Genomic DNA, 55,652 nt, shown 5'->3' with positions numbered 1-55,652 from the left:
GGCATTTCGAATTGCCGGCCTCGCGTGGAGATGTGGCTCTGCTAAGGCAGCTTGTCGATTTCACGATACGACGCGACTTTCCCGATCTTGGCGGAAGTATTGAAAACCGCTATGCCGATTGGTTTGCGGAGGTGTGCGAGCGCACAGCCAGAATGGTCGCGCATTGGATGCGCGTAGGCTTTGTGCATGGTGTGATGAATACCGACAACATGTCGATTCTTGGTTTGACCATCGATTACGGTCCCTACGGTTGGATCGACAACTTCGATCCGGGTTGGACGCCCAACACCACCGATGCAGAGCGTCGCCGTTACCGTTTTGGACAGCAACCGCAGGTGGCGTGGTGGAACCTGAGTAGGCTTGCCGCAGCGCTGGCGCCCTTATTCGAAGAGGTCGCGCCTCTGCAGTCGGGGCTCGACCGTTATGTGGCCGAATACACGTCGCAAAGTCATCGTCATACCGCCGCCAAGCTGGGTTTGCTGGATTGCCGTGAGGATGACGTGTCGCGAATGGATTTGCTGCAGCAATTGATGCAGCGGGCCGAGGCGGATATGACCTTGTTCTTTCGCGCGCTGAGCAATATCGATCTGCACGCGCCCAGTTTGGAGCCCTTGCGGCATGCGTTCTATGAGTCGTCGAAATTCGAAGCCATCGAAGCGGATCTGCTGCAGTGGCTGAACGACTACGTAGCACGCTTGCACCAGGATGCGTGGAAACCCGAAGAGCGCATGCGAAGCATGCATGCTGCCAACCCGTGCTATGTGCTGCGCAATTATCTAGCGCAGGAAGCCATCGATCTGGCGAGCCAGGGTGATTACAGCGGCGTCAATACATTGCTTGAGGTATTGCGACGCCCGTACGAGGAGCAGCCCGGACGCGAGCATTTCGCGCAGAAGCGTCCGGAATGGGCGAAATTTCGCGCGGGCTGTTCCATGCTTTCCTGTAGTTCTTAAGCGTAGTCCTGCTTGCCACCCCTCTACGTGCATGACCATGCCGGCGATCTTTGCTGCAGCCGGCATGGTCACGTGCCTTGATCACTCAACCCCCATTGTCCTTCTTGTCATGGTTTTGCTTGGGGGGAGGGCGATGTGCGGGCGGCTTGCCGTTCTGAGGATGGCCGTTACTGCCAGGCGGTGGCGGATGGCCGCCGGGTGTGGGCCGAGGGCGATTTCCGGCTGGAGGCATGGGTCTGCCAGCGGTAGGGGAAGGTGGGCGATGGCCGCCTCCTTGCTGTGGTGGATGGGGGTGGTGTCCTCCCGTTCCCGGTCGTGGGGGAGCAGGGTGATACCCACTGTGCCCCCGCGGGGGCGCGCCATGTCCAGGTCTTGGTGGAGAAGGGCGGTGTCCGACCGGTGGAAAGGGACGCACGGGCGGTCTTGGGCCGGGAGGTGGCCGAATGGGCATCGGGCGCCCATACCAGCGCGTACGATCCCGATAGAACGGCCGGTTGACGTAATAGCGCCCCCAATAGGCTCCGATGGCGAAAGTTACGATAGGAATGCCGATGCGCGGGCCATAGTTGGTCACGATAACTGGCTGGTTTTCGTACATGTATTCGATGTAAGGGCCGGCGACCCAGCCCCGGTTTCCTGCGGCCACGACGTCACACCATTCCCAGCCTTCAGTGCAGCCCTGCACGTCAACGGGCGTGCCTGCGCCCAGCGTGAGGATAAGCGGATACTCGGGATTGGGGCCGGCAAGCATGTTGACGGTTGCCACCGTATAGCCTTCTGCCGCAAAGGCAGAGGCGGGAATCAACAAGCACAGGGCTGACAACAAGGAACTCAGTATTCGATTCATGGCGATCCTCCTGCTTGCGGGCGGACACGTACCGTCAAGACTCGATCATGACGGCTCTTCCTAACCGAACGTTCCGCATGGTGGCGTGAAGCCGTTTCCCTTCGGTGGGCTAGCGTACTTCAAGCAGTTCGATATCGAAGATGAGGGCGCTGTTCGGTGGTATGTCAGGCCCCGACCCGCGCCGGCCATAGCCTAAGCGTGAAGGAATGATGACCGTGCGCTTGCCGCCCTCCCGCATGCCTCTCACGCCGCTGTCCATGCCGGGGATCACTTCATCCGCGCCGACCGTGAAAGAAAGCGGCTGACCGCTGTCGTAGGAGCTGTCGAACTTTGCACCGTGGTGGTCGGGTGCTTTGGCGTCGTAGAGCCATCCGGTGTAATTGATGCGTACTTCTGAATCGTCCTCCGCCTTGGCGCCCGTGCCGACCACGTGGTCGGTAATTACCAAGCTGGGCACATCGGCGGCATAAGCGGGCTGCGAACCAAGCGTGCCCAAGGCAAGCAGTGTTGCGGCCAGGAAGGCGAATGGGCGCATCATGAAGCAGACTCCGAAAGATGGGATGGGGACGTTAGCGCATTGCCGGAGGCGGTCAAGAGCGATTGCCAGTTTGCATCGAGGCCACAATATGGTATGACTGTGCCCCATGATCATCGCCTCCCACCGCTATTATTTTTGGTTTTATGGCTATCCGAAGCCGGCGGCGGAGCATGGTGCGCGATCGTAACTAGCAAGATCACCCACTTACTGAAAAGCCGCCAGCCACCCTGGCGGCTTTTTCGTTAGTCGCCGGGCATCGAGACAAGGAGTTCTTTATGACCAGCCTTACCGACGACTTACGTATCCGTGAAATCAAAGAGCTTGCCACTCCCGCCGAGGTGATGCACGCCTGTGAGCCCAGCATACGGGCCATTGGCACTGTTACCGCGGCGCGCCGTGCACTGCACCGGATTTTGCATGGCGAGGACGATCGCCTGGCCGTCGTGATCGGGCCTTGTTCCATCCATGACCCCGAAGCGGCGCTGGAATATGCCGCTCGTCTTGCCGTTGAGCGCGAACGGCATGCCGATACGCTGGAGATCGTGATGCGTGTGTACTTTGAAAAGCCGCGTACCACAGTGGGGTGGAAGGGGTTGATCAACGATCCGGATCTCGATGAGAGCTATCACATCGATAAAGGGCTGCGCCTGGCACGAAGTCTGCTGTGCGATATCAATGCGCTGGGCCTGCCGGCGGGATGCGAGTTCCTCGACCTGATCACGCCGCAGTACATCGCCGACCTGGTGGCCTGGGGTGCAATCGGGGCGCGTACCACCGAAAGTCAGTCGCATCGCGAGCTTGCTTCCGGTTTGTCTTGCCCAGTCGGATTCAAAAATGGCACCGATGGCAATATCAAAATTGCAGTGGATGCCGTGCTCGCCGCGGCGCGTCCTCATCACTTCATGGCGGTGACGAAGGGAGGGCGAAATGCGATTGCGGCCACCTTGGGCAATGAGGATTGCCATGTCATTCTTCGTGGCGGCAAGTCGCCTAATTACGATGCAGCCGGTGTTGAAGAAGCTTGCCGCGCTTTGACCAGGGCGGGTCTGGCCGAGCGCTTGATGATCGATGCCAGTCATGCCAACAGCGGCAAACAGCCGGAGAACCAGCCGCTTGTGGTGAATGACATTGCCGCGCAGCTAGAGGCGGGCGAGGCGCGCATCCAGGGCGTGATGGTCGAGAGCCACCTGGTGGCGGGGCGCCAGGAACTGGTGCCGGGACGCAAGCTGACATATGGCCAGAGTGTCACGGACGGTTGCATCGGGTGGGATACCAGCGTCCAGGTGCTGGAGCGACTGGCCGATGCGGTACAGCTGCGCCGGCAACGCAAGAAGGAGCAGGTCGCGGCTTAACTGTTCTTGCTCGATCCGGGACCTGAGCTGGCATTACCATGGCGTTATGTATTCTCACGACTTGCGGAAATTATGACCCTGGATATCCGGCATCTGGCTGCAGCACATCGTTTCGAGGTGAATGTGGATGGCTATATGTGCGGGCTGGAATACAGTTTGCGGGACAAGGTGATGACCATCACTCATACCGGCGTTCCTTCCGAAGTGGGCGGACGGGGCATTGCCGGAGAACTCGTGCGCACAGCCTTGGACACGGCTCGCCGTGAGGGTTGGAAAGTGGTGCCGGCATGCAGCTATGCGCGAGTGTGGATGGAACGTCATCCGGAATTTGCCGATTTACGGGCTTGAATCGAGCGGTGCACTATGACGGAGCCGATGACGCCCGCGAAGAAATTACAGCCAAAGCCAATAGGGCGTCGCTGGGCAGCATTGCGCTTCGTGCGTGCACGCCCCCTGCTTGCCATGGCCGGTGTGGTGTTTGTCATTGCATTCGCCATCCTCGCCACGTATAGCGTGAAGCTGGCATCCGCGCTGCTGCTTAGTTTCGATTTCAGCGCTGTACTTTATCTGGGCATGCTGGCGCGCATGTTTCGTCGCGCCACCTCCGCGCATATGGCCAAGCGGGCTCATGCGCAAGATACCGGTCGCCGGACCACGCTATGGATAGCGGTAGCACTTTCGTGCGTGGTGCTGGTGGCCTTGTCGACGGAGATGCATGCCGCCAAAAGCGGCGGTGTGGGGGTCATGGGCGTGGCGGCACTCAGCATCGTGCTGTCCTGGCTGTTCATGAACACCATGTATGCCTTGCATTACGCGCACGGTTATTACGGTGATTTCGGCACGCAGCAAGAAGGACTGGAGTTTCCGGGTACGAAGCAGCCGGACTATTGGGATTTCCTGTACTTCGCTTTCGTGATCGGCATGTGTTTCCAAGTGTCCGATGTGCAGATCACCAGCCACACCTTGCGCCGGACCGCGCTGTTGCACAGCGTGGTGGCCTTCTTCTTCAACGTGTTCATTATCGCGATCAGCGTGAATATCGCCGCAGGATTGGCTTAGATTCAGCGCGATGCGGCCATGCTCAATCGCGAAAATTGTCGAATTGCAAAGGGACGGCCACGTCCGTCTTGCGCAATACAGCCATGGCCAGTTGCAGATCGTCCCGCTTCTTGCCGCTTACGCGCAGTTTGTCGCCGTGAATCTGGGCTTCCACTTTCAACTTGGCTTCCTTCAGGGCGCCGATCAGCTTTTTGGCGATCGGTTGTTCGATGCCTTGTTTGACGGTGATCTTCTGTCGCGCACCAGCGAGATTGACTTCCGGATCCGCGGTTTCCAAGGCGCGGAGGTCGATCTTTCTGGCTGCCAGCCGGCCGCGCAGAATGTCCAGCATCTGCTGCAACTGAAACTCGCTGGGCGCACTCTGGGTAATCTCAAGCTTGTCCAGTTCGAATTTTGCGTCGGTGCCCTTGAAGTCAAAACGATTGGCTAGTTCGCGATTGGCTTGATCCACGCCATTGGTCAGCTCGTGCTTGTCGACTTCGGAGATCACATCGAAAGAAGGCATCGTGGTAATCCTTGGGATAATCCGGAGAGGCAGTGTAAGTCATGCAACTGTTGGATAATGACAAAGTGTACAGTCCGGCGGCTGAGATGGTGGCGATTGCGTGAAAGTGGATGTTCTGGTCATTGGCGCGGGCGCCGCGGGACTTATGTGCGCCATCACGGCCGGACAGCGCGGCCGGCGCGTGCTTGTCGTCGACCACGCTAACAAGCCCGGCAAAAAGATACTGATGTCAGGCGGCGGTCGCTGTAATTTCACCAACCTGGGTGTGACGCCCGCGCAGTATCTTTCGGCGAATCCGCATTTTTCCAAGTCGGCTTTGGCACGTTACACGCCATACGATTTCATCGCCTTGGTCGAGAAACATCGCATCGCTTATCACGAAAAAGAGCTTGGGCAATTGTTCTGCGATGAATCGTCCAAATTGATTGTGCGATTGCTGTTGGACGAGTGCGCGGCGGCAGGTGTACGAATAGAAACCAGTTGTGTCGTGGAGCAGGTGCGCAAGACGGAAGAGGGGTTTGCTATACGGACGGTGAGGGGAGAGCTGCATGCCTCATCGTTGGTGGTGGCAAGCGGAGGGCTTTCCATTCCCAGCATGGGCGCCTCGGGCTTCGGCTATGACGTGGCGCGGCAGTTTGGGCATAACGTGCTGCCCACGCGCGCCGGTTTGGTGCCGCTGACCTTGAGCGGCAAGCATCAGGAGCATTATCAGGATCTTGCCGGCGTCGCTTTGCCTGTGGTGGAAACACGCGTCGGCAAACGTTGCTTTCGCGCGGGCATGCTGTTTACGCATCGCGGGCTGAGCGGCCCTTCCATCTTGCAGATTTCTTCCTATTGGCAGCCCGGCGATGACTTGCGTATCGATCTGTCGCCGGAGCTCAAGCTGGCGGAATGGTTGGTAGATCAGCGTCAGGCGCGACCGGCGGTAGAGTTGCGCAATGTGCTGGGCGACGTGTTGCCACGGCGGCTGGCACAGCGATTATGCGAACACTGGTTGGTCAGCAAGCCCATGCGCCAGTACCGCGAGGCGGAGTTGCACGAGATCGGGTTGCGTTTGCACGATTGGCCGATCGTGGCGAGCGGCACGGAAGGCTATCGTACGGCCGAGGTGACGCTTGGAGGCGTGGATACAGATGAGCTTTCATCCGCCACCATGCAATCAAAACGCATGCCGGGCCTGTATTTCATCGGCGAGGTCGTCGACGTAACCGGATGGCTCGGTGGCTACAACTTTCAATGGGCATGGGCCTCCGGTCGTGCTGCCGGGGAAGTGGCCTAGGGCCTGTTTACACTACTAGCGTAGCTCGCGCTGGGAGCTGTTTGCGCGCCAGACAAGGAAGAGCGAAGGCGTGTACGTCGGTCCACAACTGAGCGATGACGCGGTATGGCGGGCAAACAGACCCAGCCCTTCGGGTTGCTGTTGCGTAGCCGCCATGCGGCAGCGCGCGGCTTGACCTGGCAGCCAGCCAGGCCTGCGCCACGCACTACCACCTGACGGCTACGCAACGGCAACGCGTGCCACGCCAGTAGTGTAAACAGGCCCTAGAGTGCCGATAAGCGACTGTCGGCCAATGGCGGATGTATGCGGTGCTTCGACTCCCGGTATCCGAAGTACACTTCAAGTCCCTCTCGCTACTTACGCTCGCCGTGCGGCCATTTACGACGTTTCATTAGCGATTTTTTAGTACTTCGCCTGAACTCAACATCGAACATGTTCAACTTATCGTCTGCAACAGGAGACCTCTTATGAAAGTCGGCTTTATCGGACTTGGCGCGATGGGCTGCGCGATGGCCAGCAACCTCGTTGCTGCCGGTTACAGCGTGACTGTGTGGAATCGCTCAGAGGCGGCGACGGAACAATTGGCGTCGCTCGGCGCGAAAGTTGTGCGCACGCCCGATCGTGCTGCGCAAGGCGATGTCGTACATAGCATGCTGGCCAATGATCAGGCGGTCAGGGAGGTATTTCTCGACAGTGGCCTGCTCGATGCCATGGACCCCGGCACCGTGCATGTCAATCACGCCACTATTTCCGTTGCGCTTGCCAGGCAGATGGCGGAGGAGCATAGCAAGCGTGGATTGCACTATGTGGCCGCCCCCGTTTTTGGCCGTCCGGATGTCGCTGCCGCAGGCAAGCTCAACATGGTGCTGGCAGGGCAGGCTTCTGCGATTGAAAAGGCCACACCCTTGCTTGAAAAAATGGCCGTCCGGCTTTGGCCGATGGGCGATGTTCCGGAACGTGCCAACGCAGTGAAGCTGGCCGGCAATTTCATGATCGTGACGGCCATCGAAAGCATGGCGGAAGCGGCAGTGCTGGTGCGTGCGCATGGAGTGAGCGCTTCCGACTTCATCGACTTGATAACCAGCACGCTTTTCGCATCACCGGTGTATCAAGGTTATGGCAAAGCGATTGCCGAGCAGCGTTTTACTCCGCCAGGCTTTGCTTTGCCACTTGCCCTGAAGGATGTGATGCTTGCGCAGGAAGCAGGACAGGCTGTGCGTGTGCCCATGCCGCTGGCGGGTATCTTGCGTGACAGCCTGATCGAAGCGTTGGCAGATGGTGCCGAAGGCATGGATCTTTCCGCGCTGTCCAGAGTAGCCGTGCGTCGCGCGAATCTCGACGAGAGCAAAGCATGATTGAAGCGGCGATTGAGAGTGAGGCGGCGGACTGTGCCTCGCTCTCAGCCGCCGTTCCAGTGCAATATTCCGTCGATGACGGTATGGGTGTATCCGCCGATCCAGATCGTGTCGTCAACAATGTGCGCAATCAATAACGCGTCATGGCCCATCTCGCGGCCTTGGCTGACGGCGTAGCCGCGTGCCAGTGGGCCGTCGGGTTCGGTCTGCGCGATGTAGGCCGCGATAAGGCCGTTGGCCGCTCCGGAGGCAGGATCCTCCACGATGCCTACGCCAGAGGGAAAGGCGCGTACGACCAACTGATAATCGCGATGGCTGCTGCGTGCGAACGCGCACAAACCCATGCTGCCACTGGCGACAGCCAACGCTCCGATTGCACTATGGTCCGGGCTCCATGCACGCAGGCTGGCTTCGTCGGCGCACTCGGCCAGCCACCAGCGTCTTCCGCCATCGACCAGCGCCGGTGGAAGCTTGCCCAGCCCGATGCCATCCAGTGTGGCGCCGAGCAGGGGATGGGCATGCAGTCCGCTTTTTACTACGCGCGCCGCCGGCGACTGCAGCATCAGTATCCGCTTGTCACCACTGCCTTCCACACGAACAGGCAAGATGCCGGCGCCGCATTCCTGCCATAGCACGCCATCTGTCGCTTCGGCGAGGTTGCATTCGAGTACGGCATGCGCGCTGCCGACGCTCGGGTGGCCCGCAAAGGCGATTTCCTTTTGGGGCGTGAAAATGCGCACGCTGTAGCTGGCCCTAGGGTCACTGGGCGGCAGCAAAAATGTGGTTTCCACCAGATTTGCCCAGCGCGCATAACGTTGCATCTGCTCGCCGCTCCAGCCGCGGGCATCAGTCACCACGCCAAGGTGGTTGCCGCCTCCAGGACTGGCTGCAAAAACGTCCAGGTGCATATAGCGGATTGGCTTCATAAGATCGTGTTGCGTGCAAACGAGGTGCGATCGCGCATTCTAGCCGTCGACAACTTGGCTCGTGAACGTCAAGATGGGGAAATTCCAATCATTGTCGGATTCGTCATATGCCGATTACGCTGCTCATCATCCTTGCCGCCACGTGTATCGTCTCGTTCATGGCGTTCAACAACCGGCGCCTGCTCGATGATCTCATCCTGTGGCCGCCGGCGATCGAGCGCAAGCGCGAATACTACCGCCTTGTTACTTACGGCTTGATCCACGCCGATCCCATGCATCTGCTGTTCAACATGATGACCTTGTTCTTTTTTGGACGGATCATGGAACCGCAGTATGACGCCATCCTGGGCGAGTTCGGTTTCGGGCTGTTTTATCTGGGCGGTTTGATCGTTTCGATTCTGCCGACCTATCTGAAGAACCGGCGCAATACGAATTACCATAGCCTGGGGGCCTCGGGAGCGGTCTCGGCTGTGCTGTTCGGTTTCATCTTGTATGCGCCGTGGGCGCGCATTCTGGTCTGGTTCGTGCCCGTGCCGGCCATCATCTATGCGTTGCTTTATGTCGGTTATTCGATCTACATGGATCAAAGCGGGCGGGGCAATATCAACCATAGCGCGCATCTATGGGGCGCGGCTTACGGCGTGGTGTTCACCGTATTGGTGAATCCGGCAGTGCTTCCTCATTTCCTTCGTGCCTTGGCACAGCCTAGCTTGTGAGCTTTGCCGCCTGCTGCGCCCGGTTGCAGAGTCTGTAGTGTTGAGCGGCCTTGTCTTTTGCCGCTCAGGGCGCATTTACAAAGACAGGACTAACGTAACTATGTAGTTCGCATGGAGTCCCCGCCATGAAAACGCTCGTGAAACGCACGCTTGCCGGTTTGACCCTTGCTGGCCTGATCAGTTTGCTCTCAGGATGCTATGTCGCTCCCGGATATAGCTATGCACGAGGCAATGGTTATGCAGGCGATGCCTATTACGGAAGCGGCCCTGCCGTGGTCTACAACGGCTACTACGACCCTTATTACTACCCCTATGGTTATTACGGCGGTTACTGGGGTGGATGGGGATGTTGTTATGGCGGCTGGTATGGCCGCGGTCGTTACTGGCGAGGAGGGCATGGTAACTGGCATGGCGGCGGTCATGGATGGCATGGTGGTGGCCATGGCGGCTTTCACGGGCATGGTGGCGGGGGCGGTCACTTCGGCGGACATTAGAATTAGGCCAGAATGCGGGGATGAATCGTCTCCGCATTTTTCGTTCTGCCGCCCCACTCATTGCTCTCGTCGTGGCATTTTTCGGATTGAGCGCATGTGCTGACCTGCGCTATTACGCGCATGTTACCCATGGCGAGAGTGCTTTGCTGTTGCACCGTCGAGCGGTCAGCAAAGTGATTGCTGATCCAGCCACGGATCCTAGGCTGGCTGCGCGCCTGCGGCTCGCGCAACAGGCGCGAAAGTTCGCATCGGCCAGCTTGGGACTCCCGCAAAATCGAAGCTATACCTATTACGTCAATCTGCATCGTCCCTACGTTGTGTGGAACGTGTATGCGACGCCCCGTTTTTCGATCAACGCCATACCGCAGTGTTTTCCGATTGCGGGATGCGTGGCGTATCGCGGATGGTTCAACGAAGAAAAAGCCAGGCAGAGCGCCGCGCGGCTTCGCGCAAATGGGGACGATGTCTATATCAGCGGCGTTCCTGCCTATTCCACACTTGGGTGGTTTGCCGACCCGATCCTCAGCAGCATGATGCGCTGGGACAATGACGACCTGGTGGGTACGATTTTTCACGAATTGGCCCATCAGCTCATCTACGTCAAAGGCGATACGGCTTTCAATGAAAGCTATGCCATGTTTGTCGAGAACGAAGGGCTGCGGGAATGGCATCGCTCACGCGGCGAACCGTCGGGCGATGATCACGCGCAAGTGATGGATGACGAATTCACGCAGCGTGTACTTGACTTGCGCGAGCGCCTGAAAAAACTTTATGCGAGCGGTATCGACGAGACCGCGATGGCGACCGCGAAGGCTCGCGAGATCGAGGACTTCCGGACTCGTTATGCGGCATGGCGCGATCGATATTGGCCGAACGACCATCGCTACGATGCATGGGTGGCGCAGCCGATCAACAATGCAACGCTGTTGCCGTTCGGGCTTTATGACCAATGGATATCTGCGTTCGCAGCCCTGTTCAAGCAGGCGGATGGACAGTGGCCTGTGTTCTATGCAGAAGTTCGCGCTTTGGCGAAAGAAACCAAAATCCAGCGGCAGCATGCTTTGGAAGCAATGATGGCCGATTCAAAAAAGTGATTGGTTTTTGATCGGACTACGGCGTGACCTTATGCCGGGCCATGTAATGAAGGTAAGCAAGCAGGTTCGCCAGATCGGCATCCGAGAGTGATGCCTGGGTCGGAAAGCCCGTCATCTTTCCTTCTGGCCAGCGTCGCAGCGACTGTGGATTGCGAATAAACGCGCGCAGCAAATCGTCGCTCAGATACTCGGTGGGATTGTGAGGAATATTGAGGTCCGGCCCCATACGCGCATCGCCTTCGCCGTTGAGCGTATGACAGGCAAAGCATGTGCGCTGGAAAACGACGTAGCCGCGTTGGACCGGATTGTCCGGCGGCAGCGAGGAGTCCGGGGCAGTGTGTGGGAAGCGATATGCAGGGTTCTGCGTCAATTGGACGCGTGCCAATTGGTAGGGCCATTGTTCCGTACTGATGCGCGCCGCAGCGGGGTTTGTCCAAACGATGTAAAAGGGGCCGGCATGGCCTTTGTTCCCCGGCAATGACGGCCACGGATGCCTGGGATCTTCCACCGCGAGCCACGCCTGCGCGCCTGCGCTGTTGAGCACGGCGTCGACTGGGATCTCAACTGAAAAGCCATCCGAAGCGATGAATTGCAAGCGCTCACCTTCTGCCACTCCTGGCAGCAGGGCTCGCAAAGGCACGGCCTGGTATTGCATGGAGCGTTGGAAGGCGACGTCGGCTGGAATCGTCACAGTCCGTGCATCGTGGCGGGCCAATAATTGGGATGTCGTCCAGATGCGGATGCCGTGACCAACATCAATGCGGAGATCAGCCGCATGCAGGGGCAGCACAAAACATAAAGCTAACAAGCTAAGACAGCGACGCAACATACTCTATGGCCTTGTCATGACAGCGACTTGGAAAGCAAATGCGGTTGATCCTCTGAGGTCTCGTCGATTTCCTATCGGCAAGCTGAATCAATCCAGCCATAGCCTTGAACTTCGTTCGCACAAGCCGCACTAAGTAAACGAATCGCCGTGAGGCGACGACCGGATGGCATGGAAATTCATGGCATCCAGGGGTCGGTTCCTAGTTTACCCTCCCCCCGGAACGCGACCTAACAAACCCCGGCAGTTATTCCCCTGGCTGCCGGGGTTTTATCTTTTTCGGCTTATCGAACACGTGTCTCTGTGCATGCCGAGGCTCTGGCGAGATAATGGCGTCGCCCTTCCCGAAATACCTCGGGTTCCTCTCCACCGACATGGATACTCCATGATCGTCAGCTCACTGCTCGACACCGATCTCTACAAATTTTCCATGATGCAGGTAGTGCTGCATCAATACCCTGCGGCGCAGGTGGAATATCGCTTCAAGTGCCGCAATCCCGGCATCAACCTGGTGCCATACATCGATGAAATTCGCGAAGAGCTGCATGCTCTTTGCAGTCTTCGTTTCAGCGCGCAAGAGCTTGATTACCTGCGCACTTGGCGTTTTCTGAAGAGTGATTTCATCGACTTCCTCGGCTTGTTTCAGCTCAACCCCAAATATGTGGAAATAACGCCGTCAGCGCGTAACAACGGCGAAATCGAGATTTGCATCCGTGGCCCCTGGTTGCACACGATCCTGTTTGAAGTTCCTTTGCTGGCAATCATCAATGAGATCTACTTTCGGCGTACCCGTCCGGATGGGGATCTCAACGAAGGGCGTCGCCGCCTGATGGAAAAGATCGCCTTGCTGCGAGACACGCCGGGCTACAAGGAATGCCGGATTGCCGACTACGGCACGCGCCGTCGTTTCTCGGGGCGATGGCATAAGGAAGTCGTCACTACCTTGCATGAGGGCCTGGGCTCACAACTGGCGGGCACCAGTAATGTATGGCTGGCCTGGCAATTGGGTTTGCGTCCGGTGGGTACATTGGCCCATGAATATCTGCAAGCGCATCAGGCGCTCGGGCCGCGATTGCGCGATTCGCAGGTAGCCGCGCTGGAAGCATGGGCGAAGGAGTATCGGGGAGACCTGGGTATTGCGCTATCGGACGTCTATGGCTTGACGGCTTTCCTGCGCGATTTCGATATGTATTTCTGCAAATTGTTCGACGGTACGCGCCATGATTCCGGCGATCCCTTTGCCTGGGGCGAGCGTGTGCTGGCGCATTACCAGGCGAACCGTGTTGATCCGGGCAGCAAGATCCTGGTTTTCAGCGACGGCCTGGATATCCCGAAGGTCATGAAGCTTTATCACCACTTCCATGGGCGTTGCCAGCTGGCGTTCGGCGTGGGTACCAATCTCACCAACGACGTCGGGCCCACGCCACTCAACATCGTCATCAAGATGGTTCGCTGCAATGGGCAGCCTGTAGCCAAGCTCAGCGATTCACCGGGCAAGAACATGTGTGACGATGACGCATATATCACCTACCTTCGGCAGGTTTTCGACATTCCCGCCGTGGTGGAAGAAACGCTCGCTTGATCAGGTGACCGCCGACTGCCTCTTGGCTGGCGTTATATGCCCATGGATGAAAAGAAAAAGGCCCGCTTGAAGCTTGCGGGCCCTTTGTGCAAAAAAACGTTGAGGTCAGAACGCGGGCAGCACAGCACCGTGATATTTTTGCTCGATAAAGGCCTTTACTTCCGGACTGGTAAGCGCTTCTGCGAGTTTTTTCACGCGAGGGTCGTTCTGGTTATCCGGACGGCCGACCAGATAATTTACATAGGGCGAATGCTTGTCTTCGATCAATAGCGCATCCTTGGTCGGATTGAGGCCAGCAGCCAGCGCATAGTTGGTATTAATCAGGGCGAGATCCACCTCGTCCAGCGTGCGTGGGAGCATCGCTGCTTCCAGCGGCGTGAAGACGAGATTTTTCGGATTGGCGACGATATCTTTAGGCGTGGCCAATTCGTCATCCGGATTCTTCAGTGTGATCACGCCGTTCTTGGCGAGCAGCAGCAGGGCGCGGCCTTCGTTGGCCGGATCGTTTGGCAGCGTGACGGTTGCGCCGTTGGGTAGTTGGTCGATCGACTTGTATTTGCGCGAGTACGCGCCAAGCGGTTCGATGTGTACGCCGGTGATGATGACCAGATGGGTGTGATGCTCGCGGTTGAACGTGTCCAGATAAGGCTTGGTCTGGAAGTAGTTGAGATCGATGTCCTTTTCTGCAACCTGCGTATTGGGCTGCACATAATCGGCAAATACCTTGATTTGCAGATCTATTCCCTCCTTGGCTAGGATGGGTTTGACCTCTTTGAGGATTTCCGCATGTGGAACCGCCGTTGCGGCCACGGTGAGCGTCTGGCTATCCGAATGGCCGGAGCCGGAAGATGAGCAGCCGGCCAGGAGCAGGGTAGCGGCCAAGAACGCCATCAGCTTTTTCATGAGGATTCCGTTTTGTGCAATGCGTCAGAATAGCCGTCCATACGGCTGGATGCAAAGCGATCAGTGGGGATGATTCAGCGTTTCATGCTGTCAGCGGCGGCTGTAGTGCGCCACGATGCGGTCGCCCAGCATCTGTAGCACTTGTACCAGCACGATCAGAAGGAACACCGTAACCACCATGTAATCGGATTTATAGCTGAGGTAGCCGTAACGATAGGCCAGGTCGCCAAGGCCTCCCGCACCGATCGCACCGCCCATGGCGGTGTAGCCGACCAGCGCAATAGCTGTCACCGTGATACCTGCCCAGAGGCTTGCACGCGCTTCCGGCAACAGGACATAGCGCACAATTTGCCATGTGGTGGCCCCCATGGCCTGCGAAGCCTCAATGACACCGCGCTCTACCTCGCGAAGTGCTGTTTCGACCAAACGAGCAAAAAACGGTGCGGCGCCAATGACCAGTGGCGGGATCGCGCCACGGATCCCGAGCTTGGTGCCGACCAGCACGTAGGTCAGCGGCATCAGCACGATCATCAAGATAATGAAGGGAATCGAGCGCAGGATATTGACGATCAGCGAGAGTGTGCCATACAGCTTCGGCATGGCATGCAACTGTCCCTTCCCCGTGAGGAAGAGCAATACACCTAGCGGCAATCCAAGAATGACCGTCAAGAGCAGCGAACCTCCCAGCATCAATAGCGTATCTATACACGCTTGGCCAAGTTCGCCCCAGTCGTCGATGTTGGGAAACAGGGCCTGCAGTAAAGGGGCGTGCATGACGATCATCGGGTGAGTTCCTCCACTTCGATACCTGCTTCTCGCAGCGCTTGTTGTGCGGCATCCACATTGTCGCCTTGCATGGCGAGTGTCAGTTGGCCGTAAGGCAAATCCTTGATGCGATCGATACGTCCCGCCAGGATGTTGAAATCCACGCCTGTCTCGCGGGTGATACGGCCAAGCGTCGGCGACCAGGTTGCTGCGCCACGGAATGACAGGCGCATGATGCGGCCGGGAACCTCCTCGTAGAGCAAATGTTCGCCGGCGGCTTCTTCCGGAAGCGCTTCGTTGACGAAGCGGCGTGTCGTGGCGTGACGGGGATGGAGGAAGACATCCGCCACGGCGCCTTGCTCCACGATGTGGCCGGCATCCAGCACCGCAACGCGGTCGCATATCCGTCTCACCACATCCATTTCGTGTGTGATCAATACCACCGTGATACGAAGCTCGCGATTGATCTCGGCGAGCAGCTCAAGTACCGACGCCGTGGTTTGGGGGTCCAGTGCACTGGTAGCTTCATCGCATAACAGAATGGATGGATGATTGGCGAGCGCGCGTGCGATGCCGACGCGCTGCTTCTGGCCGCCCGAGAGTTGTGACGGATACTTGTTTGCATGCGCGCTCAAACCCACTCGTTGCAGCAGTTCGTCGACACGTGCGCGAATGGCGGCCGGATCTTTCTGGCCGGCTACGCGCATCGGAAAGGCGATGTTGTCGGCAACTGTCTGTGAGGAAAGCAGGTTGAAGTGCTGAAAGATCATGCCGATGCGCTGCCTGGTCGCCCGCAAGGCAGAGTCGGGCAGGGTAGTGATGTTTGTGCCGTCAATCACGATGTGACCGCCGCTGGGACGTTCCAGCAGGTTGATCAGCCGTATCAGGGTGGATTTGCCGGCGCCGGAATGCCCGATAATGCCGAACACTTCGCCGTCCGCAATTTCCAGGCTAAAAGGCTCAAGGGCCGGGATGTCCTTGCCGTCGACGCGGTAGGACTTGTGGACATCGATGAATCGGATCACGAAGAACCTGATCTATGGCCGAAAACGGCATTCTATGCCAGCTTGGGAAGAGCGGTCTGGAGTAGACTGTCATAGGGATATGACGATACGACCGGAGTGACGAGATGACCACCGCTTACGACTTCAGCGCGCCCGATATCGACGGCAATCCGCGGTCATTGGCAGAATGGCGCGGCAAGACACTGTTGATCGTCAATGTGGCATCCAAGTGCGGTTTCACTCCGCAGTACAAAGGGCTGGAAGCATTATGGCGCCAGCAGCGCGACCGGGACCTGGTTGTCCTTGGCTTTCCCTGCGATCAGTTCGGTCATCAAGAGCCTGGGGACGAGGCAGAGATCAAACTGTTCTGTTCCACCAGCTACGACGTAACGTTTCCCATGTTCGCCAAAATCGACGTCAACGGCGATAACGCGCATCCGCTCTACCAGTGGCTGAAGAAACAGGCTAAAGGTTTGCTAGGCAGCGAGTCGATCAAATGGAACTTCACCAAGTTCCTGGTCGATTCCGAGGGGAATGTGGTCAAACGCTATGCGCCCAATGACACCCCGGAGAAGATCGAAAAGGACCTGACAAGGCGTTGAGCTTTTCTGGCAATCTAAGGATGGCCGTGGAATGCAGCGAGCAATTCCATGATCGCGTCGAGATGACGGCTTGGGCTTGGATCGCCGCGCTGGCGAGCAAAGTTGTTGAGCATGATGGCGAAGGCAAGCCGTTCGCCGGACGCCGTGGTCACGTAGCCGGCAACACAGCGTACGTTTGCCATGCTGCCCGTCTTGGCATGCACGTTGTCCATCGCGGCCGTGTTACGCATGCGCCATTCAAGGGTCCCATCCACGCCGGCCGTAGGCAGGGCATCGCGTAGTTGTTCGGCATAAGGTTGGCGAGCCAGATAGGTGAGCAGGCGAACCATGGCATCAGTGGTGGTCAGGTCTTGCCGGGAAAGGCCGGCGCCGTCCTCGATTTGCACCGTGCCCGGTGTAATACCGATGCGATCCAGCAGGGTATGCAAGGCACGGATGGCCCACGCTTCCGTGCTCAGGAAACCTTCGGTACTGCTGTCGTTTTGCGCCGCCGCCTGTGCCTTGACGCCTGCAATTTGCAGCAGATTTTGAAGATAGAGATTCTGCGAACGCTTCAAGCCACGGGTAAGTATTTCCATGATGGGTGGTGAGAGCACCTGCCCCAGCACGACGGGCTTATCGAGTTTCACGAGATTGTGTTGCGGCCAGCGCTGCACACGCAGTGTGCCATGCAGACGAATACCGTGTTGCGAGAGTGCATCGCGCAGCAAGGAGCCGGCATACCACGCTGGATCGGGCATGGAGAGTTTGAAGTCCTGCGGTGCCATGCCTACAGGGACGCTGCCGAATGCATATAAGGTATTGCGACCCGGAGCGCGATAGAGATTGATGTCGCTGCGGGTATTACGCGCGGTGGTGATCATGCTGTTGACCACCTGCGGAATTGCTGCGGAAGGATCCAGCACCAGCTGTGCCGGCTGGCCTGACACTTTGCCTGGTGTCACAGTGGCGTCGACCTCGTTTTCGTGCACGCTCAATGCCGATGAGGGCGCGGCGAACCAGCTTTGCAGATCATCCGCCTCCCAGCCGGAGCCCATGGCTGGGCCGCTGAAATACGTATCATCGGCGATCAAGTCGCCTTGTATATCGCGGACGCCATCGGCGGCGAGCTGCAGTGCAAGCTGATCAGCCCAATCGGTGTTGGTGCCGGGGGTATCGAGTGTGGGATCACCCATTCCGCGCAAAATCAAAGATCCATCCAGACGGCCATGCAGGATGGGTCCCGTAGCCAGCAACTGGGTCGGAACACGGTAATCGGTGCCCAAGGCGTCCAAGACCAGGGCAGCCGTATAGAGTTTGGCTGTCGACGCAGACTGCAGGAGCAGGTTGGGAGTGTGCGTATAAAGTATGCGTCCCGTGTCGAGCGACACTACGGCAATGCCCCAGCTTGCGAAAGCAAAGCGGGGTTCGCCGATTTGCGCGTCAATGGCCTGAGCCAGCTGCTGCGTCGTGTCGGTGCCGATGACAGGGGTGGTGTCTTGAGCCTGTACACGGGCCGATAGCACGATGACACTGAGCAGTACGCAAAGCGCGCCGATGCTTAGCCGATGGAACGAGAAAGCGTTGATGGACGACATCGTGCTGGTACGATTCCAGGAAGTCATGCAATCCATGCGCGACGCTGGCGCAGGCGAAGGCCCAGCCATGCCAGGCTTAATCCACGGATGGCCATGAAGGTCAGAAAGGCGAACCAAAGTCCATGGTTGCCGAAGCCGCGGGTGAGCCATACGAGCAGGGCGAAGATGGCCACGGATGCCAGCATGCCATCGCGCATTTCGCGCCCGCGCGTCGCGCCGATGAACAGGCCATCAAGCAGGTAGCTCCATACTGCCACGACGGGCAGTACGGTCAGCCATGGCAGATAGTGATAGGCGGCCTGGCGGACCTCGGGCAAGTTGGTTTGCAGATCGACAAAAAGATGCCCGGCCACGGCGAAGAAGAAGGCATAACCCAGGCTGCCGATCAGCGACCATCCACCTGCAACCACCAGGGCGCGGCGTAGTGCGTGATAGTCCCTTGCACCGATCGCATGACCGCTCAAGGCTTCTATTGCATTGGCGAGTCCATCCAGGCCGAAGGCCGTCAGCATCAGGCCATTGAGCAGAAGCGCATTGGCAGCGACGGTGGCATCACCCAGCCGGGCGCCGAATAATGAAAGGCTGAAAAACACCCCTTCCAATGCCAAAGTGCGCAGAAAAATGTCGCGGTTCACCATCAGTAGCGGCCGCCAATGTAGCCAGTTGCGCATGGCAAGCCAGTCGACGCGGCCTGCGATGCCGCCCACCGCTTGCCATGCACGCCATAGTCCATAGAGCGCGCCCAACCATTCACCACCAACCGAAGCTAGCGCGATACCTGGAACGCCCCAGCCAAACATCGGCACAAATAACAGATTCAACCCGATGTTGAGGATGTTCGTTACCAGCAGCAGGCTCAATGTGGTGCGTGCGCGTTGCGCACCGATGAACCAACCCGCGAGCGCATAGTTCAAGAGTGCGGCCGGTAAGCCAAGTAAGCGGAGATGCAGATAATCCAGTGCGCGATCTCTCATCAGCGGGGTGGAATGCATCTGGCCGACCAGCCACGGTAGCAACGGAACCATCAGCGCACCCACCAGCACACCCAGCACGGCTGCAAGCAGCAAAGCCTGTATCTGCACGGTACGCAGGGCAGAAAGGTCGTTCGCACCTTGGGCCTGTGCCGCGAAGCCGGTCGTACCCATGCGCAGAAAGCCCAGGCTCCATACGGGCAACGCGTAGACTGCGCTGCCAACCGTCACCGCGCCGAGATCTTGCGTTTGCGGTAAATGCCCAGCCACAGTGCTATCCACCAAGGCGACCATGGGCACGGTGAGGTTGGAAAGGATCATGGGCATGGCCAAGGCCCACACCTGGCGGTGAGTCGGGCGATGACGCCAGGCTTCGAGAAATCGGGTCATGGGATCAGCGGGTCAGCCTGCAGTCATTCTGGCATGTTTGACGCGCCCAGCGCCTTGGGATGGTAGTCTTATCGATCCCAACGTCGGCGCAGGTCGGCGCTCCTCCACTCAAAGCGAGACCATCCATGCAAATCGCTGACAACGCCGTCGCCTCCTTTCATTACACGCTCACCGACGACAACGGGCAGGTGATCGATAGTTCCGAAGGCCGCGAGCCTCTGACCTATCTGCATGGCAGCGGCCAGATCGTGCCGGGGCTGGAGAAGGCGATGCTAGGCCGCGTCGCGGGCGATCAGTTCAAGGTGGATGTGGCGCCTGCCGAGGGCTATGGCGAACATCATGCGGAATTGGTGCAGGAACTGCCTCGCGAGGCGTTTCAGGGTGTGGAAGATATCCAGCCCGGTATGCAGTTCCAGGGCAACGGACCGCAAGGTGTCATCCATGTGACCGTCACCAAGGTCGATGGTGATACCGTGCATATCGATGGTAATCATCCCTTGGCCGGCCAGACGCTGCATTTTGATATCGAGGTGACCGAAGTACGTGAGGCCAGTGCGGAAGAAGTCGAGCATGGTCACGTACATGGCGCAGACGGCCATCACCACTGAGCCGTTGCGAGCAAAAAGCAAAGCCCGGTCATGGGCTTTGCTTTTTGCTAATACCAATCCAGTAGCGAGATGCCCACGCCAAGGTATGTGGCGTTGTGGTTATAGTCGATGATGCTCTCGCCATATCCCTTGAACAGCTCCATGTAACCGCGCAAGTTGCCGACCAGGGGGAAGCTCCAGCTTATGCGCCCGGAGCCATGTTGCTGACTGCCGCCGCGTAGCGAGTCGCGCAATGTAAGGCTGAACTCCTGGCCGTGCCACTCGTGAATGATCTGCATATCGGCACGTCCCATGTAGTTGCTGATGTCCGGATTGTTGTCGTCCGTCCCGTGCTCGGGAATGCGCCACCATGGGCGAAGCATGATGGTCCAGTTCGCACGTTCGAATCCGACTTGTGCCATCACGCGATTCCAGCTTCGCGAAAGCGGATCGGATTGACCGTTGGATTGGTGGTTGACGCCAATGCTTAGCAGGCGGCCGTTCCAGCCGAATAGGTGGTAATTCGTATCGAACACCAACAGGGCTTCGGGTTCGTAGTCGGTCTCGCGGAACGGTCGCGAGAGTTTCGAGTTGTAAACCTGCCAATAGGAATCTTGGGTATAGCCAACCCAAAGATCACCAGTGTCGCCGAACACGCCCTGCCATATTTTGGTTTTCAGGCTGAGCTGGAATTTGCCTTCAACGGCCTGCATGCCCAGCGGGGTGTGCTCGGTGTTGATGGGATTGGGACTGCTAGGCAAGTTGTTTTGATGGCTGGTGGCAAAGAAGGGCAGGACGTAGATGGGTTTGTATCCGCGCAGGTTGAACGTTCCCAGTTTGCTTTGCGGCGAAAGTTCCCAACGGCTGTCCAATAATGAAAGTGGTGCGGCGTTGCTGGCGGTTTCCTCTTCAGCGGTGACAGGGTGCTCGTGCTGAAAGACGCCATTGCTGGGCGATGCAGTCGAAGCGTTTTGCTTTTGTGCCGTCTGCATGTTGCCGCGGCCGGCAGCTCGGTCATAGCAGGCAAGGCGTTGCGCGTTGTTATTGATGCCTGTGCATGCGCGGACATCTGCAGGGGCAATGTTCTGTGCATAAAGTGGTGATGCAGCAAGATTGATGCATGCGCTTAGTAGCAAATAGTTGGACCACGGCTTCATGGCAATTCCCCAGCGCGCCTTTTGCCAGCGCAACGGTGCCCAAGTCTAGCGATCTGCACGTAGAGATAAAAATGCCGGCCATCGCAGGATGGCCGGCGTGAAGCAATCGTCAAAGTGTGAGTAGCGGTTGCGACTTAGTTCAAGTCTTTTAGCCAATGTTCGTATTGCGCTTTTGAAATTCGTTGACCGTTGGCGCCGGCGACATAGAGAAAGTCGTTGGCTAGCGGTGGGTATGCATTGGCCTGATCCTTCGTGATGTATTTCTTTCCGCCGGAGAGCTGTTCAAAGGAGGGGGGCGATGCAGTTGATGGGGCCTGCCCCATGGTCGAGTTGATAGTGACCTGACCCTGTGCCGTGTTGTAAGTGGCACTGTCATTCGAGGGCGAGGGGGACATGCTGTTGTTGCTCATGGCGTTCTGCTGCGCTGGTGTTTGCATCGGCTGCTGAGTCTGTGGCTGCCGGGCAAACGCAGCGCTACCGGCAAACAAGCTGGCAGTCATCAGAATCGCCAGGGTGGGGGTGCGATAAGTCATTGTGATAGCTCCATGCAAGGGCACTTGGCATGCCAGGCCACTATCCCTCACGCGATGGCGTTCGATGATAACGACCTGCCAAGCTTGTGCACACATTAGCAATAGGGCGGTAAATACCAGCACAATAGTGGCGTAATCATTTTGTGAAGGCGCACCTTCATTGAGCGGATTTTCATTCGGCGTGAAAGCCATCTCGCTTGGACAGGCGAGAGCCATGCAATTGGCCGCACAGGGATTATTGACCAGACCCTCGAAGCGTGCCCGCCATGACGATGTGGTGACGGCCATCCAGCGGATGCGTCTATTGCAGATCGACAGCATCCATGTGGTTGCCCGGAGCCCTTACCTGGTGCTTTACGCCCGCTTGGGTGATTACCCTCAGGCATGGTTGGACGAAGCGTTGGAGCATGGGCGCATCGCTGAGTGCTGGGCTCATGAAGCATGCTTTGTGACCGCTGCCGATATTCGGGCTCATCGGGCTTGGCGGACACAGATCGAAAGCAATCATTGGGCAGACCGCCACGCGGCTCGCATTAAGGCGGCCCACTTGCATGACATGCAGGCCATGCTGGAGCGCATTCGTGTTTCCGGAGCCGTACGTGCGTCCGATTTCGAGCGTACTGATCGAGGTGTTTCGGGATGGTGGGGCTGGAAGCCTGAAAAGCGATGGCTTGAAGCGTGGTTCGCATCGGGCGAATTGATGGTGACGCGGCGCGATCGCTTCCAGCGCGTCTACGACTTGGCGGAACGAGTGCTGGCGAAATTGGACCCGCCACAGGACACATCAAACACAACCGAATCGCCTGAAGCGTGGCGCCGCCGTTTTGTTCTCGACAGCGTGCGCGCGTTGGGTATTACGCAAGCGAAATGGATTGCCGATTATTTTCGGCTGAAACCCGCCGTAGATGAGCGCGAATTGGCGCCCATGCTCGCGACGGGAGAATTGTTGAGCGTGCCGGTGGCTGGATGGGATAACGCTGCCTACGTGCATCGCGATCACACGTCATTGCTGCAAAAAGCCCAGGCAGGCCGCCTGCGCGCCACGCATACGGCGCTGCTTTCTCCTTTCGATCCACTGGTGTGGGATCGTGCGCGTGTGCGAGCGATGTTTGATTTTGACTATGCGATTGAATGCTATCTGCCCGCTGCCAAGCGTCGCTATGGCTACTACGTATTGCCTATCCTGCATCGTGGCCAGTTGATCGGGCGCCTGGACGCCAAAGCCCATCGCAAGGAAGGTATTTTCGAAATCAAAGCGTTGTATTTCGAAGATGGAGTCAAGCCCACGGAGCGGATGCTGGCTGAGCTGGCGGAGGCTGTCGCTTCGACGGCTGCATGGCACGGCACTCCCGCAGTGCGACTGGGGCGTTGCCGTCCCGCACACTATGCAGCGCCGCTGCGCGCGCATTGGCGCTTATCGAAGTGGGTGGCCTAGCGTTCGTTTATGGCTTCTGTGGGGCCGATATTCAAACGCAGGACATACAAGCGCTGGGGGATCAGGGTGAGGAAGGCGCTGCAGTGCTGGCATTTTCCGGGGCACAGGAGCGGCCCTTTAGTGCAGCGTTCAATTGCCGGGTCAAGCCCATGCAGCGATAGGCGAGATACGGCCGGACCTTGGGATCGGCAGCTTCTTGCAATAGCGTGCCGCGCATCGCTTGGTACTGCGACTGCAATTTGTCGGGGGCATAGATATCCGCTGCACGGTGGCAGGCAAGGTAATGGTCCAAATAACTGTCGCAGGCCGGGATACCCGTTTGGGTGACGGCGCTCGATGCCGGAAGATGCCGCGACGGGCGTACGGCATGGTTGCAGCCAGCCAGAAGCATGCCTCCTAGCAATACGATGAGGATCTTGGCTTTGGCATATCTCGCCGTAAAGAAATCTCCCGCCTTGTTCAATGCCGCAGTCCTCGCTCAATCGGCGCGAATAGTTGTCTAGGATAGCGTTTATTTCCCAAAAGCAATTCTTCCTGAACGCAAATTCACCGTTGATACTTATTTGCGAGTATCATGCACAGCACTGTGTTTGCCGGGGTCACCAGAGTCACGTGACCCGATGCAGCCGATTACGATCTGCCTCATCGCTCACCCCTAGGGTTTTCCTTAGCACACCAGTAAGTCGGCCCCATTGTGGGGGTTGAGTCTTTTTTGTTTGAAAAGCCTAGTTTGGAGTGAGTTACATGTCTGATCGTCAGATCGGTACCGTTAAATGGTTCAACGATGCTAAGGGTTTCGGCTTCATCAGCCGTGACAATGGTCCGGATGTTTTCGTGCATTTCCGCGCGATCCAGGGCAACGGTTTCAAGAGCCTGCAAGAAGGCCAGAAGGTCAGCTTCAAGGTTGTGCAAGGCCAGAAGGGCCTGCAGGCCGACGAAGTCATGCCTGCCTGATTTCCTGAATAAATCGATTTAAAGCCGGGCCTAGTGCCCGGCTTTTTCGTTTTGGGAACACCGATTCCCAAATGTGATTCCACACGTGAATTTTCCATCACATATCGTTTCACGGAACTCACTATGCTGTAGCGACTGTGTCCGCTTGACGGGCCGTGCATTTCCTGTGTGTTTTGCAAGGCAACGTGCCAGCCTGCACATGATTGGTATGTTCACAGTGGCTGCCGACTCGGGTGGGTCGGTTTAGGGTAAGCGCTTGAATGGATGGGGTAAGTCATGTCGGAAGAACGTGCAACAGGCACCGTCAAATGGTTTAACGATGCCAAGGGATACGGGTTCATCAGCAGCGACAAGGGCGGTGACCTGTTTGTGCATTTCAAGTCGATCCAGGGCAACGGTTTTCGATCGTTGAAAGAGGGGCAGAAGGTAACGTTTGTGGTGAAACAAGGCCCCAAGGGCCTGCAGGCCGAGGAAGTTCTGGCGGTCTGAATCGCCGAGAAACTCAGTATTGCTCGGCTCTGGTGGCAGGGACGAACCGCTTGGCGTGTGTGAATTTTCCATCACATATCGTTTCACGGAAATGATTATTCTGTGTTCACTGTGTCTGCTTGGTAAGGCGCGTGTCCGCAGTGCGGTCCCTGTCCGCAACGCCCCCACCCAATATCGGCATACCCAGTAAGCCGTCGGCTCGGGTGGGTCGGCTGGTCTCAGAGTTAAACGCTTTGAATGGATGGAGTGAGTTATGTCGGATGAACGTGTAACTGGCACAGTCAAATGGTTCAATGACGCCAAGGGTTTCGGTTTCATTAGTCGAGCAGACGGCCCTGACGTATTCGTACATTTCCGCGCAATTGTCGGACAAGGATTCAAGAGCCTTAAAGAAGGCGACAAAGTGGTCTTCAAGGTTGTCCAAGGGCAGAAGGGTTTGCAGGCTGACGAAGTCAGCAAAGCCTGACTCGCAATTGCATTGGAGCCCATGCTCGCAAGGCCGGCCTATGTCGGCCTTTTTGTTCCTGCGGCGGCAATTGAGTAATCTCGATGGATGTCCGCATTTGAATCGTCCGCCACATTCATCGCACCTGCTGTCGTCGTGCCGATCATGGCGACTGATGGTGCGCGCAGCGAGCTTATCTTCGTGCAACCCAACAACCCGCCTGGGCGCATGGTGTATTGGCTGCCTGCAATGGGGGTGCCCGCCAAGTATTACGTGCCGCTGGCCGAAGCGTTCGCTGCGCGTGGCATCGCTGTGGCTTTGCATGAGTGGCGAGGTATAGGGTCCAGCGATCAGCGTGCCGGCAGGCATGTGGATTGGGGATATCGGGACTTGCTTGAGGCGGACCTCGTCGCCGGGATCGCGGAGGCTAAGCTGCGCTGGCCGCACGCAGCGTTATGGGTGGGTGGGCACAGCCTTGGCGGACAGCTGGCTTGCCTTTACGCTGGTCTTCATCGCGGGGATGTATCAGGCATTGTTTTGGTGGCCAGCGGGGCGCCTTATTGGCGATGTTTTTCTCATGGGCGGCTGATTTTGGCTGCCTATGTATTCGCTGCCGCCCTGGCGCGGCTTATAGGTCGGCTTCCCGGACGCAAGATCGGTTTTGGCGGCAATGAGGCACGTGGCGTTATCGCGGATTGGGCACGCAGCGGTCGCATCGGACGCTACTCAGTCACTGGTATGAAGGTTGACGTCGAACGGCAAATGAGCGCTATCGATACTCCCATTCTTGCCCTGCGCATGTGTGATGACTGGCTTGCCCCGTCGCTCTCGCTCGATTGGCTGCTGGACAAAATGCCAAAGGCGGTGCGTCGGACGGGTGTGGTGATTTCCGAGCAACTTGCCGGCCAGCCTGCCGACCACTTCAGTTGGATGAAAGTGCCAGAAGGTATCGCGGCACAACTTTCCGCCTGGCTGCTGGAGCCCGCAACGGGGCAAAGAGAGATGGAGTGATCCCGGTTTCGCCGCAGGCAAGAGGCTTTCGTTGGCTGTAATGCGTGTTCTTCATCGGGAATGGCAAGGACACTCAGGTCAAGAAGCATAGAGCGCCGGATTCATTCGTTCCGATAGGGAATGCAAGCCATAGTGCACCGGTGCAATATCGGCATCAGCTAATTTGGAGCGTACACGTGCAAGCCAAGCCTGCTTTGATTGATAACGGTCGTCTGCATGATCTCGGTGATGGGTTCGTTGTGCGGCGCTTGCTGCCGGTGCTCACCGCACGCCATGTAGGACCGTTCGTATTCTATGACCATATGGGGCCTGCTAATTTCGCGCCTGGGAAGGGCATGGACGTACGGCCGCACCCGCATATTGGCCTGGCTACCGTCACCTGGTTGTTCGATGGGGTCATCCGCCATCGCGATAGCCTGGGCAGCTTGGCCGACATTACGCCGGGAGCGGTGAATTGGATGACGGCTGGGCGCGGTATCGTCCACTCGGAACGTACGCCGCCGGAGGCGCGTGCTAGCGGGCAGCGTATGCATGGCATCCAAGTGTGGGTAGCGTTGCCTCGCTCGAACGAGGAAGTCGAACCGGAGTTCCATCATCACGAGGCCGCTAGCCTGCCCCGTATCCACTTGCCAGCGGCCGAGTTGACGTTGATCGCCGGCACGGCCTACGGCGAGACGTCGCCCGTCAAAGTGTTTGCCCCCATGTTTTTTATCGAGGCCCGGCTGGAAGCGGGAGCGGTGGTCCGGTTGCCGGAGGAACACTTCGAGCGTGGCGTGCATGTGATCGAAGGCGAGATGAGCTGGGGCGAACTTGCTTTGGCACCTTCTCATATGGCGGTACAAGCCGGTGAGGCTGCGCCGGTGCTCCGCGCTAAAACGCCCGGACGTGTGATGCTGTTCGGAGGGGCTCCGCTGGATGGTGAGCGGCATCTATGGTGGAATTTTGTTTCCAGTTCGCGCGAGCGTATCGAACAAGCCAAGGCAGACTGGGTCGCGCAGCGTTTCGGCAAGGTGAAAGGTGACGAGGAGGAGTTCATTCCGTTGCCCGCATAAGAAGCTACCAAGGTTTTGCGTGCGCCATCCTCACGTGGCAATGCACGGGCTGAGAGGCAAATTCTGCGTGACGAGGCGTATTGCACCGGACGCCTACTGAGTGCATCACGAACGTGGCGGGAATATTAAGCAGGCAGGACGTGCATTGCCGCCGTCTTGGGGCTAGGCTGGCCTTATTGGTTGCCGGGGATGCGCTATGGCCGCCTATGCCAGTTTTCGAGACTTCTATCCTTACTATCTCGAAGAGCATCGCGATCGCCGGTGCCGTCGCTTGCATTTCATCGGCAGCTCGCTGGTGCTGCTGATAGTTATATTGGCGTTCTGTTCGGGCCGGTTGGCTTGGCTTTGGCTGGCGCCTGTCGCAGGTTATGGTTTTGCCTGGATCGGCCATTTTGTCTTTGAAAAAAATAGACCGGCTACGTTTCGCCATCCGCTATACAGTCTGATGGGCGACTGGGTCATGTACTGGGATGTGCTGCGCGGCAAGGTGAGGATTTAATCTTGCAGGTGTGAGTGGCCGGTGTCTCGATGTTCCTGTAGCAAGCATCAGCCAACTTCTTGCGCTTAGGTTTCTTTCCGATGCCCGCAATCTTTTTCGGCTGAATGCGCACCAACGTGTCATAAATACCTGACAACCTATGTATCAGAGGGCGCGTTAGATTCCTATTCCCCGCCTCCGGTTAGCCTGTATGAACAGCATCGCCATGTCTGTAATACGACGTTTTGCATGGCGCTACGGCGCCGAGCAACGTAATGCGTCGGGCACTGTAGCGATGGCGCTTGCGAGACCATCGCCGCGCACGGTGAGTGCGGCGTGGCTAACGAGTGATGGCGTGTGGATGCTGGCCATCGTATGCCTTGGCCTGATAGCGCGGTTGTTCCGGATTGATCACCAACCATTTTGGCTCGACGAAGCACTGACTTTCCAGCGCATCCACCTGGATCTGGGCGGGCTGGTTTCTGACAGTTTTTCCAATCGGCATATGCCGACGTATTTCCTGTTATTACGCTGGATATCGGCATGCTTTGGCTTGCACGACGCTTGGTTGCGTGCGCCATCGGCGGTGTTCGGTGCGCTCTCTGCGGGCATGGTGTTCGCCATAGCGCATCGCCTCGGCGGACGAGGGGCGGCCATCATGGGGGGCTTGCTGATGGCATTGTCTCCATTACAGGTTCAATACGGACAAGAGGCGCGTTCTTACACGCTGGTCACCCTGCTGATTGCGGTGTCGCTATGGGGTTTGGTACGCCTGGCTCAGGATCCTTATCGTGCCGCCATCGATGTGCGGCGACCGGAGGCAGACAGACTTAGTTGGGCGGCCTACTTGTTCGGAGCAATAGGTGCGCTGGATGTGCTGGGAGATGCCATGCCATGGCTGATTGCTTCGAATCTTTCCCTCTATCTTGTCTGGCGCAGTCAAGCGGCTGAAGAACGCCAGGGCTTTCTTCGCCAGTGGCTGGCAAGCATGGTGCTTATTGCGTTATGTACCGCGCCCTTTTATCTAGCCATCTTCGCCGCCAGCGATGGCCATATGTTGCAGAAATTCAGCTGGATTCCGGAGCTCAGCTGGCAACATATATGGGTTGTGGCAGGTAGCGTCTATCTCATGCGCATGCTTGCCGTGGTGAAGTTTGATTTGTTGCATACGGCAGTGCCGCTGCTGGGGATGCTGGTGGTCGTGGCTGCGTGCATGGGCGTATTCCGCCTACGCACCCGACTGGAGGGGCGCGTCTTACTCCTGAGTGTGCTGGTATTGCCGTTGCTGATTCTCAGCATTTCTTTGTTCAAATCCGTCTTATTGCCACGTTATGTTCTGTGGAGCGCTGTACCATTTTTTGTCGTGGTAGGTATGGGGGCGGGCGTGTTGCCGCTGCGAACCATACCGATAGCTGCCACGCTGCTCTTTTTGTTGGGCGCGGTAAACCTGGGGCCGGTTTACCGCATGGAGACCAAGCCACGGTGGGACATGGCCGCAGCGACACTGGCCGCCAATGTGCGACCGGGCGATACGGTGTTCACCGCCGATCCGAATGCGCCCACCATGCTGACGGTGTTGAGCCCCAAGAATGGTTTGCCGATTCAGGCGAGCGCCCTGGTGACGTCGCAGTACGATCAGGCGGTCCTGCGATGGAAGCAAGGTGGTCGCGTGTGGGCGGTCAATGGCCGTTCCGCATTAGGCCGGCGTGAGGATCTGGCCGACTTCAAGTCCCGCATGGCTGCTTTGGGGGCGCCGGCGATAGAGATATCGCAAGGCAAGGAGATCACTATCCTCATGTTTCCCGCCCCCGAGGAAACGGCGACTAATTGACGATGAGCGGCTAGCGATATTGTTGATGGCATTGCTGGCAGACCTGATCCACAGGCTTGATCGCGGCAGTCAGGGCAGGGCAATCCTTGGGCTCGGATTGTGAAGCCGTTTGCAGGGCGGCGCGCAAATGGCTGGCCAAATCGTTGAATGGCTTTGGTGCACCCGGAAATACTGCCGGTATGTCGGCGGCAATCATCTGCATGTGCTGCAACTGGTCGAGTGTTGCAGAGGCTTCGCATTGACCGCCTTTGATTGCCTGCTGCAACTGATGTCGATGAAAACCCATCGTAACCATCACAGCTTTGGGAACGGGGTTGCGCTCGCTCAAGGCTTGCATGACGAACACCGTACCGATGATGCCGATGGCTAACCCAAGTACGATCAGAAGCGCAGCACGCATAATGTTTCCTAATCCTGGGGACAGATGACCGCGGAGGATACCGCAAGACCCATGGGCGCTCGGTGCGACAGTAAAATAACCTCCGGTTTTTACTCTCCAGGTACTCGCGTGAATGTTTCTGCTTCCGGCACGGCACCCGGTGACCGACCATGAGTGACATGGCCTATCCCACCGTGCGCTTTGACGGCATCGATCGGCTTTATGGCGCCGGTACCGTGGCGCAACTGGCGCACAAGCATGTTTGTGTGATCGGCATCGGCGGGGTTGGCTCCTGGGCCGCCGAAGCGCTGGCGCGCAGCGGTATTGGGCGCATGACGCTGATCGATGCCGATGAGGTGTGTCTTTCCAATACCAACCGCCAGCTGCACGCGTTAGACGGCGAATATGGCAAGCCCAAAGTCGGCGTGATCGCCACGCGTGCGCATGCGATCAATCCGGCCATCCGGTTGGAGGCCATTGAGCGCTTTTTGACGCCAGCGACCTTGGACGAACTGCTCGATCGCGGGTATGACGCCGTATTGGATGCTTGCGATGCCTTTCGGGTGAAACTGGAAGCGATTGCATGGTGCCGTCGTCGCAAACTGCCTATGGTGACGGTGGGATCGGCCGGTGGCCGCACCGATCCCACTCAGATTCGTGTGCGCGACCTGTCGCGAACCGAGCATGATGCGATGTTCAGCCTGATCCGCAAAAAGCTTCGGCAGGACTTTGGCTTTCCCCGCAATCCGGATCGCTATTTCGGTGTGTCGGCGGTGTATTCCTTGCAGAACGTGCAATATCCGCAGCCCGATGGCAGCGTATGCGGCACGCGTCCGCCAGGAGGCGACGCCATGAACCTGGCCTGCGGCGGCGGATTGGGTGCTGCTACGCATGTGACCGGGGCGTTTGCATTCGCTGCCGTGGGAAAGATCGTGGAGAAACTGCTGGCGGAGAGAAAAGATGAAGGATGAGAGGCCGGCGCCGTGGACACAGGCGCTGGCCTCTCATCTCGCAGTCGATCACCAGCCCATGTAATGCCCGCCATTGATGGCCAGGTTGGCACCCGTAATCCAGGCCGCCTCATTTGTGGTGAAGAACGCTACCGCATGGGCGATTTCCTCGGGCTTGCCGAGGCGGCCGACGGGAATCTGGGCAACGATCTTTTCGCGTACTTCCTCCGGAACGGCCATCACCATGTCGGTTGCTACATAACCCGGTGACACGGTGTTCACGGTGATGCCGAAACGGGCATTTTCCTGGGCCAGAGAAATGGTGAAGCCGTGCATGCCGGCCTTGGCCGCCGCGTAATTAGCCTGACCATATTGGCCCTTCTGGCCGTTGATCGAGCTGATCTGCACGATACGGCCCCATTTGCGGGTGCGCATGTCCTCGATCACCGGGCGCGTGACGTTGAAGCAGGCGTTGAGGTTGGTGTTTACCACGTCCATCCACTGCTGATAGCTCATTTTGTGGAAGGTCGTATCACGGGTGATGCCTGCGTTATTGACCAGAATCTCCACCGGACCGCACTTGTGGTGGATGGCGTTGATCATGTTTTCGCAGGAGACCGGATCGGCGACGTCGCCTGGCACCATGCAAATCTCGATGCCCTCGTCCGCCATCATCTTATGCCAGGCCTCGGCTTTGGCCTCGTCGCGGTAGTTAGTGGCGACCCTGTGTCCTTGTGTGGCCAGCTTGCGCACGATCGCGGTACCAATGCCGCCGGTGCCGCCAGTAACCAATACCGTACGCTGTGTCATGACCAGATCTCCTTGAAACGTCTACGTGAGGGGCTGCCGCGCAGCTAGCGCGAACAATGAAGGTTATACGCAGACATCATGAAGGAATAGCGGTTCTCTGTATCGCGAACATGGCACGGCTGCGTGTTTTCGTTATACCGCGTTAAGTCAGAAGATGTCGTTGCAATGCGTCAAATGGCGAAGGTCGGAGCGGGTGAGCGCGTGCTCTAGCAATTCAGATGGATGGATGGCTTTTCCATTGGAAGGGATGCCAAGGAATGAAAGCGCCTGGCGCAAGCTCGGCATCGGATCGGCTGGATCGACCGCGAGCGCACCCTCGGACTTCGAGAGCTTACGTCCTTCGTCGTCAAGCACCAGAGGCAAATGCCTATAGTGGGGCGTGGGTAAGTCCAGGCAATGTTGCAGCCAGATCTGACGCGGTGTCGAGTCCAGCAGGTCACTACCTCGGACGATCTCGGAGATGCCCTGCCACGCATCGTCCACCACGCAGGCGAGTTGGTAAGAATAAAAACCTTCCACTCGGCGGATAACGAAGTCGCCGACGGCTTCCCGCAAGTTTTGCTGCTGCGGTCCCTGCAAGCGATCCAGAAAGGTGATCGTTTCATTGGGTGTCCGCATGCGCCACGCCGGTGAGCGGCGAGGATCGGCTGGAGCGATACAGCGAGCGTCGCGGTGGATGCCGCCCGCTGCGGCCAGTTCACTGCGGCTGCACCAGCAGGGGAATACCACGTCGGCTCGCCGCAACTGCTCGAAAGCGGCATCGTAGGCCGCGATGCGCGAAGACTGATAAACGATAGGTTCGTCCGGCACCAACCCAAGCGCTGGCAAGGCCGAGAGGATGGCCTCCGCAGAACCCGGTACTTCGCGTGGTGGATCAATATCCTCCATGCGCACGAGCCACCTCCCTCCTGCGTAACGGGAGCACAGCCAGCTGCCGAGGGCGGCGACCAGGGACCCTGCGTGCAAAGAACCTGTTGGAGAGGGGGCGAAACGGCCTCGATAGCTCATTGCCATCATTCTACGCAAGCTGACCGAATCCCCGGTGGCGGGCGAGATACGTGGGCTTAACTCTTGAAAAGCCAGTGTTTAGCCCGAATCTCGAACACGCATTACCATGTCTAATCCCAGTGTGACCGACTTCAAGGGCAACTATGCGCCGCATCGCACTTTTTCTTATCACCAATATCGCCGTCCTGTTTCTGCTGAGCATCGTCTGCCATTTCCTGGGCGTCGATCAGTGGGCGGCCATGCGCGGCTACGGCGGCATGCAGGGCCTGCTGATTTTTGCCGCGGTGTTCGGTATGGGTGGTGCCTTCATCTCCTTGGCCATGTCCAAGTGGATGGCCAAGATGAGCACCGGCGCGCGGGTGATCGACCAACCACAGAATGAAGCCGAGCGGTGGCTCATCGAGACAGTGCGTCGCCATGCGCAGCGCGCCGGCATTGGCATGCCTGAAGTGGCGATCTACGACGCGCCGGAGATGAATGCGTTCGCCACTGGAATGACCAAGAACAGTGCGCTGGTGGCCGTGAGCAGCGGCTTGCTGCAGCAGATGGACCGCGAACAGATCGCGGCTGTGCTGGGCCACGAAATCGGCCACGTGGCCAATGGCGATATGGTCACGTTGACGTTGATCCAGGGCGTATTGAACACATTGGTTATTCTGGCGGCCCGCATTGTCGGGCGCCTGGTCGACAGCTGGCTTTCCGGTGGCCGGGACAGCCGGGGGAGCTCCGGTATCGGTTATTTCGTGTCGGTGATGGTCTTGCAACTGGTGTTCGGCCTGTTTGCGTCAATGATCGTGATGGCGTTCTCCCGCTGGCGCGAGTTCCGTGCCGATGCAGCGGGTGCCAAGCTGGCCGGCCGCGGCGCTATGATTTCTGCACTCCAGCGGCTGCAGCTCAACCATGGCGAGAGCACCTTGCCGCGGACCATGGCCGCCTTCGGTATTTCCGGACCGTTGGCGCAGGGCCTGCAGCGCCTGTTCATGAGCCATCCGCCGCTGGAAGAACGTATCGCCGCGCTGCAGAAGGCGGCTCTTTAAATCTTTGGTACAACCCGTTTTACTCCGCTACACCGGTACGCGCTGATGTAGTGGGTCGGGTTATCACTCACAACCCTACGCTTTGGAAGGCACTGTTATGAGCGCACCCGCCGAGACTCGCAAATTTGAAGCTGAAGTCGCCCAGGTTCTCCACCTGGTTACGCACTCCTTGTATTCGCACAAAGAAATTTTCCTGCGCGAACTGATTTCGAACGCATCGGACGCATGCGACAAGCTGCGGTTCGAATCTATCGCCCATCCCGACTTGCTTGCCGGCGATGCCGAGCTGCACATCGATATCAGCTGGGACACCGAGAGGCACACGATCACGGTGCACGATAACGGCATCGGCATGAGCCGCGATGAGGTCATGGCCAATATCGGCACCATCGCCAGCTCCGGTACGCGTCGTTTCCTGGAAGCCATGAGCTCGGAGCAGAAAAGCGACGCCCGCCTGATCGGCCAGTTCGGTGTGGGTTTCTATTCCGCTTTTGTCGTCGCCGACAAGGTGACCGTACTCACTCGTCGAGCGGGTGCTGCGAGCGGCGAAGGTGTGAAATGGGAAAGCGACGGAAAGGGCGAGTATTCACTGGAGCAGGTGGATCTGCCTCAGCGTGGCACCTCGGTGATCTTGCATTTGAAGGCCGACGAAGATGATTTCCTCAAGCGCTGGGAGCTGCGCTCGCTGATTACACGGTATTCGGACCATGTGGCATTCCCGATTCGCATGCCGGAGGAAAAGGACGGCAAGCCGACCGATGAATGGGAAACCGTCAACGCGGCGTCGGCCTTGTGGACCAAGTCCAAGAGCGAGATCAGCGACGAAGATTACCAGAGCTTCTACAAATCGCTGGGACACGATTTCAATGATGCCCTGGCATGGACGCATAATCGTGTCGAGGGCAGCCAGAGTTTCACCACGCTGCTATATATCCCCTCGCAGCCGCCGTTCGAGTTGATGATGGGTGGCCGTGATGAGCGAAAGGGGCTGAAGCTCTACATCAAGCGCGTTTTCATCATGGATGCGGCGGAGGAGTTGCTGCCGAACTATCTGCGGTTTGTGCGTGGGGTGGTGGATGCGGACGACTTACCGCTCAATGTAAGCCGCGAAATCCTGCAACAGAACCGTCAGCTTGAACGTATTCGCTCAGCTTGCGTCAAACGCGTGCTTGATCTGATCGAGAAGCTTGCCAAGGACGAACCCGAAAAGTTCAAGACCTTCTACAAAGCGTTTGGCAACACGCTCAAGGAGGGCATCGTCGAGGATCATGCCAATCGCGAGCGTATCGCCAAATTGCTGCGCTTTGCGTCGACCAAGAGCGACAGCAATGCTCAAACTGTCTCGCTGGATGACTACATCGGTCGTATGCCGGTAGGGCAGGACACCATTTGGTATATCACCGCGGACAGTTATGCCGCCGCAGCAGGCAGTCCGCAATTGGAAGCGTTCAAGGCCAAGGACATCGAGGTACTGTTGATGTCCGACCGCATCGATGAATGGATGATCGGAAGCCTTACGGAATACAGTGGTAAAAAACTGCGCAACGTTGCCAAGGGCGACGTGCCGTTGGACGAGGAAGCCAAGAAGCAGCAAGAAGAGGCCAGCAAGAACGCCGAACCCCTGTTGAAGCGCATCAAGGAACTCCTGGGCGATCGGGTGACTGATGTGAAAGTTTCCGCGCGCCTGACCGATTCGCCATCGTGCCTGGCGTTGTCCGACTATGAAATGGCGCCGCATGTTGCCCGTCTTTTGCGTGAAGCAGGACATGACATGCCGACTGGCAAACCAACGCTCGAAATCAATCCGCAGCACGCGCTTTTGAAGCGGTTGCAGAGCGAAGGGGACGAAGGCAGGGCGGGGGATCTTGCCAATCTGCTGCTTGAGCAAGCGGAAATCGCAGCGGGTGCGCAGCTCTCCGATCCGGCAGCGTTCGTCCAACGTCTGAATCGTGTGTTGCTCGGTTGAATGGCTTTGTCTCGCTTTTACCCGTAAGAAGAGGACTGAGCCCTGCACAAGGCGGCCGCTATACTGCGGCCGCTTTTTTTCTGACGGAACATCATGAGTGCACTGTTACTGCTATGCGTTTGCTTGATGCTGGGCGTCGCGGTATCGCGCTGGGGGAATCCGCCAGGCGGCATGGTCCATGGCCTGAATTGGTGGGTTCTCAATATCGCGTTGCCAGCACTCGTCCTGGATCTCATTCCAGGCGTAGCGTTCGATGCGCGGCTGTGGTTTCCCGTCGCGGCCATGGCCATCGTGTTTGGTGGCGCATGGCTGTTGTTCGGCTTGCTGGGGCGGCGTCTTGGCTGGTCGCGGGGACGCATTGGTGCGCTTATTCTGGTATGCGGCCTAGGGAATACCTCGTTTATGGGTTATCCCATGATCCAGGCATTGCATGGGCAAGCAGGGTTATCGCTTGCCGTGGTGGCAGATCAGCTGGGATGTTTTCCGCTCTTGTCCTCGGCCGGGGTCGTGGTGGCCTCGGTGTATGCAGGGCGGAATCCGGACGTCGGCTTGATCATCCGCCGTATCCTGACGTTTCCGGCCTTCGTCGCTTTGGTTATCGGCATTATTGTTGGCCTACTGGGTGGTTGGCCTGCTTCGGTGCGCCATGTGCTGGCGCCGATTGGCGCGACCCTGACGCCGCTGGCTCTGTTTTCCGTAGGAATGCAGTTCCGCTTTCGACTTGCTCGCGGGCAGGCTGCAGCGTTGACTTGGGGACTGGGCTGGAAGCTTTTGCTTGCCCCGTTAGTGTGTTGGTTGTTGGGAAGTCTTGCCGACGTAAAAGGACTGACGTTGACTGTTGGGGTGCTTCAGGCCGCGATGGCACCCATGATTTCCGCCGCCATTCTTGCCGATGAATACGAACTCGATCCCTCGCTTGCCAATGCCTTGCTTGGGGCGGGCATCGTGCTGTCCTTGCTGACGATCCCCTTGGGCAATCTTCTGCTGCCTGCCGGCTGAGAGCCCTTCGCTCAATGCACGATATGCAACCGCGGCAGATGCGCGCCCCACATCACAGCGATAAAGCGCAGGGCAAGAATGACGGCGACACCGACAGTAATGGACCATGCACGGGGTACGGCAAGCTTGTCCAGCAATAGATAGGCGACAATGCCGGCCATCGCCGCTGTTGCGTAGAGGTCCTGCTGGAAGATCAAAGGCACGTGCGCCGTCATGACATCGCGTAGCACACCACCGGCGGTGCCGGTCATCGTGCCCATAAGCACTACGATCCAGGGCGACAGGCGGGCAGCCTCAGCTGTCTGTGCTCCGCTGATGGCAAAGAGGGCCAGTCCCAAGGCGTCGACGATCAGAAAGCCATGGCCCGGCGGTGGAAAAAACGTCACATAGATCATGGTCAGCGCGGCGGCGCCTGTAATCACCCAGAGATACCTGGCATCGCGTATCCAGAAAATGGGATGCCGATTGAGCAGCAGATCCCGCAGGGTGCCTCCACCGATTGCCGTAAGCGCCGCCAATGCCAGGCCGCCGAGCAGATCCAGGCCGGTGCGTGCCGCCACAAGCACACCGCTGGCTGCAAACACCGCCACGCCGATCAGGTCCAAAAGGTAGAGAAGCATGCAGTCCTCCGTGTGCCGGTTCGTCAGGCTTGCGTCAGTTGGATAGCGATCCCATTTCCTGTATTCGTAAGGCAACACGTCGATAATGCCACCGATGAACGCTGCAACGAACGAAACATTGAACGAAGTGCGCGCCGATGTTTGGCTGTGGGCTGCGCGCATGTACAAGACGCGCAGCTTGGCTAAACAGGCGATCGATGGCGGTAAAGTCGACGTGAATGGTGCGGGTTGCAAGCCGTCCAAGGCACTGCACGTGGGCGACCGTGTCCGCCTGACGCGTGGCGAGGAACGGCTTGAGCTGGAGATCGTGGCCCTTGCAGCGCAGCGCGGACCGGCCAGCGTGGCGCAAACGCTTTATCGCGAAACGGAAGCGAGCCGCGTCGCGCGCGAACAGGCGCGCGAGCTGCGACGCCTGAGCGGGGCGGGTCTCAACCGGCCGCCCACCCGCCCAAACAAGCAGGAACGTCGAGAATTGCGACGCCTTAAGGATTTTCCATGAGTAGCGCATCTCAGAAATTCCTGCGTATCTGCGCGAAGATTTCTCCATAAGGCGGGCGGTCTTTCTAAGATCGCTTCGGAGAATGAGGCGGTGCGGAACTCAGGGGGATTGCATGAACGGGATCGCATTGCTCAGGCGACTACTGGGTGGTCAAGCGCAGGCAAGCATGGCCCAAGGACGGTTGCTGCAGGCTGTCGAAGGCATGCGCACGTTGGTGGTGGATGATTCGCCGACTATTCGTGCAGTGCTAGGCAAGATGCTTGGACAGGAGGGCTATGCCGTACAACGCGCGGTTGACGGCGAGAGCGCCATCGAGCTAGCCAGGAATGAGCAGCCGGAACTTATTTTCCTCGACATCGTGCTGCCAGGAATAAATGGCTTCGCCGTATTGCGCGCCTTGCGCCATGATCCACGCACGCAGCACATTCCCATTGTGATGATCAGCGGCAACCAGCAGGCCACGGAACAGCTTTACGTGCAGCGCTTTGGCGCGGACGACTTCATCAAAAAGCCGTTCGGTCAGCGTGAGGTACAGCAATCGATCCATCAATTGATTTGCGCCGGTCGCGTTCCTGCGCGCGTCCCGTTGGCCGCACGCGTCGCCCATGCCATGCCCGTTGCGCCCTATGAAGACATTCGCAACACGCTTTCTGGCATGGCGGCTTAGACCGGCCTTTCGATATCCCTTCCGATACCCGCAGCAGACCGGCTGATTTCAGACGGTAAGCGCCGCAGCGAGGGGACGCTGCGGCGCTTTTTTTGGCCAGGATCAGGGCTTGATGCCCAGCGCCTTCGCTACGCCTGTTGCGTAGTCAGGATCAGCCTTCGCAAAATGGCCCAACTGTCGGCGCACGATGTCTTCCGGCACCCCTTGCATGGCTGCGGCGATGTTGTTGAACAACTGCTGCTTTTGATCCGGCGTCATCAAGCGGAAGAGATCGCCTGGCTGTGCGTAATCGTCATTGCCTTCGCGATGATCGTAGCGATCGGCGTCGCCGGAGATTTTCAACGCCGGTTCCTTGACGGAAGGATCCTCCACGGGGCCTCCGAAACCATTCGGCTCGTAGTTCACGCTGCCGCCGCCGTTGTCGTCAAAGCGCATGCTGCCATCGCGGTAGTAATTGTGTACGGGGCAGCGAGGGCGGTTGACCGGCAGGTGTTCGTGGTTGGTGCCTAGCCGATAGCGCGCGGCATCGGCATAGGAGAACACGCGGAACTGCAGCATTTTGTCCGGACTATGGCCGATGCCGGGTACTACGTTGGCTGGTGAAAAACTGGCCTGCTCCACTTGGGCGAAATAGTTGTCGGGGTTCTGGTTGAGTTCCAGCACACCAACCTCGATCAACGGGTAATCCTTGTACGGCCACACCTTCGTCAAGTCGAAGGGGTTGTAGTCCGTTTTTTCGGCATCTGCCTCGGGCATGATCTGTACGTACAGGGTCCAGCGCGGGAACTCTTTACGCTCGATGGCGTTATACAGATCGCGCTGATGCGCTTCGCGGTCCTCGCCGATGACTTTGGCGGCCTCCACATTGGTCCAGTTCTTGATGCCCTGCTGGGTCTTGAAGTGGAACTTCACCCAATACCGCTCGCCTTTATCGTTCCAGAAGCTGTAGGTGTGGCTACCGAACCCATGCATATGGCGAACCGAAGCGGGCAGGCCGCGATCGCTCATCAGGATGGTGACTTGGTGCAAGGATTCCGGTGAACGCGACCAGAAATCCCATTGCGCTGTAGCGTTCCGCATATTGGTACGCGGATCGCGTTTTTGCGTGTGGATGAAGTCGGGAAATTTATACGCGTCGCGGATGAAGAAAACGGGCGTGTTATTGCCGACCAGATCCCAGTTGCCTTCTTCGGTGTAGAACTTGAGGGCAAAGCCGCGCACGTCTCGCTCGGCATCTGCCGCGCCTTTCTCGCCCGCAACCGTGGAAAACCGCAGTAACAGTGGTGTCTTGCTGCCGGGTTTGAATACCTTGGCTCGCGTATAGCGGCTAATGTCGTGCGTGATGGTGAGTTCACCGAATGCTGCGATACCCACGGCATGCACGATGCGCTCTGGAATGCGTTCGCGATTGAAATGGGCGTGTTTCTCAAACAGCTGATAGTCCTGTATGAGCAATGGGCCACGGGGACCGGCTGTCAGGCTGTTCTGATTGTCGGGCACCGGTGCCCCCGAGTTGGTGGTCAAGGTGTTGCGGTCTTTGCTCATGGCTGGGTTCCTGGCTCGTCGGGAGTGGCTGGCGTCGGCTGGCTTGAAGCCCAATCTACGGGCCGGCGGCTGCGATGGGAATTTGATTATTCCGATTCTTTTCATAGCCTATGGCTATTGCTCAGTGCGGGGCGTAAGGGAGAAAGTACGCAAGGGTTAATGGATCGTCCCCATCGTGATTTCCGCAATGCCCGGTTCACGTCCCGCGCTGCCACCGCGTGTCCGGTGGGAGGTATGGATCGTGTACACACCGACAGTTATACGCCGGTTATCCCAGCGTTTTGAGAGCGGCGAAAGTCAGCGGGTTTTAGAAGTTCAGCGACGGGTGCCATGTTCCTGCATCGGTGGCGCCAGCACTTTGCGGCGGCAAGATCCCATGGGCAGGTTAAAGAAAGCCCCTGGGGTGCCTGGAGCTTTCTTCGGTACCCATTCGGATAGACTGCTTATCGGCAGAGCGATTTCAACCGGTATAGGGCATCAAGCGCTTCGCGCGGAGACATTGCGTCTAGGTCCATGCCCAGCAATTCGTCTTCAGCGGCTGAAGATCCCGAGGCGAAAAGGCCAAGTTGTGGCGAAGCGGCAGGTGTCGCCGGCAGCGCAGCGACATGTGCATGCATACCCCGCTCCAATTCGGCCAAGGTACGCCGCGCATCGGCAATGACCGATTTCGGCAGGCCTGCCAATGCAGCGACCTGCAAGCCAAAACTGCGATTGGCTGGTCCTTCCTTCACCGCGTGCATGAAGACCAGTTGTTCGCCGTACTCGACGGCATCGAGATGCACATTCGCGATGCCGGGATATTCAGAGGCAAGTTCGGTCAACTCGAAATAATGGGTGGCGAACAAGGTGTAGGCTCGGCTGGTTGCAGCCAGATGCACTGCCGCCGCGCGGGCCAACGCCAGGCCGTCGTACGTACTGGTACCGCGGCCGACTTCGTCCATCAGTACCAGGCTTTGCGGTGTGGCGTTGTGCAGGATATTGGCGGTTTCACTCATTTCCACCATGAAGGTGGATTGTCCACGCGATAGATCGTCACCTGCACCGATGCGGGTGAAAATGCGATCGATAGGACCAAGCACGGCACGACTCGCTGGCACGTAGCTCCCGATATGCGCCAACAGCACGATCAGCGCGTTTTGCCGCATGTAAGTCGATTTACCGCCCATGTTCGGGCCGGTGATCACCAGCATGCGGCGGCTGTCATCGAGCATCAGGTCGTTCGGTTCGAACGGTTCTTCGCGCACCTTTTCCACCACCGGATGGCGGCCGCGTTCAATGGCAATGCCGGCGACATCGGTGAGTTCCGGTGCGCTCCAGTCGAGTGCTTCGGCGCGCTCGGCGAGCGTGCACAGCACATCGAGTTCAGCCATCGCTGCCGCGGCGTGCTTGAGCGGTTCGAGCTGTTCGGTCAGCGTGTCCAGCAAGGTTTCGTACAAGGCGCGTTCGCGCATCAGCGAACGTTCCTTGGCGGAGAGCACCTTGTCCTCGAAGGTTTTCAGTTCTTCGGTGATATAGCGTTCGGCGTTCTTGGTGGTTTGCCGGCGCGTGTAATGCGTGGGCGCCTTGTCCGATTGGGCTTTGCTGATCTCGATGTAGTAGCCGTGTACGCGGTTGTAGCCGACTTTCAATGTCGGAATGCCACTGGCGACTTTCTCGCGCTCTTCCAGCTCAACAAGGAACTGGTCGGCATGGGTGGCAAGGCGACGCAGTTCGTCCAGCTCGCCGTCATAGCCATCACCGATGATGCCGCCGTCGCGCAGCAATACCGGAGGCTGCTCGACGATGGCGCGCTTCAGTAACTCGGCGATTGCAGCGTGATCGCCGATGCCTGCGACAAGTGCGTGCAGCAGCGGACTATCCAACGTGGCAATGGATTCCCGCAGCGCAGGCGCAGCGGCAAGCCCATCGCGCAAGGTAGAAAGGTCACGTGGGCGCGCAGAGCGCAGTGCGACGCGGGCAAGAATGCGCTCAAGATCGCCGATGCCACGCAACTGGTCGCGTAAGGGCTCATAACGACCTGTCTCGATCAATGCGCCGATCGCCTGGTGACGACGGCGCAGCGTTTCGCGCGAACGCAACGGCCGGTTCAGCCATCGGCGCATCAGGCGCGCGCCCATCGGCGTAACGGTTTCGTCCAGCACGCCAAGCAGGGTATGTTCGACACGTCCGCTGGGATGCGTATCGAGTTCCAGGTTACGGCGTGTAGCCGCGTCCAGCGCGATCGTTTCACCCGCGCTCTCCACCGCCATGCCAGAAAGATGCGGCAACGCGCTCTTCTGGGTTTCTTCCACATAGCCGAGCAGGCAGCCTGCGGCAGCAATCGCCCATGGCAAATTGTCGACACCGAAGCCAGTGAGATCGCGCGTGCCGAAGAAGCGATTCAATTCGCGCCGCGCCGCGTCGCCGTCGAAATGCCACGGTGGCCGCTTGCGTAAGCCGGGCAATGCACTGACCAGTTTCGGCCATGCAACGTCTTCACCAACCAGCGTTTCTGCGGGTTGCAAGCGTGCCAGTTCGGCGGCGAGCGCCTCCGCACTGGGCACTTCGCTGAGTAGAAAGCGACCGCTTGAAAGGTCGACCCACGCAAGACCGTAGCTGCCATGCGCGCCCGCGGCGATGGCCAGCAAGAGATTGTCGCGACGTTCCTCCAGCAAGGCTGCATCGGTCACGGTGCCTGGCGTGACGATGCGCACCACCTTGCGCTCCACCGGCCCTTTGGCCAGCGCGGGATCGCCGATCTGTTCGCAGATGGCAACCGACTCACCCAGGCGCACCAATTTTGCCAGGTAGTTCTCTACCGCGTGATACGGCACGCCCGCCATCGGAATCGGCTGCCCCGCCGATTGCCCACGCTGCGTGAGCGTGATGTCCAATAGGCGCGCTGCCTTGCGTGCATCGTCGTAAAACAGCTCGTAGAAATCGCCCATGCGAAAGAACAGCAGCACGTCCGGATGCGCGGCCTTGGCCGCGAGGTACTGGCGCATCAAAGGGGTGTGCAGCGAAAGTTCGTCCTGATTCATGCGGTCTTGGCGTTGGGATGCGAAACGAGTACAACGAAAAATGACGCCCGTGCCGGGCGGCGAGAACGCGGAGTTTCGCATGGAGTTGTCATCGGTTCCTACTGATGCTGAACTGGAAGCATTGGCGATGCGGGTGGCGGAGGCGATGCAACAGCGGCGACTGATGCTGGCCACCGCCGAGTCATGTACAGGCGGGTGGATTGCTAAAGCACTTACCGATTTGTCCGGCAGCTCGGCATGGTTCGAAGCGGGCGTGGTGAGCTATAGCAATGAAGCTAAAGAAAAACTGCTCGGTGTGCGCAGGGCGACGCTGGAGCGTACTGGTGCGGTAAGCGAGGAGACGGCGTTGGAAATGGTGACCGGTGCGCTCGATCGCTTGCCCGCCCAGGTAGCGGTAGCCGTGACGGGCATCGCCGGGCCCACCGGCGGCACCGCGGACAAACCCGTCGGCACGGTATGGATTGGCTGGCAGCGCCAGGGTGGCAAGGCGCGTGCTAAGTTGTTTCATTTTGCGGGAGGACGTGAATCGGTCCGGCGGCAGACGGTGGCGATGGCCCTCATCGGTGTACTGGAAACGCTGACAGGCTGAGTAGGCATTGCCCACAGCTACGCTTGACCGATGTGGGATACTCAAACCCCTGCATCCCAGTCGGTGAGACACTGACAGGGCATCATGCACGTACCTACTACGAACACGACCGGAATCAACACGATGGATGACAACAAGCGCAAAGCGCTCGCTTCGGCCCTTGGCCAGATTGAGAAGCAGTTCGGCAAAGGCGCGGTGATGCGCCTGGGCGATCGTACCGACGACAGCATCGATACCATCTCGACGGGTTCGCTGGGCCTGGACATCGCGTTGGGTGTGGGTGGCCTGCCGCGTGGCCGAGTGGTCGAGATCTATGGCCCTGAATCGTCGGGCAAGACCACGCTGACCCTGCAAGTGATCGCCAACTGCCAGAAAAACGGTGGCACGGCGGCTTTCGTCGACGCCGAACATGCCCTCGATCCTACCTATGCGCAGAAACTGGGCGTGAATGTGGATGATCTACTGGTCTCGCAGCCGGATACCGGCGAGCAAGCACTGGAAATCGCCGACATGCTGGTCCGCTCGGGTGCGGTGGACATGGTGGTGGTCGACTCGGTCGCCGCGCTTACGCCTAAGGCTGAAATCGAAGGTGAGATGGGCGATTCGCACGTGGGTCTGCATGCGCGCCTGATGAGCCAGGCCTTGCGCAAGCTCACTGCCAATATCAAGAAATCCAATTGCCTGGTCATTTTCATCAACCAGATCCGCATGAAGATCGGTGTGATGTTCGGCAATCCGGAGACCACTACCGGTGGTAATGCGTTGAAGTTCTATGCTTCGGTGCGCCTGGATATCCGCCGCATTGGCGCGGTGAAGAAGGGTGAGGAGGTAATCGGTTCGGAGACCCGCGTGAAGGTGGTCAAGAACAAGGTTGCTCCTCCGTTCCGCCAGGCAGAATTCGAAATCCTCTATGGCGAGGGCACGTCGCGTGAGGGCGAGATCATCGAACTCGGTGTGGCTCAGAGCCTCATTGATAAGTCGGGTGCCTGGTATAGCTACAAGGGTGACCGTATCGGCCAGGGTAAGGAAAACGTACGCCAGTTTCTGCGCGACAACCCCAAGATTGCCGATGAAATCGACCGTGAGCTGCGTTCCCGCCTGCTGGTAAGCGGCGGCGGTGCGTTGGCTTCGTCCGAAGAAGCGCTGGAAGAAGCCTGAGGTGGCCGAGCGTCGTCTGCGGATCTTGCTGGTGGGTGCGTCCGGGACACTCGGACGCGCTGTAGCGGCCGAACTGGCGCAGCGGCATGAGGTTATCGCTGCCGGGCGGCAATCCGGCAGCATCAGGATCGATCTCACTGACCCCGACAGTATTCGTTCGGCCTTGAAGCAGGCTGGTGAATTGGATGCGGTGATCAGTGCCGCAGGCAAGGTGACGTTCGCGCCACTCGCCGATTTTCAACCGGCACGCTACGGTGAATCGCTGCATACGCAGGGTATTGCTGACAAGTTGATGGGGCAGGTGAATCTGGCGTTGGCCGCACGGGACCATCTACGTGATGGAGGCTCCATCACGCTCACGACGGGTATTCTTTCCGAGCAGCCGATCGTGTCCGGGAGTTCGGCGAGCTTGGTCAATGGCGCGGTAGAGGCTTTCGTACGCGCGGCCGCCATTGAGCTACCACGCGGACTGCGTATCAACGTGGTCAGCCCGAACGTGCTGACCGAAGCCATGCCATCTTACGCGCCGTTCTTCCGTGGTTTTGAGCCGGTAAGTGCGGCGCGTGCCGCGCTCGCATTCGCCCGTAGTGTGGAAGGGGCGCAAACAGGGCAGATGTATAAGGTTTTCTGAGGCTGCCCCGTTGACCCGGCACAGGGTTGGCATCTTTTCTTTTGATCATGAAGCGCAAGCCAGGCGATAGAGATACGGGAAAACCCAAACCTAGCGCGTATAACAAAGCGCTGGGCCTGCTTGCGCGCCGGGAGCATTCGCGGCGTGAACTGCGGCAGAAGCTTGGGCGCAATGGCTATGAGGGCGGCGAGGCCAGCGAGGCGCTGGATCGGCTCGGCGAGCAGAAATATCAGGATGACGACCGTTTTGCGGACGTACTGATCCGCAACCGCATCGCACAAGGCTACGGCCCCATGCGGCTGCGTGCAGAGCTCAAAACCCATGGTTTCTCGGACAGTCGCATCCGCAGCTTGCTGGATGCGATCGATGTCGATTGGGGTGACGTGGCCGCCGCCCAACTGCGCCGCCGTTATGGCGCTGGTACCGCCGATCCGACCGAACGCGCCCGTCGTGCGCAGTTCCTCTTGCGTCGAGGCTTTCCCGCCGCCACAGTACGGCATGTTACCCACGCTGAAGTGGACGATGCTGACGATCTTTCCTGAGTCCGTGTGTAGTAGCCGGATGATGGGCGGGTTCCGCGTCGACTCCGTTTCGCGCCTTTTTCGTACCTTGCCCAGACCTCATGAAAACCGCTGACATCCGTTCCGCCTTTCTCGACTATTTCCGCTCCAAGGATCACGCCATCGTGCCGTCCAGCTCGCTGGTGCCGGCGAACGATCCCACCTTGCTGTTCACTAACTCGGGCATGGTGCAGTTCAAGAACGTGTTTCTCGGCAGCGAAAAGCTGCCTTTTGTACGAGCGGCTGATGTGCAGCGCTGCCTGCGTGCGGGAGGCAAACACAACGACCTCGATTCGGTGGGCTATACCGCGCGCCATCACACGTTTTTCGAAATGTTGGGCAACTGGTCGTTCGGCGATTACTTCAAGCGCGATGCCATCCACTACGCGTGGGAATTGCTGACCGGCGTTTTTAAATTGCCGGCTGAGAAGCTGTGGGTCACCGTCTATCACACCGATGACGAGGCCTATGATATCTGGCACAAAGAAATAGGCGTGTCGGCCGAGCGCATCGTTCGCATCGGCGACAACAAAGGAGCGCCGTTCGCGTCGGACAACTTCTGGCAGATGGCTGATACCGGGCCTTGCGGCCCGTGTACGGAAATCTTTTACGACCATGGTCCGGACATCGCGGGTGGTCCTCCCGGTTCGCCGGAGGAAGACGGCGATCGTTACATCGAAATCTGGAACCTGGTGTTCATGCAGTTCGACCGGGCGCCGGATGGAACTCTTTCACCGCTGCCGGCGCCCTGCGTGGACACCGGCATGGGGTTGGAGCGCCTGGCTGCGGTGCTGCAGCATGTGCATTCCAATTACGAGATCGATTTGTTCCAACACCTGATCAATGTGGCAGCGGGGCTGACGAGCACGAAAGACCTCGCGAATAAATCCCTGCGCGTGATTGCCGATCACATTCGCGCATGCTCCTTTCTGATCGTTGATGGTGTGCTGCCTTCAAACGAGGGACGCGGTTACGTGCTGCGCCGTATCGTTCGCCGTGCCTTGCGCCATGGCTGGATGCTGGGCGTACGCGGTGATTTCTTCTGGAAAATGGTGCAGCCGCTGGTGGAGGAGATGGGGGTTGCTTATCCGGAGCTGGTTGCCAAGCAATCCTTCGTGGAAGATGCCTTGCGCACCGAAGAACAGCGTTTCGGCGAAACGCTGGAGCATGGTATGCGCGTGTTCGACGAAATTGCCGCCAAGTCTGCCAAGACGATTCCTGGCGAAGATGCTTTCCGTCTTTACGACACTTATGGTTTTCCAGTGGACCTTACGGCCGACATTGCACGCGAACGCGGGCTGGCGGTGGACATGGACGGTTTCGAGCGCTCGATGGAGCAGCAGCGTGAGCGCGCTCGGGCTGCCAGCCGCTTCGAGGCCAAAGGTCAGATGCCTGCCGAGCTCGCCAGCCAATTGGCGCCTACGGCGTTCCTCGGATACGAGACCTTATCCAGTCGTGCCAACAAGGTGATCGGCATCGTGCGAGCGGGCAAGCAGGTTGGTCAGCTGGCGGATGGCGAGGATGGCCTGGTCATTCTCGACCGCACACCGTTCTACGCCGAATCCGGTGGACAAGTGGGTGATACCGGCGTGTTATCCCACGGCGCGGGTCGTTTCGACGTGGTGGATACGCTCAAGATGGGCGGTGTGTTCTTTGGTCATGCCGGTCGCTGGCAAGGCACGCAGCCACTACGCACAGGCGATGTTCTGGATGCGGACGTGGATATGTCGCGTCGTCAGGCTACGGTGCTGAATCATTCGGCAACCCATTTGCTGCATGCCGCACTGCGCAAGGTACTTGGCACGCACGTCGCGCAGAAGGGTTCGTTGGTGGCGCCGGATCGTTTGCGTTTCGACTTTTCGCATTTCAAGCCGGTCAGTCGCGATGAGTTGGCACAAGTCGAGGCTTTGGTGAATGCAGAAGTGCGTCGCAATGTCGAAGCCGAAGTGCGTCACATGGCTTACGACGATGCGATCGCTTTCGGCGCCATGGCGTTGTTCGGCGAAAAGTACGGCGATGAAGTTCGCGTCTTGAAGATGGGTGAGTTTTCGACTGAACTCTGCGGTGGTACGCACGTCCACCGCACGGGTGACATTGGCTTGTTCAAAATTGTCAGCGAAGCCGGTGTGGCTTCGGGTGTGCGCCGTATCGAGGCGGTGACCGGGGCCGGGGCGCTGGCCTACGTCGCCGAGGAGGAGCGTCGCTTGGGCGAGTTGTCGCAATTGTTGTCCACCAGCGGTGACGATGTGGCGGAAAAGCTGAGGCAGCTGCTTGATCGTCAGAAAAAACTGGAGCGAGAACTCGAATCGCTGCGCGCGAAGGCGGCAGGCTCCATGACCGGCGATCTCGTTCATTCGGCCCGCGACATCCACGGTATTAAAGTCGTTGCGGCGCGCCTGGAAGGGTTGGACGCTAAAGCACTGCGCGAAAGTGTCGATCAACTCAAGCAGCAACTAGCCGATTGCGTGGTGTTGCTTGCCGGTGCCGTGGAGGGCCGTGTATCGCTGGTAGCCGGCGTGCACGGCAAGGCAAGCGGTCGCATCAAGGCTGGCGATGTTGTCGCTCATGTTGCAGGGCAGGTCGACGGCAAAGGCGGCGGTCGTCCGGACATGGCGCAGGGCGGCGGTCTCGATAAACCACAATTGCCTGACATTTTGACCGGTACAGTGGCCTGGATCGGACAGCAACTGACGGGTTGACGCGCCGCGTATGGACCGAATGTCAAAATTATGTGTAGATTGCACCAAGTGCGACGGCTCGGCTAGTATCGCTGGGATATCAGCGTTGCCGGTTGTGCGGCGTCGCTGAGGTTGGCAAGTTGTCCTTTAGGGCAATCTTGATATTTTTGGAGCCGGGGAAGGCGGTAAGGCCTTTGACGGACGCAAGCGTCAGAACTGCATGGTGACTGTGCTCAGGGGTGAGGCAACAGCATGCAGATGGCCTGTGACCATAAGCATTAAATGGAGTATCAGCTATGTTGATTCTGACCCGCAGGGTCGGTGAAACCCTGATGATCGGTGACGAGGTGACCGTTACCGTTCTCGGCGTGAAAGGCAACCAAGTTCGCATTGGCATCAATGCGCCCAAGAACGTGGCTGTGCATCGCGAAGAGATCTACCAGCGGATCAAGGGCGAGAACGAGGGTGAAGGCGGTGCCACCGGAGGAACGGGCGGGCACTGATTCCCTCTTTACCCCGAGAGCCTCGGCCGGTATCCTTGCCGGCTCCCGTGATGTTACGGGAACAAAATCCGGAGAGATGCCCGAGAGGCCGAAGGGGCTCCCCTGCTAAGGGAGTATAGGGTCAAAAGCCTTATCGAGGGTTCGAATCCCTCTCTCTCCGCCAAGATTGTTTTTCCAAGTCGTCTCAGTAAGCCTCATAAGATCCTGGAATTCCTTAAAAATCATAGGGTTCCGGGATTTTTTATGCCTCAAGCTGTCTCAGGCGTCTCCTTGGTGGCTCGATAATTTGTTGGTATATTTGTTGGTATCGACTCGCCCATGGCTAGGAGATACCAACAAAATGCTGACCGATGCCCTCCTGCGTAGCGTGAAACCATCCGGTCGGCCGCAGAAGCTCTCGGATGGTGGCGGTTTGCACTTGCTCGTCACCCCAGCGGGCGGCCGCTATTGGCGCTATAACTATCGCGTCGATGGAAAGCAAAAGACCTTGGCCTTAGGGGTCTATCCGGACGTGCGGCTAGCCCAAGCGCGGGCTCGTCATCAGGAAGCTAGGCGCCAGGTGGCCGACGGCATCGATCCCTCGGCCAAGAAGCAGGCTCCCGAGCTGACCTTCGAGATGGCGGCCCGTCAATGGCACGCCCACTGGAAGGTTAGTCGGAACGAGCGACACGCCCATTACGTGCTGACTCGGTTGGAGGCTGACATCTTTCCGGAGATCGGCGCCTTGCCTTTGTCGTCGATCCCGACCTCCGCGTTTCGTCTCGCGGTCAAGAAGATCGAGGCCCGAGGGGCATTGGACATCGCCAAGCGCGTGCTGCAAACCTGCGGCCAGATCATGCGCTACGCGGTAGCCAACGATTTGGCAGCTCACAATCCCGTCGCCGAAGTTAAACCTGCCGACGTGCTAAAGCCGCATAAGCGTCGCAATTATCCGCGCGTAGGCGCCAAGGAGTTGCCCGACCTGCTGCACGCCATCGACGTCTATGTGGGCGGTGAGCACACGCGCTTGGCACTCCAATTGATGGCGTTGACCTTCGTGCGTACCTCCGAACTGATCGGTGCACGCTGGCCGGAGTTCGACTTGCAGGCGTCGCGCTGGGACATTCCGGCCGAGCGGATGAAGATGAAGACGCCGCATATCGTGCCACTGAGCCGGCAGGCGAAAACAGTATTGGATAAGCTGCGGGCCATCTCCTTTGGAAACGAACTGGTCTTCCCAGGCGATATACGACCGACGCAGCCGATGAGCAACAACACCATCCTGTGTGCCTTGTATCGGATGGGCTATCGGGGACGGATGACCGGGCACGGTTTTCGTGGCGTTGCCTCGACCCTGCTGCATGAGCAGGGTTGGCCGCATGAACATATCGAGCTACAACTCGCTCATCAGGAACGGGATGATACGAGCGCAGCCTATAACCATGCCCTCTACCTCACACCCCGGGCTGCCATGATGCAGGCGTGGGCGGATCATTTAGACGCTTTACGCCAACGTCCGCAGCAACTCGCGGCGTGAGGCTTGTTTTACTCGACCATATATTTTCGGGGACGACCCGGCCGGCGCCGCACTGGGACATCAGACCTGGGCGTTTCCCGATAGCCCTCCGGATCGTTGATCCATGCTTGAAGTGCATCCGTTGCCCAGGCGCAGGCGCGTCCTCCTAAGTGGACGGGCAGGGGAAATCTGCCTGCGGCCATGCGGCGATAGAGGGTAGGGCGAGTCAAGGCGGTGATGCGCAGCACATCGCGAATGCGGTAGAACGCGGGCGCCGGAATTGCATGATGACTTTCGCGTTCGGTATCGCGCAATGACTTTCCGTCGAGTTTGCGGTCACTCATATCAGATACCTTCGTCGAACGTCTCTACCCGTGTAGTCAGGCAGGACGGTGAAGATCTTCCGCTCGGATGACTTCAACCGGAGACAGCCTAAGACTGCCTGAGATCGCGACCATGCAAAACACGTTGGAGCAAGCATGGGCGTAGTTGCGCTATGGGCCCAACGATTTCCAAGAGTCGAGCTGACACGCACCGGGAAGCGATTGCTGCCCGCGTCCATACCGACCTTCGCCTCACCTGGATGACCCGCGAGGAGCTCGCCGCCCTATAGCGGCATCGCACTGCGCGTCGATGTCATACGTCTTCGCTCGCGTCAATGTCTCGCCTCTCTCCCGTTGGATCATTAAGGTCGCTGTGCTTCCATAGCTTCGCGTGCTGACTCGGCAACGGTCCGTCCGCTCTTTCGTTGCATTCTCGCGTCGAAACCTGTGCCACTACGCCCCGCCGTAGTAATGCCCATCGATGGCGTCAATGTCTTTGCTCTCCTCTTGGATTGATCAAGCCTCTCCGCTTCGATAGCCGCGCGCGGCGATTCGTCAACGGTCTGCCCGCTCCTTCGCTGCGCTCCCGTGTGGCCCGTAGCCTGCGGTGACCAATTCGCCTTCACCGCACGGCTTTGCCTCTCCGCGTCTTGAACAACCACTCGGAGAGACAAATCATGTTGACGCAAAACGATCAGCTTATACATGGCGACTGCACTCAGGTGCTTCACACGCTGCCGAGCGAGAGCATCGATCTGGTCGTAACCGATCCTCCCTATTTCGTCCGCTACAAAGATCGAAGCGGTCGCTCCATCGCCAACGATGATGACCCTGCCAGTGTCCTTGGTGCATTTCACGATCTTTACCGCGTTCTCAAACCAAACACCTTCTGCATTTCGTTTTACGGCTGGAATTCCATCGCCGCCTTTTTCGCCGCCTGGGAGCAAGCAGGTTTCAGCGCTGTCGGCCACATCGTCTGGCACAAGGGCTACACCTCGCGACGCGGTTTCCTAAACGCACGCCACGAACAAGCATACGTGCTCGCCAAGGGGCGGCCCGCGAAGCCCGCTCATCCGATCGATGACGTCCAGCCTTGGGAATACAGCGGTAACGTCGTGCATCCGACTGAAAAGGCTGTCAGCGTACTAAAGCCGCTGATTCAGTCCTTCTCGCGTCCTGGCGACGTTACGCTCGATCCGTTTGCGGGCTCCGGATCGACTCTTGTCGCCGCTGCTCTGTCAGGTCGACACTACCTGGGCATTGAACTCGAAGCTCAATACGTTGATCACGCCCGCCGGCGCCTCGCTGGTGTCGCACGGGCCCGAACGTCCCGCGCGGTTTGACCACTCCGAGGCTGTCGTGCAACCGCGCGGCAGCCTCGTCTTTTTTTATCCACCGCGCATGTTTAAACCGCACGCCATTACCGCGGTCCGCCACCAAAGGTGGCAGATGCCCGCGCCTGTCGAAAAACAGGAACGAGAGTGAGTCTGCTTGATCTGCCTTGCAGTTCGGCATCCACATGGATTGCAGCGCACGACGCTCTCGTCCATCGCATGGCGAGAACCCGACGATTAAAGACCTGTTTCCCCGTGGGGCACTGTCAAATTGACGAATCCTTCACCTGATGTCCATAGATCGCCACGTTTCTTCATCTTCAGATATACATTTAGCTGATAAATTTCAGGTTCGTCCGGTGGGCGGTCTACCGGGCCTCGCTAAGGGGAAATCTGATGCAGCGCCTCCAAGGAGTTCGCAAAGCTCTACTCGCCGGCCTTGTCGCCATTGGTCTGACGTCCACTGCTTTCGCGCAGACCGCAACGCCGGCCTCGGGTCTAGGTCAGTCATGGCCCAATGCTGCTGACCTTAGCGCCAACCCGAACTGGCACGTCTATGTCTTCGTTCTCAACGGTATCAAGTATGTCCAGGTCAACGATCTGAACGGTGTCGTGCATGCCGCGGTGGGAACCGCTGAAGGCACGACTATCGTGTTACCGGTGGGCGTCGATTCGCAGAACGTGTCCACGTCTACACCGTCAAGCAGCGCGAATGCGACCACGATCTACAGCGATAGCGCGACAACCATTACGGAAACACCGCAGGCTAATGGCACAACGCTGTTTAATGCTGTATCGAATGCCGACTGCAACTCTTACAACTGCGGTGGCGGGCGGGGTGGCTAAGACGTCCCTGATGGCGTGGGTGCCGCGATCATCTCAACGCACCCACAAATGATTCCGTCGAGGCTCTGCGCGCTCTTGCATGTGCAGGTGCTGCGCGTCATAAAGCAGCACAGCGACGCTCCCGCGAGCCGAAGCCCGTTTCGTGTGGACGATGCCATCAAATAGCTCAGCTTGAGCACTGAGAGACGGTCCGGCACTCAGCTTTACACCGAGTTTTGCGGCGACATTGTTGGAGAGTGCAACGCGGCGGGCCAGCCCGCGAATGTCGGTGTCGTCATTAACACCCACTGCGCGCAGCACGGCCCATCGACGACCGTGGGTCTCGCCACCGCGCAGGGTCAGCTCGACCTCGGTGCACGTTAGGTGGCTGCACACCTCGACAACAGCCTCGCACGCCGCCCTATAGATCGCCGGATGCAGTGCGGGTGCAAGCCGCGACAGGCCGCGACCTTCGAGCTTAAAACGATAGACCACCCCGGCCTCATCCAGCACACGCCCGATCGTTTCCCGGAGTGCAGCGGGCAGACCGCGATCACGCCACGCCATTGGATAAAATGATTCGGCCAGCCCGTAGATCCTGTCCTTGGTCTGGATCGATTCCTTCAGATAAGCCGCACGCTCGTCGGGTGAGAGAAAATGCTGCACCTTCTGAAGAATCCGTCCATGAGCTAGGGAAATCGTCCCGCCGACGAGGTCCAGCTGCGAGGATGCTTGACGCAGTCGTAGATCGCCATGGTGAAGCAGTTGCTGCGCGACGGTCAGGGCTTTGTTAACCGATAGGCGTTCTTGCTCCTGCGTATGAGCCTGCGAGGCGATCCGGGCGCCCATCACGAACAGGAATGTCACGGCGAACGCGACAAAGAACTGCGCCTGGATCACTGCGGGGTCTGGGATCGAGAGAGTGAGCAGGCATACACACGTCACAGCGAGGGGACCGGATGCCGCGGCGCCCCGCCAGCCGTATTTGATGGTCAGCCATGCCACCGGAACAAACAGGGACATGTGCAGAATCGAAGCGCTATTCGCGTCCATAAGCGAGCTGACAAAGGACATCACGAGCAGGATTGGCAGCCCAAACATGACGGTATCGAACGTCAGGGGGCTCGGCATTGACTCGGCAACCATCTGACGAAGCGTGCGCCCGTTGCGAACCACTTTGAAGAACAGCGGCCAGGTGGCGACGGTCAGGATGGCAATGTAGCTACCCACGAAAACGCCAGCAAACATGATTGGGGTGACGTGCATGGTGGGATCCGTTGCTGTGACGTATCCCACGTAGGTGACGATCGACCACACCAGTGATGTCCCGAAGGCGCAGATCAGTAGTGCCTTCATGTCGACCACGCGTCTCGCGGGAAACAGCGAAAGACGGCTGCGACAGAACCATATGACGGGCATGGCGATCACGATGGGTGGGATCGACCAAATGGCCGCCGTCGTTATCCCGAAGAGCGCGACGCATTTGAACACCGTATACGTCAGGGGGGCGACCTCGCCGACGGCGAGAGCGAACCAATACCGATAGGGAATCAGCAGTAGACACGCGAATCGCAGGCCAGACGTCAACGGCCAGTGAGCATCGGAGAAGGGGCGAACTACGCAATAGGCCAGCGCGTAACCGAGAGCGACCGCTACCTGAATTAGCCACTCACGCCCTCGAAACCGTGTTCCTTTCTCCATGCTCCCTATCCCCCAAAGGTTGAGATGTGATGTCGCGTTATGGGTCCCCAGAATCAAGCCAACGTGGCATCGGCTCATGCCCATAATGATTGAATCTGAAATGTGAATTCGGTGTGTAGTCGGTCCTGCAAGATCATGCGGTGACGACGTCGCACATACTGCGGGTATGGGCGTCTCGCGGGGTGTTGATATGTCTGAAAAAGACGGCCCCGGGGTGTGGGGCCGAGTGTTCCTCACCTGGTGACCCGCTAGTTGTGAGTTCGCGGAGGTAGGAACGAGAGCGGAGCTAAACGCATGGCGGCGCGATGTGCGTGAGCGTATTCATCCGGGAGGAATCGCGGCGATGTGTGAGCGCGGTCTGCCGCGTGGGATAGTGCCTCCGGCCATCGCGAAACGCAATTACGCTTGAGGTGGCAGTTTCTCACGTTACCGAGGCCGCTCGGGATTGATATGAGCGATTTGCAACGTCGCCATCCTGCGCTGTTGCCTAAGCCCAGAGTAGAACGGACGGACGGCGCGTCGAGCCTTCAATATCAATAATGGTGTAGAAGTCGGACTCACGGTGCACTGTCAGCGTCTCCATCAGCGCGGGTAGCGGTCTATGTGGTTGGCGGAGCGCCGCCAGAGCATGGAACCTTTGTACCC

General features: G+C 58.5%; 56 protein-coding genes and 1 tRNA gene (1 of these 57 cut by a window edge). 36 read left to right on the top strand and 21 right to left on the bottom strand.

Annotation, left to right across the window (positions count from 1 at the left end; translation table 11 throughout):
- Positions 1-953, top strand: partial view of a protein adenylyltransferase SelO gene (locus AC4HNJ_RS10675; RefSeq protein WP_490479547.1) — the 3' portion only. The gene continues 610 nt to the left of window position 1, outside the view; only the last 953 of its 1,563 coding nucleotides appear in the window; the start codon falls outside the window, past its left edge; its stop codon occupies positions 951-953.
- Between the two features lie 85 nt (positions 954-1,038).
- On the opposite strand, the gene AC4HNJ_RS10670 is transcribed toward AC4HNJ_RS10675, so the two are convergent.
- Both AC4HNJ_RS10670 and AC4HNJ_RS10665 read right to left on the bottom strand, forming a co-directional pair.
- Positions 1,039-1,800, bottom strand: a complete 762-nt coding sequence (locus AC4HNJ_RS10670) for an SH3 domain-containing protein (protein WP_490479546.1) — start codon at positions 1,798-1,800, stop codon at positions 1,039-1,041.
- A gap of 109 nt (positions 1,801-1,909) precedes the next feature.
- Positions 1,910-2,338, bottom strand: a complete 429-nt coding sequence (locus AC4HNJ_RS10665) for an FKBP-type peptidyl-prolyl cis-trans isomerase (protein WP_490479545.1) — start codon at positions 2,336-2,338, stop codon at positions 1,910-1,912.
- Positions 2,339-2,613: 275 nt separating this feature from the next.
- Between AC4HNJ_RS10665 and AC4HNJ_RS10660 the strand changes: the two genes are divergently transcribed.
- The 3 genes from AC4HNJ_RS10660 to AC4HNJ_RS10650 all read left to right on the top strand — a co-directional run bounded on the left by AC4HNJ_RS10660 (position 2,614) and on the right by AC4HNJ_RS10650 (position 4,749).
- Positions 2,614-3,690: a 3-deoxy-7-phosphoheptulonate synthase gene (locus tag AC4HNJ_RS10660; RefSeq protein WP_490479544.1), complete on the top strand. Its 1,077-nt coding sequence runs from the start codon at positions 2,614-2,616 to the stop codon at positions 3,688-3,690.
- A gap of 72 nt (positions 3,691-3,762) precedes the next feature.
- Positions 3,763-4,038, top strand: coding sequence for a GNAT family N-acetyltransferase (locus AC4HNJ_RS10655; protein ID WP_490479543.1), 276 nt, complete (start codon positions 3,763-3,765; stop codon positions 4,036-4,038).
- 90 nt (positions 4,039-4,128) lie between these two features.
- On the top strand, positions 4,129-4,749 hold the full coding sequence (locus AC4HNJ_RS10650) for a DUF1345 domain-containing protein (RefSeq protein ID WP_490479542.1): 621 nt from the start codon (positions 4,129-4,131) through the stop codon (positions 4,747-4,749).
- Positions 4,750-4,771: 22 nt separating this feature from the next.
- Here AC4HNJ_RS10650 and AC4HNJ_RS10645 read toward each other — a convergent pair whose 3' ends face one another.
- Positions 4,772-5,254, bottom strand: a complete 483-nt coding sequence (locus AC4HNJ_RS10645; RefSeq protein ID WP_490479541.1) for a YajQ family cyclic di-GMP-binding protein — start codon at positions 5,252-5,254, stop codon at positions 4,772-4,774.
- 100 nt (positions 5,255-5,354) lie between these two features.
- Here AC4HNJ_RS10645 and AC4HNJ_RS10640 point away from each other — a divergent pair, with 100 nt between their 5' ends.
- Positions 5,355-6,533 (top strand): BaiN/RdsA family NAD(P)/FAD-dependent oxidoreductase, encoded by a 1,179-nt coding sequence (locus tag AC4HNJ_RS10640; RefSeq protein ID WP_490479540.1) that lies wholly within the window; start codon positions 5,355-5,357, stop codon positions 6,531-6,533.
- 467 nt (positions 6,534-7,000) lie between these two features.
- The gene (locus AC4HNJ_RS10635; RefSeq protein ID WP_490479539.1) at positions 7,001-7,888 is read left to right on the top strand and encodes an NAD(P)-dependent oxidoreductase; all 888 of its coding nucleotides are present in this window, start codon (positions 7,001-7,003) and stop codon (positions 7,886-7,888) included.
- A 44-nt stretch (positions 7,889-7,932) separates the two neighbouring features.
- On the opposite strand, the gene AC4HNJ_RS10630 is transcribed toward AC4HNJ_RS10635, so the two are convergent.
- Entirely contained in the window at positions 7,933-8,814 is an 882-nt protein-coding gene (locus AC4HNJ_RS10630; RefSeq protein WP_490479538.1) for a PhzF family phenazine biosynthesis protein, read from the bottom strand.
- A gap of 107 nt (positions 8,815-8,921) precedes the next feature.
- Here AC4HNJ_RS10630 and AC4HNJ_RS10625 point away from each other — a divergent pair, with 107 nt between their 5' ends.
- The 3 genes from AC4HNJ_RS10625 to AC4HNJ_RS10615 all read left to right on the top strand — a co-directional run bounded on the left by AC4HNJ_RS10625 (position 8,922) and on the right by AC4HNJ_RS10615 (position 11,118).
- Complete coding sequence (locus tag AC4HNJ_RS10625) at positions 8,922-9,530, top strand: rhomboid family intramembrane serine protease (protein ID WP_490479537.1); 609 nt, start codon at positions 8,922-8,924, stop codon at positions 9,528-9,530.
- A gap of 125 nt (positions 9,531-9,655) precedes the next feature.
- Positions 9,656-10,024 carry a hypothetical protein gene (locus AC4HNJ_RS10620; protein ID WP_490479536.1) on the top strand — a complete coding sequence of 123 codons (369 nt, stop codon included), beginning with the start codon at positions 9,656-9,658 and terminating at the stop codon, positions 10,022-10,024.
- A gap of 20 nt (positions 10,025-10,044) precedes the next feature.
- Positions 10,045-11,118, top strand: a complete 1,074-nt coding sequence (locus tag AC4HNJ_RS10615) for an aminopeptidase (protein ID WP_490479535.1) — start codon at positions 10,045-10,047, stop codon at positions 11,116-11,118.
- Between the two features lie 16 nt (positions 11,119-11,134).
- On the opposite strand, the gene AC4HNJ_RS10610 is transcribed toward AC4HNJ_RS10615, so the two are convergent.
- Positions 11,135-11,947 (bottom strand): c-type cytochrome, encoded by an 813-nt coding sequence (locus AC4HNJ_RS10610; RefSeq protein ID WP_490479534.1) that lies wholly within the window; start codon positions 11,945-11,947, stop codon positions 11,135-11,137.
- Between the two features lie 382 nt (positions 11,948-12,329).
- On the opposite strand from AC4HNJ_RS10610, the gene pncB reads away from it, so the two are divergent.
- Positions 12,330-13,526 (top strand): nicotinate phosphoribosyltransferase, encoded by a 1,197-nt coding sequence (pncB, locus tag AC4HNJ_RS10605; protein WP_490479533.1) that lies wholly within the window; start codon positions 12,330-12,332, stop codon positions 13,524-13,526.
- 105 nt (positions 13,527-13,631) lie between these two features.
- Here pncB and AC4HNJ_RS10600 read toward each other — a convergent pair whose 3' ends face one another.
- The 3 genes from AC4HNJ_RS10600 to AC4HNJ_RS10590 all read right to left on the bottom strand — a co-directional run bounded on the left by AC4HNJ_RS10600 (position 13,632) and on the right by AC4HNJ_RS10590 (position 16,219).
- Complete coding sequence (locus AC4HNJ_RS10600; RefSeq protein WP_490479532.1) at positions 13,632-14,429, bottom strand: MetQ/NlpA family ABC transporter substrate-binding protein; 798 nt, start codon at positions 14,427-14,429, stop codon at positions 13,632-13,634.
- A gap of 90 nt (positions 14,430-14,519) precedes the next feature.
- Positions 14,520-15,203, bottom strand: a complete 684-nt coding sequence (locus AC4HNJ_RS10595) for a methionine ABC transporter permease (protein WP_490479702.1) — start codon at positions 15,201-15,203, stop codon at positions 14,520-14,522.
- Between the two features lie 5 nt (positions 15,204-15,208).
- The gene (locus AC4HNJ_RS10590; protein WP_490479531.1) at positions 15,209-16,219 is read right to left on the bottom strand and encodes a methionine ABC transporter ATP-binding protein; all 1,011 of its coding nucleotides are present in this window, start codon (positions 16,217-16,219) and stop codon (positions 15,209-15,211) included.
- A gap of 104 nt (positions 16,220-16,323) precedes the next feature.
- On the opposite strand from AC4HNJ_RS10590, the gene AC4HNJ_RS10585 reads away from it, so the two are divergent.
- Complete coding sequence (locus AC4HNJ_RS10585; protein ID WP_490479530.1) at positions 16,324-16,800, top strand: glutathione peroxidase; 477 nt, start codon at positions 16,324-16,326, stop codon at positions 16,798-16,800.
- A 14-nt stretch (positions 16,801-16,814) separates the two neighbouring features.
- Here AC4HNJ_RS10585 and dacB read toward each other — a convergent pair whose 3' ends face one another.
- Together dacB and AC4HNJ_RS10575 are read right to left on the bottom strand one after the other, a co-directional pair.
- Positions 16,815-18,404, bottom strand: coding sequence for a D-alanyl-D-alanine carboxypeptidase/D-alanyl-D-alanine endopeptidase (gene dacB, locus AC4HNJ_RS10580; RefSeq protein WP_490479529.1), 1,590 nt, complete (start codon positions 18,402-18,404; stop codon positions 16,815-16,817).
- A complete protein-coding gene (locus AC4HNJ_RS10575) occupies positions 18,401-19,738 on the bottom strand; it encodes an MATE family efflux transporter (RefSeq protein ID WP_490479528.1) in 1,338 nt (445 codons plus the stop codon). Before AC4HNJ_RS10575 ends, dacB begins: the two co-directional genes overlap by 4 nt.
- A 125-nt stretch (positions 19,739-19,863) precedes the next feature.
- Here AC4HNJ_RS10575 and AC4HNJ_RS10570 point away from each other — a divergent pair, with 125 nt between their 5' ends.
- Positions 19,864-20,346 carry an FKBP-type peptidyl-prolyl cis-trans isomerase gene (locus AC4HNJ_RS10570; RefSeq protein WP_490479527.1) on the top strand — a complete coding sequence of 161 codons (483 nt, stop codon included), beginning with the start codon at positions 19,864-19,866 and terminating at the stop codon, positions 20,344-20,346.
- A 47-nt stretch (positions 20,347-20,393) separates the two neighbouring features.
- On the opposite strand, the gene AC4HNJ_RS10565 is transcribed toward AC4HNJ_RS10570, so the two are convergent.
- Positions 20,394-21,482, bottom strand: a complete 1,089-nt coding sequence (locus tag AC4HNJ_RS10565) for a phospholipase A (protein ID WP_490479526.1) — start codon at positions 21,480-21,482, stop codon at positions 20,394-20,396.
- A gap of 134 nt (positions 21,483-21,616) precedes the next feature.
- Positions 21,617-22,207 (bottom strand): hypothetical protein, encoded by a 591-nt coding sequence (locus AC4HNJ_RS10560; protein WP_490479525.1) that lies wholly within the window; start codon positions 22,205-22,207, stop codon positions 21,617-21,619.
- A 22-nt stretch (positions 22,208-22,229) separates the two neighbouring features.
- Between AC4HNJ_RS10560 and AC4HNJ_RS10555 the strand changes: the two genes are divergently transcribed.
- Positions 22,230-23,450 carry a winged helix-turn-helix domain-containing protein gene (locus AC4HNJ_RS10555; RefSeq protein WP_490479524.1) on the top strand — a complete coding sequence of 407 codons (1,221 nt, stop codon included), beginning with the start codon at positions 22,230-22,232 and terminating at the stop codon, positions 23,448-23,450.
- Positions 23,451-23,511: 61 nt separating this feature from the next.
- Here the strand turns inward: AC4HNJ_RS10555 and AC4HNJ_RS10550 are convergent, their stop codons facing one another.
- A complete protein-coding gene (locus AC4HNJ_RS10550; RefSeq protein WP_490479523.1) occupies positions 23,512-23,913 on the bottom strand; it encodes a hypothetical protein in 402 nt (133 codons plus the stop codon).
- A 281-nt stretch (positions 23,914-24,194) separates the two neighbouring features.
- On the opposite strand from AC4HNJ_RS10550, the gene AC4HNJ_RS10545 reads away from it, so the two are divergent.
- The 7 genes from AC4HNJ_RS10545 to AC4HNJ_RS10515 all read left to right on the top strand — a co-directional run bounded on the left by AC4HNJ_RS10545 (position 24,195) and on the right by AC4HNJ_RS10515 (position 29,710).
- A complete protein-coding gene (locus AC4HNJ_RS10545) occupies positions 24,195-24,404 on the top strand; it encodes a cold-shock protein (RefSeq protein WP_204683989.1) in 210 nt (69 codons plus the stop codon).
- 276 nt (positions 24,405-24,680) lie between these two features.
- Entirely contained in the window at positions 24,681-24,893 is a 213-nt protein-coding gene (locus tag AC4HNJ_RS10540; RefSeq protein WP_490479522.1) for a cold-shock protein, read from the top strand.
- A 253-nt stretch (positions 24,894-25,146) separates the two neighbouring features.
- On the top strand, positions 25,147-25,359 hold the full coding sequence (locus tag AC4HNJ_RS10535) for a cold-shock protein (RefSeq protein ID WP_490479521.1): 213 nt from the start codon (positions 25,147-25,149) through the stop codon (positions 25,357-25,359).
- A gap of 87 nt (positions 25,360-25,446) precedes the next feature.
- On the top strand, positions 25,447-26,349 hold the full coding sequence (locus AC4HNJ_RS10530) for an alpha/beta hydrolase family protein (protein WP_490479520.1): 903 nt from the start codon (positions 25,447-25,449) through the stop codon (positions 26,347-26,349).
- A gap of 176 nt (positions 26,350-26,525) precedes the next feature.
- Positions 26,526-27,401, top strand: a complete 876-nt coding sequence (locus AC4HNJ_RS10525) for a pirin family protein (protein WP_490479519.1) — start codon at positions 26,526-26,528, stop codon at positions 27,399-27,401.
- Between the two features lie 196 nt (positions 27,402-27,597).
- Complete coding sequence (locus AC4HNJ_RS10520) at positions 27,598-27,900, top strand: Mpo1-like protein (protein WP_490479518.1); 303 nt, start codon at positions 27,598-27,600, stop codon at positions 27,898-27,900.
- A gap of 190 nt (positions 27,901-28,090) precedes the next feature.
- Entirely contained in the window at positions 28,091-29,710 is a 1,620-nt protein-coding gene (locus AC4HNJ_RS10515; protein WP_490479517.1) for a glycosyltransferase family 39 protein, read from the top strand.
- A gap of 10 nt (positions 29,711-29,720) precedes the next feature.
- On the opposite strand, the gene AC4HNJ_RS10510 is transcribed toward AC4HNJ_RS10515, so the two are convergent.
- Positions 29,721-30,110, bottom strand: coding sequence for a cytochrome c (locus tag AC4HNJ_RS10510; protein WP_490479516.1), 390 nt, complete (start codon positions 30,108-30,110; stop codon positions 29,721-29,723).
- Between the two features lie 149 nt (positions 30,111-30,259).
- Between AC4HNJ_RS10510 and AC4HNJ_RS10505 the strand changes: the two genes are divergently transcribed.
- Entirely contained in the window at positions 30,260-31,060 is an 801-nt protein-coding gene (locus AC4HNJ_RS10505) for a tRNA threonylcarbamoyladenosine dehydratase (protein ID WP_490479515.1), read from the top strand.
- Positions 31,061-31,108: 48 nt separating this feature from the next.
- Here the strand turns inward: AC4HNJ_RS10505 and phbB are convergent, their stop codons facing one another.
- Together phbB and gluQRS are read right to left on the bottom strand one after the other, a co-directional pair.
- Entirely contained in the window at positions 31,109-31,849 is a 741-nt protein-coding gene (gene phbB, locus AC4HNJ_RS10500) for an acetoacetyl-CoA reductase (protein ID WP_490479514.1), read from the bottom strand.
- A gap of 147 nt (positions 31,850-31,996) precedes the next feature.
- A complete protein-coding gene (gene gluQRS, locus AC4HNJ_RS10495; protein WP_490479513.1) occupies positions 31,997-32,857 on the bottom strand; it encodes a tRNA glutamyl-Q(34) synthetase GluQRS in 861 nt (286 codons plus the stop codon).
- Positions 32,858-33,000: 143 nt separating this feature from the next.
- Between gluQRS and htpX the strand changes: the two genes are divergently transcribed.
- The 3 genes from htpX (at position 33,001) to AC4HNJ_RS10480 (ending at position 36,859) form a co-directional block, all read left to right on the top strand.
- Positions 33,001-33,894 (top strand): protease HtpX, encoded by an 894-nt coding sequence (htpX, locus tag AC4HNJ_RS10490; protein WP_490479512.1) that lies wholly within the window; start codon positions 33,001-33,003, stop codon positions 33,892-33,894.
- A gap of 97 nt (positions 33,895-33,991) precedes the next feature.
- Complete coding sequence (gene htpG / locus AC4HNJ_RS10485; RefSeq protein ID WP_490479511.1) at positions 33,992-35,860, top strand: molecular chaperone HtpG; 1,869 nt, start codon at positions 33,992-33,994, stop codon at positions 35,858-35,860.
- Positions 35,861-35,953: 93 nt separating this feature from the next.
- Positions 35,954-36,859 carry an AEC family transporter gene (locus AC4HNJ_RS10480; protein WP_490479510.1) on the top strand — a complete coding sequence of 302 codons (906 nt, stop codon included), beginning with the start codon at positions 35,954-35,956 and terminating at the stop codon, positions 36,857-36,859.
- An 11-nt stretch (positions 36,860-36,870) separates the two neighbouring features.
- Here AC4HNJ_RS10480 and AC4HNJ_RS10475 read toward each other — a convergent pair whose 3' ends face one another.
- Positions 36,871-37,479, bottom strand: coding sequence for a trimeric intracellular cation channel family protein (locus AC4HNJ_RS10475; RefSeq protein ID WP_490479509.1), 609 nt, complete (start codon positions 37,477-37,479; stop codon positions 36,871-36,873).
- A gap of 94 nt (positions 37,480-37,573) precedes the next feature.
- Between AC4HNJ_RS10475 and AC4HNJ_RS10470 the strand changes: the two genes are divergently transcribed.
- Complete coding sequence (locus AC4HNJ_RS10470) at positions 37,574-37,978, top strand: RNA-binding S4 domain-containing protein (protein ID WP_490479508.1); 405 nt, start codon at positions 37,574-37,576, stop codon at positions 37,976-37,978.
- A 112-nt stretch (positions 37,979-38,090) separates the two neighbouring features.
- Positions 38,091-38,645, top strand: a complete 555-nt coding sequence (locus tag AC4HNJ_RS10465; RefSeq protein ID WP_490479507.1) for a response regulator — start codon at positions 38,091-38,093, stop codon at positions 38,643-38,645.
- Between the two features lie 102 nt (positions 38,646-38,747).
- Here AC4HNJ_RS10465 and AC4HNJ_RS10460 read toward each other — a convergent pair whose 3' ends face one another.
- Both AC4HNJ_RS10460 and mutS read right to left on the bottom strand, forming a co-directional pair.
- The gene (locus tag AC4HNJ_RS10460; RefSeq protein WP_490479506.1) at positions 38,748-40,190 is read right to left on the bottom strand and encodes a catalase; all 1,443 of its coding nucleotides are present in this window, start codon (positions 40,188-40,190) and stop codon (positions 38,748-38,750) included.
- Positions 40,191-40,633: 443 nt separating this feature from the next.
- Positions 40,634-43,210 carry a DNA mismatch repair protein MutS gene (gene mutS, locus AC4HNJ_RS10455; protein ID WP_490479505.1) on the bottom strand — a complete coding sequence of 859 codons (2,577 nt, stop codon included), beginning with the start codon at positions 43,208-43,210 and terminating at the stop codon, positions 40,634-40,636.
- Between the two features lie 79 nt (positions 43,211-43,289).
- On the opposite strand from mutS, the gene AC4HNJ_RS10450 reads away from it, so the two are divergent.
- From AC4HNJ_RS10450 to AC4HNJ_RS10415, 8 genes are all read left to right on the top strand, one after another.
- On the top strand, positions 43,290-43,799 hold the full coding sequence (locus AC4HNJ_RS10450; RefSeq protein ID WP_490479701.1) for a CinA family protein: 510 nt from the start codon (positions 43,290-43,292) through the stop codon (positions 43,797-43,799).
- A 123-nt stretch (positions 43,800-43,922) separates the two neighbouring features.
- The gene (gene recA / locus AC4HNJ_RS10445) at positions 43,923-44,957 is read left to right on the top strand and encodes a recombinase RecA (RefSeq protein WP_490479504.1); all 1,035 of its coding nucleotides are present in this window, start codon (positions 43,923-43,925) and stop codon (positions 44,955-44,957) included.
- 16 nt (positions 44,958-44,973) lie between these two features.
- Positions 44,974-45,588 carry a short chain dehydrogenase gene (locus tag AC4HNJ_RS10440; RefSeq protein WP_490479700.1) on the top strand — a complete coding sequence of 205 codons (615 nt, stop codon included), beginning with the start codon at positions 44,974-44,976 and terminating at the stop codon, positions 45,586-45,588.
- 47 nt (positions 45,589-45,635) lie between these two features.
- Entirely contained in the window at positions 45,636-46,130 is a 495-nt protein-coding gene (locus AC4HNJ_RS10435; protein ID WP_490479503.1) for a regulatory protein RecX, read from the top strand.
- 80 nt (positions 46,131-46,210) lie between these two features.
- Positions 46,211-48,847: an alanine--tRNA ligase gene (alaS, locus tag AC4HNJ_RS10430; RefSeq protein WP_490479502.1), complete on the top strand. Its 2,637-nt coding sequence runs from the start codon at positions 46,211-46,213 to the stop codon at positions 48,845-48,847.
- Positions 48,848-49,122: 275 nt separating this feature from the next.
- Positions 49,123-49,329 carry a carbon storage regulator CsrA gene (gene csrA, locus AC4HNJ_RS10425; RefSeq protein ID WP_490479501.1) on the top strand — a complete coding sequence of 69 codons (207 nt, stop codon included), beginning with the start codon at positions 49,123-49,125 and terminating at the stop codon, positions 49,327-49,329.
- A gap of 70 nt (positions 49,330-49,399) precedes the next feature.
- Positions 49,400-49,492, top strand: a tRNA-Ser gene (locus AC4HNJ_RS10420).
- Between the two features lie 177 nt (positions 49,493-49,669).
- Positions 49,670-50,845 carry a tyrosine-type recombinase/integrase gene (locus tag AC4HNJ_RS10415; RefSeq protein WP_490479500.1) on the top strand — a complete coding sequence of 392 codons (1,176 nt, stop codon included), beginning with the start codon at positions 49,670-49,672 and terminating at the stop codon, positions 50,843-50,845.
- 8 nt (positions 50,846-50,853) lie between these two features.
- On the opposite strand, the gene AC4HNJ_RS10410 is transcribed toward AC4HNJ_RS10415, so the two are convergent.
- Entirely contained in the window at positions 50,854-51,168 is a 315-nt protein-coding gene (locus tag AC4HNJ_RS10410) for a helix-turn-helix transcriptional regulator (RefSeq protein ID WP_490479499.1), read from the bottom strand.
- Between the two features lie 656 nt (positions 51,169-51,824).
- Between AC4HNJ_RS10410 and AC4HNJ_RS10405 the strand changes: the two genes are divergently transcribed.
- Both AC4HNJ_RS10405 and AC4HNJ_RS10400 read left to right on the top strand, forming a co-directional pair.
- On the top strand, positions 51,825-52,490 hold the full coding sequence (locus AC4HNJ_RS10405) for a DNA methyltransferase (RefSeq protein ID WP_490479498.1): 666 nt from the start codon (positions 51,825-51,827) through the stop codon (positions 52,488-52,490).
- A gap of 387 nt (positions 52,491-52,877) precedes the next feature.
- A complete protein-coding gene (locus AC4HNJ_RS10400) occupies positions 52,878-53,327 on the top strand; it encodes a hypothetical protein (RefSeq protein ID WP_490479497.1) in 450 nt (149 codons plus the stop codon).
- Positions 53,328-53,360: 33 nt separating this feature from the next.
- Here the strand turns inward: AC4HNJ_RS10400 and AC4HNJ_RS10395 are convergent, their stop codons facing one another.
- Complete coding sequence (locus AC4HNJ_RS10395; RefSeq protein WP_490479496.1) at positions 53,361-55,007, bottom strand: MASE1 domain-containing protein; 1,647 nt, start codon at positions 55,005-55,007, stop codon at positions 53,361-53,363.
- Positions 55,008-55,652: the final 645 nt, after the last annotated feature.

Source organism: Dyella sp. SYSU CM1112 (assembly GCF_058216415.1).
The sequence above is the reverse complement of the archived record's forward strand: the minus strand, read 5'-3'. Positions and strand labels throughout refer to the sequence as shown.

Coding starts and splice junctions, on each gene's coding strand:
- AC4HNJ_RS10395 (WP_490479496.1), bottom strand. CDS start 55,007: ATGGAGAAAGGAACACGGTTTCGAGGGCGTGAGTGGCTAATTCAGGTA.
- AC4HNJ_RS10665 (WP_490479545.1), bottom strand. CDS start 2,338: ATGATGCGCCCATTCGCCTTCCTGGCCGCAACACTGCTTGCCTTGGGC.
- AC4HNJ_RS10475 (WP_490479509.1), bottom strand. CDS start 37,479: ATGCTTCTCTACCTTTTGGACCTGATCGGCGTGGCGGTGTTTGCAGCC.
- htpG (WP_490479511.1), top strand. CDS start 33,992: ATGAGCGCACCCGCCGAGACTCGCAAATTTGAAGCTGAAGTCGCCCAG.
- AC4HNJ_RS10415 (WP_490479500.1), top strand. CDS start 49,670: ATGCTGACCGATGCCCTCCTGCGTAGCGTGAAACCATCCGGTCGGCCG.
- AC4HNJ_RS10575 (WP_490479528.1), bottom strand. CDS start 19,738: ATGACCCGATTTCTCGAAGCCTGGCGTCATCGCCCGACTCACCGCCAG.
- recA (WP_490479504.1), top strand. CDS start 43,923: ATGGATGACAACAAGCGCAAAGCGCTCGCTTCGGCCCTTGGCCAGATT.
- AC4HNJ_RS10615 (WP_490479535.1), top strand. CDS start 10,045: ATGAATCGTCTCCGCATTTTTCGTTCTGCCGCCCCACTCATTGCTCTC.
- AC4HNJ_RS10600 (WP_490479532.1), bottom strand. CDS start 14,429: ATGAAAAAGCTGATGGCGTTCTTGGCCGCTACCCTGCTCCTGGCCGGC.
- mutS (WP_490479505.1), bottom strand. CDS start 43,210: ATGAATCAGGACGAACTTTCGCTGCACACCCCTTTGATGCGCCAGTAC.
- AC4HNJ_RS10480 (WP_490479510.1), top strand. CDS start 35,954: ATGAGTGCACTGTTACTGCTATGCGTTTGCTTGATGCTGGGCGTCGCG.
- AC4HNJ_RS10560 (WP_490479525.1), bottom strand. CDS start 22,207: ATGGCTTTCACGCCGAATGAAAATCCGCTCAATGAAGGTGCGCCTTCA.
- AC4HNJ_RS10555 (WP_490479524.1), top strand. CDS start 22,230: ATGCAATTGGCCGCACAGGGATTATTGACCAGACCCTCGAAGCGTGCC.
- AC4HNJ_RS10400 (WP_490479497.1), top strand. CDS start 52,878: ATGCAGCGCCTCCAAGGAGTTCGCAAAGCTCTACTCGCCGGCCTTGTC.
- phbB (WP_490479514.1), bottom strand. CDS start 31,849: ATGACACAGCGTACGGTATTGGTTACTGGCGGCACCGGCGGCATTGGT.
- AC4HNJ_RS10635 (WP_490479539.1), top strand. CDS start 7,001: ATGAAAGTCGGCTTTATCGGACTTGGCGCGATGGGCTGCGCGATGGCC.
- AC4HNJ_RS10450 (WP_490479701.1), top strand. CDS start 43,290: ATGGAGTTGTCATCGGTTCCTACTGATGCTGAACTGGAAGCATTGGCG.
- AC4HNJ_RS10565 (WP_490479526.1), bottom strand. CDS start 21,482: ATGAAGCCGTGGTCCAACTATTTGCTACTAAGCGCATGCATCAATCTT.
- AC4HNJ_RS10585 (WP_490479530.1), top strand. CDS start 16,324: ATGACCACCGCTTACGACTTCAGCGCGCCCGATATCGACGGCAATCCG.
- AC4HNJ_RS10625 (WP_490479537.1), top strand. CDS start 8,922: ATGCCGATTACGCTGCTCATCATCCTTGCCGCCACGTGTATCGTCTCG.
- htpX (WP_490479512.1), top strand. CDS start 33,001: ATGCGCCGCATCGCACTTTTTCTTATCACCAATATCGCCGTCCTGTTT.
- pncB (WP_490479533.1), top strand. CDS start 12,330: ATGATCGTCAGCTCACTGCTCGACACCGATCTCTACAAATTTTCCATG.
- AC4HNJ_RS10610 (WP_490479534.1), bottom strand. CDS start 11,947: ATGTTGCGTCGCTGTCTTAGCTTGTTAGCTTTATGTTTTGTGCTGCCC.
- AC4HNJ_RS10655 (WP_490479543.1), top strand. CDS start 3,763: ATGACCCTGGATATCCGGCATCTGGCTGCAGCACATCGTTTCGAGGTG.
- csrA (WP_490479501.1), top strand. CDS start 49,123: ATGTTGATTCTGACCCGCAGGGTCGGTGAAACCCTGATGATCGGTGAC.
- AC4HNJ_RS10595 (WP_490479702.1), bottom strand. CDS start 15,203: ATGCACGCCCCTTTACTGCAGGCCCTGTTTCCCAACATCGACGACTGG.
- AC4HNJ_RS10540 (WP_490479522.1), top strand. CDS start 24,681: ATGTCGGAAGAACGTGCAACAGGCACCGTCAAATGGTTTAACGATGCC.
- AC4HNJ_RS10465 (WP_490479507.1), top strand. CDS start 38,091: ATGAACGGGATCGCATTGCTCAGGCGACTACTGGGTGGTCAAGCGCAG.
- AC4HNJ_RS10670 (WP_490479546.1), bottom strand. CDS start 1,800: ATGAATCGAATACTGAGTTCCTTGTTGTCAGCCCTGTGCTTGTTGATT.
- AC4HNJ_RS10435 (WP_490479503.1), top strand. CDS start 45,636: ATGAAGCGCAAGCCAGGCGATAGAGATACGGGAAAACCCAAACCTAGC.
- gluQRS (WP_490479513.1), bottom strand. CDS start 32,857: ATGAGCTATCGAGGCCGTTTCGCCCCCTCTCCAACAGGTTCTTTGCAC.
- AC4HNJ_RS10570 (WP_490479527.1), top strand. CDS start 19,864: ATGCAAATCGCTGACAACGCCGTCGCCTCCTTTCATTACACGCTCACC.
- AC4HNJ_RS10520 (WP_490479518.1), top strand. CDS start 27,598: ATGGCCGCCTATGCCAGTTTTCGAGACTTCTATCCTTACTATCTCGAA.
- AC4HNJ_RS10505 (WP_490479515.1), top strand. CDS start 30,260: ATGAGTGACATGGCCTATCCCACCGTGCGCTTTGACGGCATCGATCGG.
- AC4HNJ_RS10645 (WP_490479541.1), bottom strand. CDS start 5,254: ATGCCTTCTTTCGATGTGATCTCCGAAGTCGACAAGCACGAGCTGACC.
- AC4HNJ_RS10515 (WP_490479517.1), top strand. CDS start 28,091: ATGAACAGCATCGCCATGTCTGTAATACGACGTTTTGCATGGCGCTAC.
- AC4HNJ_RS10620 (WP_490479536.1), top strand. CDS start 9,656: ATGAAAACGCTCGTGAAACGCACGCTTGCCGGTTTGACCCTTGCTGGC.
- AC4HNJ_RS10460 (WP_490479506.1), bottom strand. CDS start 40,190: ATGAGCAAAGACCGCAACACCTTGACCACCAACTCGGGGGCACCGGTG.
- AC4HNJ_RS10545 (WP_204683989.1), top strand. CDS start 24,195: ATGTCTGATCGTCAGATCGGTACCGTTAAATGGTTCAACGATGCTAAG.
- AC4HNJ_RS10405 (WP_490479498.1), top strand. CDS start 51,825: ATGTTGACGCAAAACGATCAGCTTATACATGGCGACTGCACTCAGGTG.
- AC4HNJ_RS10530 (WP_490479520.1), top strand. CDS start 25,447: ATGTCCGCATTTGAATCGTCCGCCACATTCATCGCACCTGCTGTCGTC.
- dacB (WP_490479529.1), bottom strand. CDS start 18,404: ATGACTTCCTGGAATCGTACCAGCACGATGTCGTCCATCAACGCTTTC.
- AC4HNJ_RS10660 (WP_490479544.1), top strand. CDS start 2,614: ATGACCAGCCTTACCGACGACTTACGTATCCGTGAAATCAAAGAGCTT.
- AC4HNJ_RS10535 (WP_490479521.1), top strand. CDS start 25,147: ATGTCGGATGAACGTGTAACTGGCACAGTCAAATGGTTCAATGACGCC.
- AC4HNJ_RS10410 (WP_490479499.1), bottom strand. CDS start 51,168: ATGAGTGACCGCAAACTCGACGGAAAGTCATTGCGCGATACCGAACGC.
- AC4HNJ_RS10630 (WP_490479538.1), bottom strand. CDS start 8,814: ATGAAGCCAATCCGCTATATGCACCTGGACGTTTTTGCAGCCAGTCCT.
- AC4HNJ_RS10510 (WP_490479516.1), bottom strand. CDS start 30,110: ATGCGTGCTGCGCTTCTGATCGTACTTGGGTTAGCCATCGGCATCATC.
- AC4HNJ_RS10470 (WP_490479508.1), top strand. CDS start 37,574: ATGAACGCTGCAACGAACGAAACATTGAACGAAGTGCGCGCCGATGTT.
- alaS (WP_490479502.1), top strand. CDS start 46,211: ATGAAAACCGCTGACATCCGTTCCGCCTTTCTCGACTATTTCCGCTCC.